Annotated in this window: 52 protein-coding genes; 6 read left to right on the forward strand and 46 right to left on the reverse strand. The window is 36.9% G+C overall.

Going from position 1 to position 57,671, the window contains the following annotated elements; genetic code table 11:
* Positions 1-383: 383 nt before the first annotated feature.
* The 14 genes from lysS to pth all read right to left on the reverse strand — a co-directional run bounded on the left by lysS (position 384) and on the right by pth (position 17,949).
* Entirely contained in the window at positions 384-1,883 is a 1,500-nt protein-coding gene (lysS, locus tag CDIMF43_RS00640; protein ID WP_109842306.1) for a lysine--tRNA ligase, read from the reverse strand.
* Between the two features lie 116 nt (positions 1,884-1,999).
* Positions 2,000-2,995 (reverse strand): tRNA dihydrouridine synthase DusB, encoded by a 996-nt coding sequence (dusB, locus tag CDIMF43_RS00645; protein ID WP_074403414.1) that lies wholly within the window; start codon positions 2,993-2,995, stop codon positions 2,000-2,002.
* 148 nt (positions 2,996-3,143) lie between these two features.
* Complete coding sequence (gene cysK / locus CDIMF43_RS00650) at positions 3,144-4,079, reverse strand: cysteine synthase A (RefSeq protein ID WP_109840907.1); 936 nt, start codon at positions 4,077-4,079, stop codon at positions 3,144-3,146.
* 126 nt (positions 4,080-4,205) lie between these two features.
* Positions 4,206-5,090, reverse strand: a complete 885-nt coding sequence (gene hslO / locus CDIMF43_RS00655; protein ID WP_109840908.1) for an Hsp33 family molecular chaperone HslO — start codon at positions 5,088-5,090, stop codon at positions 4,206-4,208.
* A gap of 73 nt (positions 5,091-5,163) precedes the next feature.
* Positions 5,164-7,338 carry an ATP-dependent zinc metalloprotease FtsH gene (gene ftsH / locus CDIMF43_RS00660; RefSeq protein WP_109840909.1) on the reverse strand — a complete coding sequence of 725 codons (2,175 nt, stop codon included), beginning with the start codon at positions 7,336-7,338 and terminating at the stop codon, positions 5,164-5,166.
* 112 nt (positions 7,339-7,450) lie between these two features.
* The gene (gene hpt / locus CDIMF43_RS00665; protein WP_034573274.1) at positions 7,451-7,993 is read right to left on the reverse strand and encodes a hypoxanthine phosphoribosyltransferase; all 543 of its coding nucleotides are present in this window, start codon (positions 7,991-7,993) and stop codon (positions 7,451-7,453) included.
* Positions 7,983-9,410, reverse strand: coding sequence for a tRNA lysidine(34) synthetase TilS (tilS, locus tag CDIMF43_RS00670; protein ID WP_167554790.1), 1,428 nt, complete (start codon positions 9,408-9,410; stop codon positions 7,983-7,985). Before tilS ends, hpt begins: the two co-directional genes overlap by 11 nt.
* Before the next feature lie 78 nt (positions 9,411-9,488).
* Positions 9,489-9,989: a S1 domain-containing RNA-binding protein gene (locus tag CDIMF43_RS00675; RefSeq protein WP_034573269.1), complete on the reverse strand. Its 501-nt coding sequence runs from the start codon at positions 9,987-9,989 to the stop codon at positions 9,489-9,491.
* 125 nt (positions 9,990-10,114) lie between these two features.
* A complete protein-coding gene (locus tag CDIMF43_RS00680) occupies positions 10,115-10,597 on the reverse strand; it encodes an FtsB family cell division protein (protein ID WP_074403419.1) in 483 nt (160 codons plus the stop codon).
* A gap of 110 nt (positions 10,598-10,707) precedes the next feature.
* Positions 10,708-10,989: an RNA-binding S4 domain-containing protein gene (locus tag CDIMF43_RS00685; protein ID WP_034573265.1), complete on the reverse strand. Its 282-nt coding sequence runs from the start codon at positions 10,987-10,989 to the stop codon at positions 10,708-10,710.
* Complete coding sequence (locus tag CDIMF43_RS00690; protein WP_109840911.1) at positions 10,986-12,047, reverse strand: MazG nucleotide pyrophosphohydrolase domain-containing protein; 1,062 nt, start codon at positions 12,045-12,047, stop codon at positions 10,986-10,988. The genes CDIMF43_RS00685 and CDIMF43_RS00690 overlap by 4 nt, the downstream gene beginning before the upstream one ends.
* 9 nt (positions 12,048-12,056) lie before the next feature.
* Positions 12,057-13,652 (reverse strand): putative polysaccharide biosynthesis protein, encoded by a 1,596-nt coding sequence (locus CDIMF43_RS00695; protein WP_074403421.1) that lies wholly within the window; start codon positions 13,650-13,652, stop codon positions 12,057-12,059.
* A 100-nt stretch (positions 13,653-13,752) separates the two neighbouring features.
* On the reverse strand, positions 13,753-17,286 hold the full coding sequence (mfd, locus tag CDIMF43_RS00700; protein ID WP_109840912.1) for a transcription-repair coupling factor: 3,534 nt from the start codon (positions 17,284-17,286) through the stop codon (positions 13,753-13,755).
* Between the two features lie 93 nt (positions 17,287-17,379).
* Positions 17,380-17,949 carry an aminoacyl-tRNA hydrolase gene (pth, locus tag CDIMF43_RS00705; RefSeq protein ID WP_074403423.1) on the reverse strand — a complete coding sequence of 190 codons (570 nt, stop codon included), beginning with the start codon at positions 17,947-17,949 and terminating at the stop codon, positions 17,380-17,382.
* A 282-nt stretch (positions 17,950-18,231) separates the two neighbouring features.
* On the opposite strand from pth, the gene CDIMF43_RS00710 reads away from it, so the two are divergent.
* A complete protein-coding gene (locus CDIMF43_RS00710) occupies positions 18,232-19,200 on the forward strand; it encodes an L-lactate dehydrogenase (RefSeq protein WP_074403424.1) in 969 nt (322 codons plus the stop codon).
* Between the two features lie 183 nt (positions 19,201-19,383).
* Here the strand turns inward: CDIMF43_RS00710 and CDIMF43_RS00715 are convergent, their stop codons facing one another.
* From CDIMF43_RS00715 to CDIMF43_RS00740, 6 genes are all read right to left on the reverse strand, one after another.
* On the reverse strand, positions 19,384-19,743 hold the full coding sequence (locus CDIMF43_RS00715) for a DUF3139 domain-containing protein (RefSeq protein WP_152878188.1): 360 nt from the start codon (positions 19,741-19,743) through the stop codon (positions 19,384-19,386).
* A 12-nt stretch (positions 19,744-19,755) separates the two neighbouring features.
* On the reverse strand, positions 19,756-20,547 hold the full coding sequence (locus tag CDIMF43_RS00720; RefSeq protein WP_199198132.1) for a C40 family peptidase: 792 nt from the start codon (positions 20,545-20,547) through the stop codon (positions 19,756-19,758).
* A gap of 325 nt (positions 20,548-20,872) precedes the next feature.
* Entirely contained in the window at positions 20,873-22,090 is a 1,218-nt protein-coding gene (locus CDIMF43_RS00725) for an amidohydrolase (protein ID WP_109840914.1), read from the reverse strand.
* Positions 22,091-22,107: 17 nt separating this feature from the next.
* A complete protein-coding gene (locus CDIMF43_RS00730; RefSeq protein WP_109840915.1) occupies positions 22,108-23,334 on the reverse strand; it encodes an amidohydrolase family protein in 1,227 nt (408 codons plus the stop codon).
* A gap of 22 nt (positions 23,335-23,356) precedes the next feature.
* Positions 23,357-24,715 carry a citrate transporter gene (locus CDIMF43_RS00735; RefSeq protein ID WP_074403428.1) on the reverse strand — a complete coding sequence of 453 codons (1,359 nt, stop codon included), beginning with the start codon at positions 24,713-24,715 and terminating at the stop codon, positions 23,357-23,359.
* 24 nt (positions 24,716-24,739) lie between these two features.
* On the reverse strand, positions 24,740-25,513 hold the full coding sequence (locus CDIMF43_RS00740) for an ankyrin repeat domain-containing protein (protein ID WP_109842307.1): 774 nt from the start codon (positions 25,511-25,513) through the stop codon (positions 24,740-24,742).
* A gap of 179 nt (positions 25,514-25,692) precedes the next feature.
* Here CDIMF43_RS00740 and CDIMF43_RS00745 point away from each other — a divergent pair, with 179 nt between their 5' ends.
* The gene (locus tag CDIMF43_RS00745; protein WP_109840916.1) at positions 25,693-26,565 is read left to right on the forward strand and encodes a LysR family transcriptional regulator; all 873 of its coding nucleotides are present in this window, start codon (positions 25,693-25,695) and stop codon (positions 26,563-26,565) included.
* Positions 26,566-26,634: 69 nt separating this feature from the next.
* Here CDIMF43_RS00745 and CDIMF43_RS00750 read toward each other — a convergent pair whose 3' ends face one another.
* The 11 genes from CDIMF43_RS00750 to CDIMF43_RS00800 all read right to left on the reverse strand — a co-directional run bounded on the left by CDIMF43_RS00750 (position 26,635) and on the right by CDIMF43_RS00800 (position 39,679).
* On the reverse strand, positions 26,635-27,444 hold the full coding sequence (locus CDIMF43_RS00750) for a hypothetical protein (RefSeq protein ID WP_109840917.1): 810 nt from the start codon (positions 27,442-27,444) through the stop codon (positions 26,635-26,637).
* Between the two features lie 249 nt (positions 27,445-27,693).
* Positions 27,694-29,034: a M20 family metallopeptidase gene (locus CDIMF43_RS00755; protein WP_074403432.1), complete on the reverse strand. Its 1,341-nt coding sequence runs from the start codon at positions 29,032-29,034 to the stop codon at positions 27,694-27,696.
* A 27-nt stretch (positions 29,035-29,061) separates the two neighbouring features.
* Positions 29,062-30,696 carry a peptide ABC transporter substrate-binding protein gene (locus tag CDIMF43_RS00760; protein WP_074403433.1) on the reverse strand — a complete coding sequence of 545 codons (1,635 nt, stop codon included), beginning with the start codon at positions 30,694-30,696 and terminating at the stop codon, positions 29,062-29,064.
* A 229-nt stretch (positions 30,697-30,925) separates the two neighbouring features.
* Positions 30,926-31,354: a NusG domain II-containing protein gene (locus CDIMF43_RS00765; protein ID WP_034573232.1), complete on the reverse strand. Its 429-nt coding sequence runs from the start codon at positions 31,352-31,354 to the stop codon at positions 30,926-30,928.
* 141 nt (positions 31,355-31,495) lie between these two features.
* Positions 31,496-32,476, reverse strand: coding sequence for a ribose-phosphate diphosphokinase (locus CDIMF43_RS00770; protein WP_074403435.1), 981 nt, complete (start codon positions 32,474-32,476; stop codon positions 31,496-31,498).
* A gap of 108 nt (positions 32,477-32,584) precedes the next feature.
* Complete coding sequence (gene glmU / locus CDIMF43_RS00775; RefSeq protein WP_109840918.1) at positions 32,585-33,952, reverse strand: bifunctional UDP-N-acetylglucosamine diphosphorylase/glucosamine-1-phosphate N-acetyltransferase GlmU; 1,368 nt, start codon at positions 33,950-33,952, stop codon at positions 32,585-32,587.
* A gap of 185 nt (positions 33,953-34,137) precedes the next feature.
* Positions 34,138-34,836, reverse strand: a complete 699-nt coding sequence (locus CDIMF43_RS00780) for an ECF transporter S component (protein ID WP_109840919.1) — start codon at positions 34,834-34,836, stop codon at positions 34,138-34,140.
* Positions 34,823-36,463: an ABC transporter ATP-binding protein gene (locus CDIMF43_RS00785; RefSeq protein WP_109840920.1), complete on the reverse strand. Its 1,641-nt coding sequence runs from the start codon at positions 36,461-36,463 to the stop codon at positions 34,823-34,825. The genes CDIMF43_RS00780 and CDIMF43_RS00785 overlap by 14 nt, the downstream gene beginning before the upstream one ends.
* Positions 36,433-37,323 (reverse strand): energy-coupling factor transporter transmembrane component T, encoded by an 891-nt coding sequence (locus CDIMF43_RS00790; RefSeq protein ID WP_109840921.1) that lies wholly within the window; start codon positions 37,321-37,323, stop codon positions 36,433-36,435. Before CDIMF43_RS00790 ends, CDIMF43_RS00785 begins: the two co-directional genes overlap by 31 nt.
* A gap of 69 nt (positions 37,324-37,392) precedes the next feature.
* Positions 37,393-38,868: a LysM peptidoglycan-binding domain-containing protein gene (locus CDIMF43_RS00795; protein ID WP_109840922.1), complete on the reverse strand. Its 1,476-nt coding sequence runs from the start codon at positions 38,866-38,868 to the stop codon at positions 37,393-37,395.
* 19 nt (positions 38,869-38,887) lie between these two features.
* The gene (locus tag CDIMF43_RS00800) at positions 38,888-39,679 is read right to left on the reverse strand and encodes a DUF4430 domain-containing protein (RefSeq protein WP_162532889.1); all 792 of its coding nucleotides are present in this window, start codon (positions 39,677-39,679) and stop codon (positions 38,888-38,890) included.
* Between the two features lie 173 nt (positions 39,680-39,852).
* On the opposite strand from CDIMF43_RS00800, the gene CDIMF43_RS00805 reads away from it, so the two are divergent.
* Entirely contained in the window at positions 39,853-40,362 is a 510-nt protein-coding gene (locus CDIMF43_RS00805; RefSeq protein WP_074403442.1) for a cupin domain-containing protein, read from the forward strand.
* Between the two features lie 360 nt (positions 40,363-40,722).
* Here CDIMF43_RS00805 and purR read toward each other — a convergent pair whose 3' ends face one another.
* Complete coding sequence (gene purR, locus CDIMF43_RS00810; protein ID WP_074403443.1) at positions 40,723-41,538, reverse strand: pur operon repressor; 816 nt, start codon at positions 41,536-41,538, stop codon at positions 40,723-40,725.
* Positions 41,539-41,831: 293 nt separating this feature from the next.
* On the opposite strand from purR, the gene CDIMF43_RS00815 reads away from it, so the two are divergent.
* Positions 41,832-42,845, forward strand: coding sequence for a leucine-rich repeat domain-containing protein (locus tag CDIMF43_RS00815; protein ID WP_109840924.1), 1,014 nt, complete (start codon positions 41,832-41,834; stop codon positions 42,843-42,845).
* Between the two features lie 44 nt (positions 42,846-42,889).
* Here the strand turns inward: CDIMF43_RS00815 and CDIMF43_RS00820 are convergent, their stop codons facing one another.
* The 12 genes from CDIMF43_RS00820 to CDIMF43_RS00875 all read right to left on the reverse strand — a co-directional run bounded on the left by CDIMF43_RS00820 (position 42,890) and on the right by CDIMF43_RS00875 (position 53,695).
* Entirely contained in the window at positions 42,890-43,723 is an 834-nt protein-coding gene (locus tag CDIMF43_RS00820; protein WP_074403445.1) for a metal ABC transporter permease, read from the reverse strand.
* Positions 43,669-44,376: a metal ABC transporter ATP-binding protein gene (locus CDIMF43_RS00825; RefSeq protein WP_034573209.1), complete on the reverse strand. Its 708-nt coding sequence runs from the start codon at positions 44,374-44,376 to the stop codon at positions 43,669-43,671. Before CDIMF43_RS00825 ends, CDIMF43_RS00820 begins: the two co-directional genes overlap by 55 nt.
* A 58-nt stretch (positions 44,377-44,434) precedes the next feature.
* Positions 44,435-45,376 carry a metal ABC transporter substrate-binding protein gene (locus tag CDIMF43_RS00830; RefSeq protein WP_074403446.1) on the reverse strand — a complete coding sequence of 314 codons (942 nt, stop codon included), beginning with the start codon at positions 45,374-45,376 and terminating at the stop codon, positions 44,435-44,437.
* A 211-nt stretch (positions 45,377-45,587) separates the two neighbouring features.
* Entirely contained in the window at positions 45,588-46,589 is a 1,002-nt protein-coding gene (locus tag CDIMF43_RS00835) for an alpha/beta hydrolase (protein WP_074403447.1), read from the reverse strand.
* A 40-nt stretch (positions 46,590-46,629) separates the two neighbouring features.
* Positions 46,630-47,481, reverse strand: coding sequence for a 4-(cytidine 5'-diphospho)-2-C-methyl-D-erythritol kinase (ispE, locus tag CDIMF43_RS00840; protein ID WP_074403448.1), 852 nt, complete (start codon positions 47,479-47,481; stop codon positions 46,630-46,632).
* Positions 47,482-47,615: 134 nt separating this feature from the next.
* A complete protein-coding gene (locus tag CDIMF43_RS00845; protein WP_034573202.1) occupies positions 47,616-47,873 on the reverse strand; it encodes a Veg family protein in 258 nt (85 codons plus the stop codon).
* Positions 47,874-48,186: 313 nt separating this feature from the next.
* Positions 48,187-48,501, reverse strand: coding sequence for a MazG-like protein (locus CDIMF43_RS00850; protein WP_074403449.1), 315 nt, complete (start codon positions 48,499-48,501; stop codon positions 48,187-48,189).
* A gap of 22 nt (positions 48,502-48,523) precedes the next feature.
* Positions 48,524-49,414, reverse strand: a complete 891-nt coding sequence (rsmA, locus tag CDIMF43_RS00855; protein ID WP_109840926.1) for a 16S rRNA (adenine(1518)-N(6)/adenine(1519)-N(6))-dimethyltransferase RsmA — start codon at positions 49,412-49,414, stop codon at positions 48,524-48,526.
* Positions 49,398-49,967, reverse strand: a complete 570-nt coding sequence (rnmV, locus tag CDIMF43_RS00860) for a ribonuclease M5 (protein WP_074403451.1) — start codon at positions 49,965-49,967, stop codon at positions 49,398-49,400. Before rnmV ends, rsmA begins: the two co-directional genes overlap by 17 nt.
* Positions 49,968-50,735, reverse strand: coding sequence for a TatD family hydrolase (locus tag CDIMF43_RS00865; RefSeq protein WP_074403452.1), 768 nt, complete (start codon positions 50,733-50,735; stop codon positions 49,968-49,970).
* Positions 50,736-50,812: 77 nt separating this feature from the next.
* Positions 50,813-52,837: a methionine--tRNA ligase gene (metG, locus tag CDIMF43_RS00870; protein WP_109840927.1), complete on the reverse strand. Its 2,025-nt coding sequence runs from the start codon at positions 52,835-52,837 to the stop codon at positions 50,813-50,815.
* 180 nt (positions 52,838-53,017) lie between these two features.
* Entirely contained in the window at positions 53,018-53,695 is a 678-nt protein-coding gene (locus CDIMF43_RS00875) for an AIM24 family protein (protein ID WP_109840928.1), read from the reverse strand.
* Between the two features lie 245 nt (positions 53,696-53,940).
* Between CDIMF43_RS00875 and CDIMF43_RS00880 the strand changes: the two genes are divergently transcribed.
* Entirely contained in the window at positions 53,941-54,525 is a 585-nt protein-coding gene (locus CDIMF43_RS00880) for a DEAD/DEAH box helicase family protein (RefSeq protein ID WP_074403455.1), read from the forward strand.
* A gap of 95 nt (positions 54,526-54,620) precedes the next feature.
* On the opposite strand, the gene CDIMF43_RS00885 is transcribed toward CDIMF43_RS00880, so the two are convergent.
* Complete coding sequence (locus CDIMF43_RS00885) at positions 54,621-56,057, reverse strand: o-succinylbenzoate--CoA ligase (protein ID WP_109840929.1); 1,437 nt, start codon at positions 56,055-56,057, stop codon at positions 54,621-54,623.
* A gap of 87 nt (positions 56,058-56,144) precedes the next feature.
* A complete protein-coding gene (gene menB, locus CDIMF43_RS00890; protein ID WP_034573186.1) occupies positions 56,145-56,963 on the reverse strand; it encodes a 1,4-dihydroxy-2-naphthoyl-CoA synthase in 819 nt (272 codons plus the stop codon).
* Between the two features lie 165 nt (positions 56,964-57,128).
* On the opposite strand from menB, the gene CDIMF43_RS00895 reads away from it, so the two are divergent.
* Positions 57,129-57,500, forward strand: a complete 372-nt coding sequence (locus CDIMF43_RS00895) for a PaaI family thioesterase (protein WP_109840930.1) — start codon at positions 57,129-57,131, stop codon at positions 57,498-57,500.
* Positions 57,501-57,671 lie beyond the last annotated feature (171 nt).

The following is a 57,671-nucleotide window of genomic DNA, read 5'->3' on the forward strand; positions in this document are numbered from 1 at the left end:
TTACTTTGTTCAGTTTTCAAAGGTCTAAGTTGTTTCGTTGTTGTTTTGACAACTTCTATATATTAGCACGTTTAGAAGTTCGTGTCAACAACTTTTTTAATTTTCTTTTTCGCTAAGTTGTTGTTACGTCCTAGCGACATGTATAAATATAACAGGTATATCAAGGTTGGTCAACTCTTTTTTTGCTTTTTTTTATTTATTTTTACATTTGTTAACAATATTTTTTTAAATCGGAAATCACACGCTTTCACTTCGGAATAAACGAACTTTAAAATCAAATTCACCTCTATCGTACTTCATTGTTAAAAATGTATAATATCCACTTTTGGTTTAATAAACAATAAAAAGAGAGTCTACAGCTTATAGACTCTCTTTTTTCACTATTAATTATTGCGCATCGTTGGAAATAACAATACGTCACGAATCGCTTGAGCATCTGTTAGCAACATTACTAAGCGGTCAATTCCGATTCCTAATCCACCTGTTGGCGGCATTCCATATTCAAGAGCTTCTAAGAAGTCTTCATCTAATTGATGTGCTTCGTCATTTCCTTCTGCCCGTTCTTGCATTTGTGATTCAAAACGCTCTCTTTGATCAATCGGATCATTTAATTCTGTAAATGCATTTGCATATTCATTTCCGACAATAAAGAGTTCGAATCGATCTGTGAAGCGTCCATCTTCAGGATTTTTCTTCGCTAATGGCGAAATTTCTACTGGATGTCCATAGATGAATGTCGGTTGAATCAATTTTTCTTCTACAAAAGTTTCAAAGAATTCATTTACAACATGACCATATTGCATGTTTTCTGTAATAGCTACATTATTGTCTTTTGCTAGTTGGCGTGCTTCTTCATCTGTCATTACTGGCCAGAAGTCAACTCCGGATATTTCTTTAATAGCATCTAGCATGTGTTGACGTTTCCAAGTTGTTTCTAAATCAACATCTACGCCACCATAAGTGATTTTAGCTGTTCCTAATACTCGCTCAGCTGCTGTACGAATGATTCCTTCTGTTAAATCCATTACGTCTTGATAGTCTGTGTATGCTGTATATACTTCTAACATTGTAAATTCTGGGTTGTGCGTTGTATCGACACCTTCGTTGCGGAATACTCGACCGATTTCGTAGACTTTTTCCATTCCTCCAACAATTAAGCGTTTCAAGTGCAACTCTAAGGCAATACGTAAATACAATTCCATGTCCAATGCATTATGATGCGTAATAAATGGACGCGCTGCTGCTCCACCTGCTAAATTGTGTAAAGTTGGCGTTTCTACTTCCAAGTAATCTTGTTCATTTAAATAATTACGAACTTCTTTAATGATTTGGCTACGTTTTGTAAAACGATCAAAACTTTCTTTGTTACTAATCAAATCTAAGTAACGTTGACGGTAGCGTTGTTCTACATTTGTTAAACCATGATATTTATCTGGTAATGGACGTAGTGCTTTTGATAGTTGAACCAATGAAGTAGGCTTAATCGTTACTTCTCCAGTATCTGTTTTCATGATGATTCCTGTTACACCGATAAAATCGCCTAAGTCTGCGTTTTTAAAGATTTCATAGTCTTCCTCACCAACAGTGTCTTTTCGAACATAAATTTGAATTTGGCCTTTACGGTCTTGTAAATGAGCAAAGCCAACCTTACCTTTTCCACGCTTAGTCATGATTCTTCCAGCAACAGTTGCTGTTTCTTCCTTGGCTGCTAATTCTTCTTTAGTATCAGCATCATAAGCTTCATGTAATTCGCTTGATAGATGTGTTCTTTCAAAGCGACTGCCAAATGGATCGATGTCTTTTGCGTATAAATCGGCCAATTTTTCACGACGCACTTGTAATTGGTCATTTAATTCTTCTTGATTGTTAGTTTCGTGGCTCATTTTTTGCACTCCGTTTCTGTTTCGTTTTGTTTCTTCCATCTTTACTCTTTATAATGCCAATATAATTGAAAAAAAGCAAGGGAATTAAAGTTTTTATCTTTAATTTCCTTACGTTTTTATTTCACTGTGTTCAATTCTCGTTCTTCTGTCGCTTCTACAAATGCATCGAGTATACTTACCATTTCTTCTTGTCGAGTTGCTTGATTCACTGCTAGTTTAGTTTTTGCTGCACGTGAAATCCCTTTTAAATAGTAAGCAGCATGCTGACGGAATTCTCTAGTGGCAATGGTTTCGCCTTTTAAATCAACTAATCGTTCTAAGTGAAGCTTGGCTGTAGCAATTTTTTCTCTTGCTGGTGGTTCAGGTAGCAGAATTCCTGTTTCCAAGTAATGTTTGGTTTGATAAATCATCCAAGGATTTCCTAGCGCAGCGCGTCCAATCATTACGCCATCTGCACCAACCTCATCTAACATACGCTTAGCGTCCATTGGAGTTTTGACGTCTCCATTGCCCATGAACGGAATGGTTAATGCTTGTTTGACTTCTTTTAAAACATTCCAGTCTGCTTGTCCTTCATACATTTGGACTCTTGTCCGACCGTGCATTGCTACGGCCCCTGCTCCTGCTCGTTCTGCTGCTAAGGCATTTTCAACAGCGAATACATGATCCAAATCCCAACCAATTCGCATTTTTACGGTTACTGGCAATTGAACGGCATCTGCAACGGCCGCAACCATTTCATAGACTTTGTTAGGATCCAACAACCATTTTGCGCCAGCTTCTGCTTTGATGATTTTGTTTACTGGGCAGCCCATATTAATATCGATAATGGCTGCTTGGGTATTTGCCTCAACAAATTTTGCAGCTTCCACTAGTGTATCTTTATCGCCACCAAAAATCTGAACGCTTAATGGGTACTCATTTTCTTCAATGTGCAGCATTTCTAAGGTTTTTTTATTGCGGGTTTGGATTCCTTTATCACTGATCATTTCACAAACAACTAAGCCTGCACCAAATTCTTTTACAGTAACTCGGAAAGCTGCATTGCTAATTCCAGCCATTGGGGCAACTACAACACGATTGGGTATTTCAACGTCTCCTATTTTCCACATGGTTTATTTCCTCTTTTCTCTATATAGGTAACAATTGGATTGTTGGTTTAAATTTACTAGAGGTATCATAGCATAATTCACAAACAAGTAAAACTGTCTTGTTTGTAAATTAAAAAAACTTCCAATGATGCTCATTGGAAGTTTTGACTTATTCGCCTTCTACTGCTGGGTAAAGTGCTGTTGATAAATAGCGTTCACCATTGTCAGGTACTATCGCTAAAACGGATTTTCCTTTTCCTAACTTTTTAGCAACTTCAATTGCTGCTTTAATTGCTGCTCCTGATGAAATTCCAACAAGTATTCCTTCTTTAGTGGCAACTTCTCTTGCCATTCCTAACGCATCTTCACTTGTTACTTCTAAAATTCCATCATAAATTTTCGTATCTAAGACACCAGGTACAAAACCCGCTCCAATTCCTTGGATTTTATGAGGGTTTGGTGAACCTCCTGCTAAAACAGGTGATTCTGCTGGTTCAACAGCGTAAATCAAGGTCGCTGGATTTGCTTGTTTTAAAACATGACCCACTCCAGTAAGAGTTCCACCCGTTCCAACGCCTGCAACAAACGCGTCTGGGCCTTTTCCGTCAAATGCTTCTAAAATTTCAGGTCCTGTTGTTACTTCATGAACTGCTGGATTCGCTAAGTTGTCAAATTGCATTGGCATAAAATAATTAGGTTGTGCTGCTAATTCAGTCGCTTTGGCAATTGCGCCTTTCATTCCTTCTGATCCTGGTGTTAAGATCAGAGTTGCTCCATATGCTCTTAATAATTTGCGACGTTCAATACTCATAGTATCTGGCATAACTAAAATCGCAGGATAACCTTTTGCTGCTGCTACCATCGCTAGACCAACACCCGTATTTCCACTTGTAGGTTCAACGATTGTGTCTCCGGGTTTTAAAACACCCTCTTCTTCTGCAACTTCAATCATATTCAATGCAATTCGATCTTTTACGCTACTTCCAGCGTTAAAAAATTCTAGTTTCACATAAACATCTGCAGCTTCTGCTGGAACAACTTGATTTAGCTTAACGATTGGGGTTTCTCCGATTAATTCTGTTACTGATGAAACCATTCTTACCATGTTGTTTCCTCCTCTATTTGTTCAACTTGGAACGTTAGCTTTATTTTAGAAATCTTACTTACTTTTGTCAAGTGAAATGCAAAAGCCGTTTCCTCTTATTTACAAAAGAAAACGGCTTTGATTTTTTTATTTAGCTACGGCTTCTGCTCGTAATTCTATCAAATCTGTTTCTGAATAATGGTAGTGATTGCCACAAAAATGACAGCTTGCTTCAGCGCCATGATCTTCCTCAATCATTTCAGTGATTTCGTGTTCTCCTAATGCAATAATCGCTGTTGAAAAGCGTTCTTTTGAACAATCACATTTGAAACTGACTGGCATTTTTTCAAGAACTTTCACATTTTCTTTACCTAATAGACGATCTAATATTTCTTCTGGTTGTTCTCCTGCATCCATTAATTTTGATACCAACGGAATTTCAGCAATATTTTTTTCAATTGCAAGAAGCGTTTCATCTGTTGCTCCTGGCATTACTTGAATCATAAAGCCTCCTGCGGCTTTAATGGAATCGTCTGTGTCTACTAAAACACTTAACCCAATTGCTGAAGGTACTTGCTCTGAATTAGCCATGTAGTAGGTGAAATCTTCGCCTAGTTCGCCACTAACTAGCGGAACTTGTCCAGAAAAGGCTTCTTTTAAACCTAAGTCTTTTGTTACTGTTAGCGTCCCTTGAGTTCCGACTGCACCGCGAACATCGATTTTCCCTGCAGCGTTAGGAGGTAAACTCACACTTGGATTAGCGATATAGCCTTTTACTTCACCTCGGCCATTACTGTCTACAACGATGTGCCCAACTGGGCCGTCTCCATCCACTTTGACAGTCATTTTGTCGTCACCTTTTAAAGTTGCACCTAACAACAGTGCACCAACCATCGTTCTTCCTAATGCAGCAGATGATGCGCTCCATGTATCATGTCTTTTTTGAGCTTCACTAACGGTTTCTGTTGCACAAAGTGCGTAAGCTCTAATTTGCCCCTCGTAACACACACTTTTTAATAAATAATCTGACATTCTGTTTCACCTCATATTTTGATAAAAGAAGGACACAACAAATGTTGTATCCTCTTTTTGAACGATTTAATTTTTATTTGTAACGATCTGAGAAGTTGTTGTCGTCGTATTCAGACTTAGCTTCTTCCTCTGTTTTTTCTTTTTGTTCTGCTTTCACTTCATCAGAAGCTTCTTTGGCTTCAACATGTTCTTCCACTTCTTCTTCATGAAGTTCTTGCTTACGTTCCGCTAGTTCAGCTTCTTCTTGTTTCATTTTTTCAGCTTCTTTAGCTTCTAACGCCTTTTTTGCCTCTTCAAAGGTTGCACCTTTTTCACTTGGAAATTCAGGGTTTTCTTGACCTTTTGCTAGTGGCATTTCGCCTGTTTCAAATAGACTCTTGATTGTGCGTTCGTCTAATGTTTCTAATTCTAGAAGTTTTTCAGCAATCAATTTGTGTTGTGCTTTATGTTCTTCTAAGATACGACGAGCTTCCAAGTGAGCGTCATTTAACAGTTTGCGTACTTCTTCATCGATTTCATATGCAACTTGTTCTGAATAAGCTTTTGTTTGACCGTAGTCACGACCAACAAAGACTTGGTGGTTTCCTTCATATTGAACAGGACCTAAACGATCACTCATTCCGTATTCAGTTACCATGCTGCGAGCTAAGCCTGTTGCTTGTTCAAAGTCGTTACTTGCGCCAGTCGATTGAACGCCGAAGACCATTTCTTCCGCTGTACGTCCACCAAGTAATCCAACAATTTGTTCAAACATTTCTGTTTTAGTCATTAAGAAACGATCTTCTTTTGGAAGCATAATGGCATATCCGCCAGCACGGCCACGAGGTACGATGGTTACTTTGTGAACAACGCGTGCGTCACTTAGTACCATACCAACGATGGTATGTCCTGATTCATGGTACGCAACCATTTCACGTTCTTTTTTACTGATAACGCGGTCTTTTTTAGCTGGACCTGCAATTACGCGGTCTTGTGCTTCATCGACATCTAGCGCGTCAATTTTAGTTTTATTTCGACGAGCTGCAACTAATGCAGACTCATTTAATAGGTTTTCTAAATCCGCACCTGCAAAGCCTGGCGTTTGTTGTGCTACTACTTTTAAATCTACGTCATCTGCTAAAGGTTTGTTTTTAGCGTGGACTTTAAGAATTGCTTCACGTCCTTTAACATCTGGACGGCCTACTAAGATTTGACGGTCAAAACGACCTGGACGAAGTAAGGCTGGATCTAATACGTCTGAACGGTTGGTTGCAGCAATGATAATGATGCCTTCATTTCCTGTAAATCCATCCATTTCAACTAATAATTGGTTTAGGGTTTGTTCACGTTCGTCGTGTCCGCCACCCATACCTGCACCACGTTGACGACCAACTGCATCGATTTCATCGATAAAGATGATTGCTGGAGCATTTTTCTTCGCTGTTTCAAATAAATCACGTACGCGGCTTGCACCGACCCCTACAAACATCTCAACGAAATCTGAACCTGAGATTGAGTAGAAAGGAACGCCAGCTTCACCTGCTACGGCTTTTGCTAGTAACGTTTTACCAGTTCCGGGAGGTCCTTCTAATAGAACACCTGCTGGAATTCTAGCTCCTAAAGCAACAAAACGTCTTGGGTCTTTAAGGAATTCAACTACTTCAACTAATTCTTGTTTTTCTTCCTCAGCTCCTGCTACATCTGAAAAACGAATTTTGTTGGCTTTGCTGTCAGCTTCTTTAGCTTTTGATTTGCCAAAGCTCATCACGCCACGTCCGCCGCCTTGTCCACCTTGACCGCCTTGTCCCATCATTAGATAGAAGAAGAAAATCAAAATAATGATTGGCGCCATTGTCATTAATAGAGTTAACCAGATTCCTGGAGTATCCTCTTCTAATGGTGTCATCGTTACTTTTTTATCTTGAGCAATACCGTTAATTTCACTAACGATCGAGTCATTTTGTAAGACTGTTGTTGTAAAGTTCTTGCTCTTAGCGTCTGTTGAACCAAAGATTTTTAGTCCAGAAGAGCTGTCTTTCACTTTTTGTTCGTCACGGTATTCCCCAGTGATGTTATAAACCCCACCACTTGGTTGGATGTTAAATTTTGCTATTTTGCCGTCTTTCAATTGAGTTACGAAGTCACTTCCTGAAAGCTTGTTACTTTGTTCGCCAGTTGATCCACCAGTTGCCCAAGTTACAATTCCAATGATTCCTAAGAAAACAATTGCATAGAAGACGCCACTTTTAAAGAGTCCATTCTTCTTCATATTCGCCCTCCTTCTACACATGAGTCTGTCTCATGTTGTATGGTTAATTTTACTTTTTATAGTATTGTTTCAATTCTAGACTATCATAACATATTTGACCTTCATTGACCATTTATTTCTCTTGGTAAATCTCAGGTTTTAAAATTCCAATATAAGGTAGATTACGATAACGTTCTGCATAGTCCAAGCCATAGCCTACGACAAATTCATTTGGTACTAAGAAGCCAACATAGTCCGCTGTAATATCCACAACGCGTCCTTCTGGTTTGTCTAAAAGCGTCACAATTTTAACTGATTTGGCTTGACGATACTTAAATAAGTCAACTAAGTAAGCTAACGTTCTGCCGCTGTCGATAATATCTTCAACAATCAAGATGTCACGTCCAGTTACATTGGTATCTAAGTCTTTAATGATTTTTACTTCTCCTGAGGAAACAATATCATTTCCATAACTTGAAACATCCATGAAGTCCATTTCTAAATAGGTATCAATTTCTTTGACAACATCTGACATAAAGAAAGTTGCGCCTTTAAGAACACCTACTACAAGCGGATTCTTACCTTGATATTCCTCTGTTAACTGTTTTCCTAGTTCTACGGTTTTAGTAGCCAATTCTTCTCTTGAGAAGAGGATACGTTCAATATCATTTTGCATTTATCGTTTTCTCCTTTTCAATACCCTCATTTTTATCGTAAACGAGTATGTATTGTATTTTATCAGTTTCTTTAGCAATAGACAATTGGGATTCCTTATATTCTATCAACCAAATAATTTTTTTTTGATTATCGGCGATCAAATATGCTTGATTACGCTGTTCTAGCGGGATTTTTTGATCTATTAAAATATCTTTAAGTTTTTTGTGTCCTTTGCTCTTTCCTTTTAAGCTCATTTTATCGCCAGGCAATCGGTGTCGGATGGTTAGCGGTAATTCTAGCGAAGCTGGATTAAGATAGATCACCAATTGATTGGGTGTTTCTTTTTCTTTGTAATCTGTTGTTTTAAAAAAACCAACGCGCTCACCGTTTGGTAGGTCAACCCAGGAATTCAATGGCAATTCGGTTGAATAAAAACTGGATTTACTGATTATTTTTTCGTTTGTTACGTAAAATGAATCGTAGCTTTTAATGCCGTACCATTGATTTGAAAAATGAAGCTCCCCATTTGGTTGTTGACTTTCTAGTAATTCAAGTACTTTTGCTAGATGGCTTCTTTGAAAGGTAAAGGTGGTTTGCTTCAATAATTCTTGTAAGAAATGATTTAAAATTTGTTTTCTTAAACTAGAAGGATACTGTTGAAAATCGGAAATGGTTAGTTTCCAAGTTCCTTTGCTTTCTTGTTTAACCACTTTTTGATAGCTTGTCATTATTTGTAGTTGCGCAATCTCAAGTATTTCTTGTAAGTCATTTGAAAAATCATTAAAATGTTGAATCACTTGCGGATTTTCCTTCTTCAACAATGGCAGAATATGGTTACGGTATCGATTTCTTGTGTAGCCATCGTCAAGGTTTGTTTTATCCTCAAAGTAGAATACTTGATGGTTTTTGCTATATTCAAGAAGTTGACCTTTTGTAAAAGCAAGTAACGGACGAACGAGCTTTTTATGGGAAAACTCTCGCTCTGCCTGAATTCCTGCAATGCTTTCAAGATGTCCACCTCTCACTAAACGCATTAAAATCGTTTCTGCTTGATCGTCTCCATGATGAGCTGTTACTAAATGGCTGATTTTTTCTTCAGTCATTGTTTTTTTAAAAAACTCATAACGAAAAGCTCTGGCAGCGGCTTCAGTTCCTGTTTTTGGTTGCTCAAATTTTTCCCATTTTGTTGAAAAATAAGGAATCCCGTTGTCTAAACAAAAAGCTTCTAGAAAAGCGGCTTCATTTTGAGATTCGTTTCGTAGCTGATGATTGACGTGGGCTACTGCAAACCACGGTTTTACTTTTAGTGGCAATTTCATAATTAAATCTAGCAATACCATCGAGTCTACCCCTGTTGACACAGCCAGCAAAAGTCGATCGTTTTTTTTCCAAAAGGTTTGTTTGTAACATTCACTTAAAAAATTGCTTTCGAGCATCTGCATGGCTCCCTTCAGGATCCTTCTTTTTTGAATAAACATAAAAAAGGATAAGTTTCCTTATCCTTATCATCTATTTTAGTTACGACGTCCGCCTCGTCCGCCTCGTTTTCCTTCAGTATTGCGTTTTAATGAAGTTAAACGATCGTCACTATCTTTTAAAAATGAAGTCATCAATGAATCAAAATCTTCTTTTTTAGGAACTGCGTTGCGATTGTTACGGTCATTTCTTTGGTTTTGATAACCACCACTGCTACGTCCGCCACCGCTGTCTCTTCCGCCGCCACCTTCACGACGTCCTTGATAGCTTGACTCACGTCTTGCTGGAGCTGCTGATTCAGGTTTGTCTACTGCACGACGAATTGAAAGACCAATTTTGCCGTCGTCTCCGATAGACATTACTTTAACCGTTACGTCATCTCCTACTTTTAAAACATCTTTAATGTCTTTAATAAAGGTATCAGATACTTCACTAATGTGAACAAGACCTGTTTTACCTTCACCTAAATCAATAAATGCACCAAAATTTGTAATACCTGATACTTTTCCTGAAATTTTACTTCCTACTTCAATTGACATAAAAAATATGTTCCTCCTTAAAACTTGTAAGCTCATTATAGCACGCTACTTGGCTACTTCAAAAGACTATTTACTCAAATTTTGTTAAATTTGTAAATATTTAATCACTAATACACTTAAAACTCTTAGTTAGAGCTGTTTTCTTGCTTATTATCCTTTTTTTCTTCACTAGATTTATTTTTTTCAGTTTCTTCTGATTTCTTTTTCGTCTCTTCCAATATCTTGGCTGCGTTATCTTCTGGTAAGCTAAAGATAATCTCACCGTCTTTTGATAGATAATACTTGCTACGAGCAAGCTTAGTAACAAAGTCATCATCTTTCAATTGATTGATTTGGTTGTTTAATAAACGTTGTTCGGCTTGAACTTTTTTCAAATTTTTTTCTGCTTGCACTTTTTCTCGATTCATTTTTGCAACTTCTTGACGGTTGACTAAAATTGTAATCGAAAGCCCCACGATGATAATCGCTCCAATTAAACTAATAAGAAAGATTCTTCTTCGCATCTGTCGTTTTTGTTTCTTTTCACGGTGGTTTTGAAGGTTTTTTTCTTGGGTATACTCATTTTTCAAGTTTTCGACATTGCTTGGTTGGTGATTGCGTTTCTTCATTTTCCCACTCCTCGATTTGAAAAAACTAAGAGTCTTTTGCACTTGGATAAAGTTGTTAGCTTCGTTTCACTCGTCTCTTTAATAGTACAAGAAAGTCACAGCTTTGTCTATTAAGAGTCCGCTCCATCAGGAGTATCAGCTTTGTAAGTTTCGCTAATAATTGTGTACATATTTTTCGCTTCGTCTTTTTTAGTCGTTTCGATAATTCGGTCAATTTTTACAACTAGTGTTTTATTGCCAAAAGCAATGCTTAATTCATCGCCAATTTTTACATCTGTTGATGATTTTGCTGCAAGTCCATTAACTTGAATTCTACCTTTATCTGCTACTTCTTTTGCTACTGTACGACGCTTGATAATGCGCGATACTTTTAAAAATTTATCTAGTCTCATGGTTGTTCCCTCTTTTCTTCTGCTTTTATTTTTTGCCAAAGTTTATCTAATTCTTCGATTGTATTGATTTCCACGCCATCAAAAACATGGGGGTGTCTTCTGCGCAATTTTTTGTTCAGTGTTGTGAGGACATCTTCTAATGTGAAGTAGCCTTCTCTTTCGCCAAATCCTGTGTGATACAAGACTTGCATTAAGACGTCGCCTAATTCTTCAATGGTGTTTTCTGTATCTTCATTTTCAATGGCTTGAATTAATTCTGCGGTTTCCTCTTTTAAATAAGGAATCAAGGTCTCATGGGTTTGTTCTTGAATCCAAATGTCGCCATTTTCTCCTGTAATAGCATCCATATAGGTTTGCAAGGTAGCAAATGAAGCAACCCGCTCGTCTAATGCTAACGGAGGAACGTAAAGGGACGTTAAATTATGGACGCCTTCCATTCGATCGATTTCGTATAAAGGCAACCAGTCAATTTGTTCCTCTTTACTTCCTGCTGAATGAACGAGTGCCACTTGATGATCGTCTGGATAGATTTCCATTAAGGTCAATTTCACATCACTTGCGATAAATTCATTAAACACTTGCATGATAATAACGTGTTGACTCATTTGAACCTCATCTTGTCTTAAAGCTAGTGCGTCTAATAATTGAAAGCCTTCAACTGGATCTATCTTCACTGCTTGAAAGAAATCGTCTAAGAAGCTTTTTCCGCCTTTAATTGTCACTTGGATGCCTTTTGTGTTTGCTAGCAATAATTGAACTGATTTTTCAGCGACCATTGGATGGCCTGGTACGGCATAGACAATTGGTTTTTCTGTTTTTTGCGCACTATCAATTAATTTTTCGACAATGGTTTCATAGACATTTTCAAATTGGTCGTTTGCTTCATAAATCTCATCAAAGGAGGTGAATTGAAGATTTTCTTCTTCTAAATTCGCAACAACTGGATGTAATTTTGTTCGTAAATAAACAGGGTAATCTGCTTTTAATAGTTGATAGACGCCAAAAGGCAACTGCTCTATATCTCCTGGGCCTAAACCAACAACAAGGATTTCTCCCATAATAACTTCCTACTTTCTTAATAGCTTTTTGCCAAAGGGCATGTAGAGCCATTCTCTAATTGTAAACAGTTTCCACTTTAAAATACTAAAGCCAAAGATACTGACTCCGACAATTATTCCAATGAAAGTGACTAGAATTGCGCCACTTCGTCCGGAAAATAGTGGGAATAAACTTAAAAATAGCACTGTCAGTAAGACAACAAATGTCATCACCCAACAACATAATACTAATTTTACCAAAAATCCGCCACGTAAGATACTCCCTTTAAGTGCAACAGGAGAACCGATCCATAGGCAACTTAAAATAACCGCTAAACTCATGACTGTTGCTAGACTTGCTCCTAGTGTTCCAAAAGCCTTCACCAAAAGATCGTTAAATAAAACTTTGACTACCAAACCGACTAGAAGGGCAATCATTGCTAAACGGTGTTGGTTGCGACTTTGTAAAATAGCATTGTACGCCCCAATTAACGATGCCAAAATGATTGATAGCAGGTAGATGCTTAAAACACCATTTCCTGCTCGATCGCCAAATAAAACATGGTTAATATAAGGCAATAAAACCAACATTCCAGAGGTCGCCGCCATCGCAAAAGCTGTCGTAATCCTAAGAAGCGAAACGGCTGTACGCTGGAATTCAAATTCTCTTTTTGAAACATAATAATTACTTAGCATTGGTACCAAGCTAGCTGCGAACCCCGTTCCCACAACCATTCCTAATTGAACAAGCGGTTGTCCGCGGTCATAAATTCCTTTTAAGTTCTTCGCTACGTCAGGGGAAATTCCACTTAAGGTCATCCCTTTGTATAACGTAAAGGAGTCAATTAACTGCAATAAAATCAACATCGCACTTAAAATACAAATAGCTGTTCCTTCTGTCAAAAAACGATAAAGCAAGGTTGAATAGCTTGTTGGTTGATACAATTCTTCGTTTCCTTGTTTTTCAAAAGCTGGCGCTATGACACTTGCTTCTTTTTTTACATAATAATAATAAGCTAATACCAGCAACGCTGCGATTCCTGCAATCCACGCGCTACTCATCGCAATGGTTCCCATTTGATAGTCTGTCCAGCCTAATTTCAGATAGAGAAAAGCAGCGATCAAAATCACCGCAACGCGTACAACCTGTTCAACCACTTGAGATACGGCAGTAGGCAGCATGCGATAGGTTCCTTGAAAGTACCCTCGCCAAACAACTAAAAAAGGCATACATAGAAACATCCAGGAAACCGCTTGGACGAGGGGTGTTAGTCCGCTGTCTCCCATTAAACTTGCAATTTTTCCAGCAAAACCATAGATTCCAGCAAATAACACGATTGAAAAAATGCTTAGAATGACGAAAGTTCGTTTGAGTAATTCTTTTTGACTGCTCTGTGACTTTCTTTCTGCTACTAATTTTGATAAAAAGATTGGAAAGCCTGATAAAGCAAAGGTCATGCCGATTCCATAGAGTGGGTAAACTTGCTGATACACGTAGAATCCTGTATTTCCTACCATATTTTGGAAAGGAACACGGTAAACGGCGCTTAGTATTTTAGCAATTAATGAAGCTACAGATAAAATCACTGCGCCATTCATCATATGCTTCATTTGTTTATTTCCCATTTATACACCTACATTCGTTAAGTCTTAAAATAAATTTTGACTTTCGTTCTTTTTATCGAATTATACGTTTAACTTCTTAAGAAAAGCTGAAGTTTCTGCTTTATTTTTCAGATGCTTCACTTTTTTCTACGAAGTAAGCTGCAACATTTGCTGCAAATTTTTGCAAATAATCTAACCATTGATAGGTTGGCTCATTGTTTAATTGGAAGGTTACGACTAATTTTTCTTTTTTAACAGCGACATTCGCTCTTAATGGAATATCCCCCAGTGCTTTGAATACTTCTTCAGCTGGCAATTTTTCAGTGCCGGATTGAGAAAGAGTGACGTCAATTTGATTGTTGGTACGTTTAATAAATTCAATTAAGGCTTTTTCGCTATGCATTTTCATTAGTCCAATTGATAGTAAATCCGCTACTTCATCTGGATACTCGCCAAATCGGTCAATTAAATCATCTTGTAGCATAGTATATTCTTCTAAGTCTTTTAATTCACGAATGCGTTTATAGATTTCAATTTTTTGACGTTCATCTTCAATATACGTGCTTGGTAAATAGGCATTGATCGCCAAATCAATTTCAACTTGTGTTTTTTCTTCTTTAACTTCTTCGCCACGTTTTCGCATCACGGCTTCACTTAGCATTTCAGAATACAAGTCAAATCCGACGGAATCAATAAAGCCATGTTGTTGTGCACCTAGTAAATTTCCTGCCCCACGGATGGATAAATCGCGCATCGCGATCTTAAAACCTGAACCTAACTCGGTAAAGTCTTTGATGGCTTGCAGTCGTTTTTCGCTGACTTCATTTAGTACTTTGTTTGCTTGATACATGAAATAGGCGTAGGCGACTCTGTTGCTTCGGCCCACTCGTCCTCTTAGTTGATAGAGTTGAGACAAGCCCATATGATCGGCATTTTCAACAAATAAGGTGTTCACATTTGGGATATCAACGCCGGTTTCGATAATCGTCGTCGTTACGAGAACATCGTATTCGCCTTCAACGAACTGGTATAAAATACTTTCCAACTGTCCTTCTGTCATTTGACCATGTGCATAGGCAATTTTAGCATCTGGAACGAGCATTTGCAGCTCATCTACCTTTTTCTCAATTGTTTCAACACGATTGTAGAGATAAAAGACTTGCCCGCCACGTGTCAGCTCTCGCTCGATGGCTTCGCGAATAGCCCCTGGGTTTTGCTCCATCACGTAAGTTTGAACAGGGTAGCGATTTGCTGGTGGTGTTTCGATAACTGATAAATCGCGTACGCCTAGCATTGACATGTGTAAGGTTCTTGGAATTGGTGTTGCGGTTAACGTTAGCACGTCTACTTGTGATTTTAACTGTTTTAATTTTTCTTTGTGCTTCACGCCAAATCGTTGTTCTTCATCGACTACTAATAAACCTAAATCATGAAAATCAATGTCTTTTGAAAGGATTCGGTGAGTACCGATGACGACATCTACTTTCCCTGTTTTAATGCCTGCAATTGTTTCCGTTTGTTGTTTTTTCGTTCTAAAACGACTTAATAATCCTATCTCAATTGGAAAATCTTCAAATCGGGTAATAAGACTTTCATAATGTTGCTGAGCTAGGATGGTTGTTGGGACTAAGAATGCGGCTTGTTTGCCATCTTGTACGGCCTTAAAAATAGCACGCATAGCGACTTCGGTTTTTCCGTATCCTACATCTCCAACTAATAGGCGATCCATTGGCTTTTTCTTTTCCATATCGTGTTTGATTTCAGCTGCACTGCGTAGTTGATCGTCGGTTTCTGAGTAGGGAAAGGCATTTTCAAATTCAACTTGATAGCCATCATCTGGTGAGAAGGCATACCCTACTTCGGATTCTCTGGCTGCGTATAACTCAATCAAATCATCGGCAATGTCTTCTATTTTAGCGGCTACTTTTTTCTTCGTTTTCGCCCACTCTGCGCCTCCTAATTTATTGATTTTCGGAGTTTTCGCTTCAGAGGAAACGTATTTTTGCAGTAAGTTAATTTGAGTTACGGGAATAAACAGCTTGGCATCGTCTTTGTAGATCACTGACATATAATCTTGATGAATGCCATTGATTTCAAGAGTTTCCATTCCAGTGTATTTTCCGATTCCGTGATTGACATGGACGACAAAATCACCTGGGTTTAACTCGGTGTAGCTTTTTAAACGCTCTGCATTGGATAAGGTTTGTCTGCGTGCAGTTTTTTTCGTCACCTTATTAAACATTTCCCGTTCATTTAGGACAACAATTTTTTCTTTTGGCAATTCAAATCCGTTGTGGATTTCGCCTGTGGTAATTTGAACGAGTCCTGTTTCTAATTTTTTAGGTTTAACGACTTTGCTTACTATTTCAAAATCTTTAAAGGTTTGATGGACTTTTTTAGCGCGTTCGTTGTCTGGAACCATTACGATAATCGTATTTTTTTGCTTCGTCCAGCGTTCCATTTCTGTTTTTAATAGAGGCATTTGGCCAAAAAATTGTTGCATACTTCGATATTGGAAGGGATGAATTTGAGAAAATCGAAGATTTCCCATACCTTTTTGAAATAGAGAGAAGTATAGAATGTCTTGTTCTTGATTTTTCATTACGCTTCTTAATTCATTTGAAAAGACTTGATCTCGTAAAATTTTGCGTTCCGCTAACTTATTCGTCATCCATTCCGCTTCTTCTTCAACTAGGCGACGTTCAGTCTCTAAGATCCGTGGGTATTCGTCCATAATGATTAAGCTGTTTTTATGAATATACTCAAGTACAGTTGTATGTTTTGGATAGACAAAATCGGTATACATCACTAACTTATCCGTTGGCTCGCCTTTATCAAAAGCATCCACGATTGGGCTTAGCTGTTGATGGAAAATTTCTTTTTCACTTGCATCCATAATTAAATCATGGTTTCGTTCAACCGCTTCACTAAATGCTGTTGCGCCTTTTTGTAGGAGCTCTTTGGTAAACAAGACATCTGTTGCAGGCAAAATAGTGATTTTGTCAATGTTTTCAATTGAGCGTTGGGTATCTGCTTCAAAATAGCGTAGGGAGTCGATTTCGGTATCGAATAAATCAACTCGGATAGGGTGTTCTTCTGTTAATGGGTAGATATCGACAATCCCACCACGAATGCTAAATTCGCCTGGTTTCCCTACTAAATGCTCTCTTGTATAGCCCATATTCACTAATTGTTCAGCTAAATGGGTTGGATCTAATTCGCCACCTTGTTTCATTTTAAATCTTGCTGCTTTCCAAATTTCTTTTGGTGGCAATAGCTTACGAACGCCGGATAATGGAATAATAATGATGCCTTTTTTACCTGACAGCAAGAAATCTAATGTGGCTACCCGCTCTGCTCGGTATTCAGGGGACGAGACGGACATTTCTGCTTGAATCATTTCATCTACAGGAAATAAATGTAGTTGGTCTTCTGGAACAAATCCTGAAAAATCTTCAATCAGTTGACTGGCATGAAATAAATTGTGCGCGACGATAACAATCGGTTTTTTCTTTTGTTCTAAAATCGTACTGATGACTAGTGTTCTTGCGGATCCTGATAAACCCGTAACTAATTGAACCGTATTTTGACCAATCGATTCAAGTAAATTGGCTATATCAGGAGTCGTTGCTAAGAGTTGTTTGATATCACTCATTTAAATGCTCCTTTTGTTTTATTATTTCTAAGTAAGGGAAAAGAAGCTCAGAATTTCTCTCAGCTTCTACTTCTTTATTGGTTGTTTTTATAATTATGCTTTTTTATTAAATTCGTTCATGGTTTCTAGAAAAGTATGACCTTCTACCCAATATCTGATTGCTTTTGCACTGTCTTTGACGGCAAATAACATCTCTTCATGTACTTCTTTTGGAAAATTGCTTAAAACATGGTTAATTACGGTTTGCCCTTTGACTGGACGATCAATTCCGATGCGAATTCGATTAAATTCAGATGTACCTAGGTGCTGAATCAAGCTCTTGATGCCATTATGACCTCCCGCACTGCCTTTTTGACGAAGACGAATCTTGCCTGTTGGTAAGTCTAAATCATCATAGACAACAACCAAATCGTCTATTCCTAAATTGAAATAATCCATTAACGGTCGAACAGATCTGCCTGAATCGTTCATAAAGGTTTGTGGTTTAACAAGAATAACTTTTTCAGTTCCAATAAAGGCTTCTGCGTAAACTGCTTCAAATTTACTTTTATTGAATGTAAGACCTTCTTGAAAGGCTAGTTCATCCATTGTGATAAAGCCTATATTATGTTTTGTACCGGTATATTTAGCGCCTGGATTCCCCAAGCCAACAATCATTTTCATTTTGTCGCCTCATTTTAATTATAATTTGGTTCTGAGCTTCTTTTTTTCCACGCAAAAAAATGCTGCACGACTACTCGCCCAGTTGTGTTGCTTAAGACAGTATACCATATTTGCAAAGAGATAAGGAAACACTCTTCTTTTTCCATTAAAATTTAACAAATTCGTGACATTTTGTTCCCTTTCTAAAAAAACAGTTGATTTCCTAAGCATCCTTCATTAATATTTTCTCATAAAATGCTATACTGAATTTGATTAAAATAATTTTCAGGAGGAATCCCAACTATGATACAACATGATATAAAAGATCATCAAAAAGTAATTATCGTCGGTGACGGTGCTGTTGGTTCAAGTTATGCTTTTGCTCTTGTAACTCAAAATATTGCGCAAGAAATTGGAATCATTGATATTGATCGCGATAAAACAGAAGGTGACGCGATTGATTTGTCACATGCTCTTGCTTTTACGTCACCTAAAAAAATATATGCAGCTAGCTATGAAGACTGTCATGATGCAGATATCGTTGTCATTACAGCCGGTGCTGCTCAAAAACCAGGTGAAACACGTTTGGATTTAGTTAACAAAAATCTTAAAATCTTTAAAAAAATTGTCGGAGATATTATGAAGAGTGGATTTGATGGGATTTTTCTAGTTGCCAGCAATCCCGTTGATATTTTGACTTATGCTACATGGAAATTCTCTGGTATGTCTAAAAATCGCGTTATTGGGAGTGGAACTTCTTTAGATAGTGCACGTTTCCGTCAAGCGATTGCTGAATTAGTTCACGTAGACGCTCGTAATGTTCATGGCTATATTTTAGGAGAACATGGCGATACAGAATTTCCTGTTTGGTCACATGCAAATATTGGCGGCTTACAAATTTATGAGTGGGTCAAAGACAATCCTGATGTTGATGAAGAAGCTTTAGTAGATGTCTTTTTCAAAGTTCGCGACGCTGCTTATGAAATTATTGAAAAGAAAGGCGCAACCTTCTATGGCATTGCCGTTGCTCTAGCACGAATTACAAAAGCGATTTTAAATGATGAAAGCTCCATTTTACCCTTGTCAGTCTATTTAGATGGCGAATATGGTCAAGAGGATGTCTTTATCGGAGCTCCTGCGGTTGTAAATCGTCAAGGAATTAAACACGTCATTGAAATTCCATTATCTGACTCTGAAAAAGAAAAGATGGCCCTTTCTGCCAACACATTAAAACAAATTTTAAATGATGCCTTTGAACAATTAGACGATTAAAAAAATTGCTAACTATGACTGTTACTATAATTAAATAAAACAAAAAAAGAGTCAGATTTCAAAATCTGACTCTTTTTTTCTACAGCCTGAAAATTGGTTAGCAAAAATTAATAACGTTTGATTTATATTTCCATTTATTACTACTTTTTATTTAACCTATATGGGCATAGACACATTAATATATCATTTTTCTATCTGAGGATACTTCAATTTTTTCATTTCCTCAGATGTTAATCCGCTACCACCCCATTTCCCCTCTAACAAATGTACTTTCCGAGAGTAGTATGCTTGGAATGATACTCTGTTTTTTTCACAATGGTACTCATAATATACATCATGATCATCATTTAATACGAGAAATAAATTATATCCCCCTAATGTCCAATCTTTTTTTAATTCTTGGATAATGATATCCTCTTTTTTTATCCCTTGTTTATTCATATAATCATTTATTTGAACTTTTGCCTTATATCTATTCACTAAAATAAATCCAAAAATAATTATTAAACCAATTAATAATGTTATAACTATTTTTTTTATCACAATATCACTCCTTTAATAGATATGAATTAGAGACGGTCTATAGTTAGCATTAAATCGATCCATAAGTCCATATGGGGTTACGATTCCACTAGAATTTTTCATAACTGGAACACTACCTGTCCCAAACCAATAGGCTTGAAAAACTAATTTAGAACAATAAGAAGGATTCTTACTATATAACTGCGTAGTAATTGAATAAGAAGGAAAAATATTTTGATTTGCTGTACCATTAGTAGAAAAATAATTCCTATCAGCCCATCTAGCCGCATTATCAGCAATGCCACTAGATGTGCGATATACCCTAACCCAACCTTTTCCTTTATACTCATTTACCCAAGCCTGTGAACTCATTTGGCGAGAAGTTCTTCCTGAACTAGGCATATCTAACACTTGGTTTTCGCCATTTGCTATTGCCGCATGACCTAAAAACCCTGCTGAACTAGTTCCATTAGTAACCAAAACATCCCCTCTCCTGATGTAAAAACCACTAGCCCATCCTCTCCCTTGAGGCTGTTCATTTACAGTTTCATTTGAATATTGACCGTAATTATTTAACTTAAGCCATTCAGAATAAGACAATGAATCCTCTATAATATTTTCAGTTTTTCCATCTTCATAAACCTTGTTAAATTCTTCATTATTTTTTTCGAAATTATCCAATGAAAGTTCTTCCGAATTAATATACCCTTCTTGAATTCCTTGGTTATAAAGCACCTCATAATTGCTTATTTCTTCAGCTGTTCCATATTGACCTCCAACTAATAATACAAGTGACAAACTAAGTATCCCAACTAGCCTTTTCATTTTCATACCCCTTTTAATTTATAATTTATTTCAAATTATAAATTAATAAATACCCCCGTCAATACAATTGTTATTTATCGAAAAACTAATTTTTTTTATTAATACGAGATTTTAATCCAATTAGATTAGTTTCCTCTTCCTGATAAGTTATTGAAAAAGTGGCTGAGACATAAGTCATAAAACAGCATGAAATGTTTATTTCATGCTGTTCCTTATTTTTTATTAACTTAATTTCCACTCAAAAATAGAGTTTTGTTCCAGCTACTTTTAAAATTGTATCAAAAAGTAGTTACATTTCCTCATTTTTCAACCTTGAATTTTCTAACTAAAATACTCCTGACGTAATTCGGCCTTGATACATTGTCACCGTTGGAGACGTTCTTCTAGCTACTGCTTCTGCTGAGCAACTGGCATTTGTAAAAACAAAGGTAGCCTTATCTCCAATTTTTGGCCATACTTGTTCGCCTTCATCGTTAAGCGGCGTAACGCCATTGGTAATCAAACCTAGTGTTCTACTTAGTTCAAATTCTGTCACTTGATTAAATAGTTCGCCAAAACGACTTGCTCGCTCTAAAATATCACCATTTCCGTAGGGGGACCAATTATCAAAAATATTGTCACACCCAATTTTAGTCGTAACCCCTTTACTGGCTAATTCAAGCATTGGTGGAATCACTGGATCAATCGGCACACTTGTAATAATCTCGATTTTAGCTTCATTTAAGGATTGAAATAATTCTTCCTTTCTAGAACCCGTCACGTCTCTTAATCCAAATCCATGACTGACCGCTACTTTTCCTTGCCAATGATAGTGATTTGTTAAGCGAATCAGCTCGTTAAATGTTTTAATTCCCATTTCTCCTCGTTCATGTAAATGCAAATCAATTCTTGCGTTGTTTTCCATTGCTAGTTCAAATGTCATAGCTAATGATTTTTCCATTTGCTGATCGACAGCTGTTGGGTCTACACCGCCTACTATTGTTGCCCCTTTTTTTAAGGCTTGTTTCATTAAATCTACGCTATTGCTACGTAACAAGCCGTGTTGAGGAAAGGCCACTACTTCAAAATCCATTTTTTGCTGATTCGTCAACGCATCCATCACTTCCACTAAATGTTCTAGCTCCACTGTTGGATGCACATCTACATGAGTTCTGATAGCTGTTACCCCATTTTGACGATACGTATCTAGTAAGATTTTTGCTCGTTCTTGAACCCCTTTGTCTAATTGCTTTAACTCAATCATTTCATCTTCAAAACGTTCAATAATCGAAGGTACGCGCTTTACCGCTTTCCACGGCGTTCCTAATCTTGATTTATCTAAATGGCTATGACTTTCCACAAAACCAGGCAATACGAGTTGTCCTTTGGCGTCATAAACCGTAGTAGCTGCTAGCTGTCCTTTTCCCTCTTGAATAATCTGGCTAATTTTTCCTTTTTCAATTAAAAGATCAACCAAGGTTGTCTCAGTTTGACTAACGGTATTCCCACTTTTTTTAAAGCCAGTTTCCAATCGGCAATTTTTAATTAATAGCGTTTCATACATGTGATTCCTCCTTTTGGTTAGGCGTGAATAATCGTTTCTTTAGTGTTTTCAACCGTTAATCGACCGTTTTTAATCACTACTAAACGCGTCGGTAAATCAATGATAGCATTCGCTTTAGAAATTGTGTCTAATATAACTAAGTCGGCTTTTTTTCCAACTTCTATGCCGTAATCCGTTAAACCTAATGCTTTAGCTGGATTCTCAGTAATCATTGGCAACACTGTTGGTAAATCCGCTGCCCCTCCCAAATGCCCAACAGGGATGGCTAGCATTGCAATTTGTAAAATATCGCCGTTGCCGTAAGGTGTAAAAGCGTTGCGGATATTATTCGTTGCCAAGCACATATTTACGCCGCCATCTCTTAATTTGCGAATGGGGGTGACCGCTCGTCTCACGTTGAACGCATCTTTCCTAGCTCCTAGATGTAAATCCGTTGCAGGCAATGCCATTACGCTTATTTCTGCTTGTGCCATTTTTGAAATAATGTTATCCAACTCTAGCTTTGGTAAAGCATGTAAGGCTGTTAAATGCCCAACGGTTACTCGCCCTTGATACCCTTTTTCAATCGTTTTGGCACACAGATACTCAATTGACAAGGCGTCTGCTTCATCACTGAAATCTTGATGCAAATCGATTGGTTTATTGTATTTCTCAGCAATTTCAAAAATCAAATCGATGTGCTTTTCAGCTGGTAAGTCATTGTAGGGAATACCTCCGACTACATCGGCTCCCATTATCATTGCCTGATGCATCATTTCCTCTGTTCCAGGTGCCTTAAAAATTCCTTCTTGGGGGAATGCAACGACTTGGATATCAATCAATTCTCGGTATTCGTCTTTTAATTTCATAATGGTTTCAAAACCGGTAAACCCTTGCGCTGGATCAAATTCAGCATGTGTTCTAACCGTTGTAACACCATTAACAATCAGCATCTCTAATGCTTTTTTTGCTCGTTCTTCAATGTCTTCTTTGGTAAAGGTTGGCTTTAATTCAGCAGTCACTTCGATTGCTTCTTGTAATGTTCCTGATTGATTCGGCTTACGTTCTGCAATTAACGCCTTATCTAAATGAATATGTCCCTCTACAAAACCTGGAATCACAACATTTCCTTTAGCATCAATTGTTTTTTTTGCTTCTTCGATGCTATTTTCAGTAATTTGGCTGATTCGGCCTTCCTTGATTCCAATTGTTTTCAGTGTTTCACCATCATTGATACGTGCATTTTTAATGACTAAATCAAACATTTCTACCACTCCTCTTTTTTATTTAAGCTACTACTAATGATAAAATTAGTAAAACAACAGACGCTATGCTTAACCATTTAATATTTCCTTTCACGACGTCAATAATCGGAATTTGAAAACCAGAAGATAAGGCTTGCATCGTAATATTCACAAAGCTCATTTGACTCCCAAACCCAACACCAATTGTGACAAATCCTAGTGCTAGCGGTGAAAAACCTAATGACACTGCTACTGGTAAAACTAATGTTAAGACGGATCCCACGTAGGCTCCTGCTGGCACGCCAATCAAAATCCCCGTTAAAACAGCAACCGGTATCACAATCATTGCAGGAGCCGCGTTTGCAACTCCTGCAATCGTTGCAAAGGTTCCCGTTTTAGCAATTATATTAATAAACGCTAAGAAAATTCCGACTTGAAATAAACGTGTTAAAATATAGGTTGAACCGTCTACCATCGCGGTTACAGACTCATTTAAATTAAAGGCTGTACAAAAATAAATTAATGCCAACGTAACTACCATATAAACAAGCGGCGTAAAAATTTGAACCCCTAAAACTTGATTGACTAATGGGCCAAAAATAACTGCGAATAAAAGAAAAATAGCTGGCAGTGTAAGTTTAAATAAGCGTCCATTACTCATCGTTTCATAAATCGAAGCTTCTTCTTCTTTAAAACCCAATTTTCTGCGTTTTGTCCCCCAAAAAGCTAATAGTACAGCAGCTAAAACAAAGATAAGCCAATAAGGTCGCATAATGGCTACATATTCACCAACTTTAATATTCCCTAATTTAGAAACGATGCTTGATTCTAAAGAAGCAGGGGATGTTGTAAAAGAAACGGCCGCGGCAATCGACATGGCCGCGATTAATTCTGGTACAGCCCCGACTGCTGCAAAAGCTAGTGGCGCAATGACCATCGCGCTTCCTCCACCAATTCCAGACATGTAAGTTGCAGCTGCTAGTAAAATAACAATAAAACCTGAAACATATTCAACTTTTCCTTTTGTTCCACGTTTGACTAATGTTAAAGCTGCGGTATAACTGCCTGCCTTAAAAACAGCCATCGCAATCGCTGAATTGACAATCGGTACTGTAATGCTTAACATCATTGGAATGGTTTCTAAAAACTGCTTGTTCGCTTCAGCTAATCCGATCCCTCCAATCAACATGGCTAAAACGCCACCGCTTAAACCAGCCACAATCATATCAACCTTTAAGAAAAGCAATACTAATACTAAAATTAATGGAACAATCGTTAAAATAGCATAAAACCCCGTTGCTGCTTTGGCTGCCCCTAATTCAGCCGCATATACTTGTTGGACACCTAAAATACTAATAATTAAACTAGCTACTAACGCCACGATCACCTTAACCTTGTTCATTTTTATTCCCCCACTTTCTTTTAGTTACTCTTGTCCCCCATATTCAACCAACATCGTTGCAATCCTTCCATAGCCTTTTTGCTTTGCATAAGTCAAAGGTGAAATTCCTCTGCTATCCTTTTTATTTGGATCAGCACCATGTTCTAGTAGCAATTGAACAATTTCTTGTTGCGTTTCACCTCCGTCACTTAGTACAATTGCCTCTAATAACGCTGTCCAGCCTGATTGATTGATATGATTAACATCAATCGGTGTTTTTTTAAGCAATAGCCGGACATTGTCCACATGCCCTTTTTCTGCTGCTGGAATCAATGCCGTTCCACCATAACGATTGAACAACGTATAATTCGGATTTTTATCTAACATGAGTGTGAGTATTTCAATTCTTCCTTCAGCTCCTGCATATAAAAAAGGACTGTCTTGTAGCTGATCTTGTTGATTCACGTCTGCACCTGCTTCTAATAAAGCTTTTGCTGTTGCGATATTATTTTCTTGGGTAGCAATCAGTAAAGCGGAAGCTCCTTTTTCGTTGATTGTCCTTAAGTCTGCTCCATCCTCAATCAGCTTTTGAATGCTTTCTGCCGTTCCAATACGTGCTGTAGTTAGAAGCTCTTGGTTTAATTCAGGCGTGGCTCGTGGTTCCTTTTTTAATTCTACTACGGAGTTTATTGAATTTAGTTCTTTTTTATTATGAGATGAATAGTTGGAAGTTCGCGTATTTTCAGTTTCCATCCTCTCAGTTTTTTTAACCTGCTTAGAATTAATTGTAACCGTTAACAAAATTGCGATACCCATCATAAAACAGGCGCTCCCTAATAGCCAATAATACCCTTTTTTCACCTTCACTCACCTCTTATCGTTTAAAATCAAAATCTTTTATTTCATTAATGAAAGCTTATCATGGTATGCTATTTGTGAACACTATGAAAATAATTGAATGACGATACGAAAAAAGTATAGTTAAGGAAGTGAAATAAATGGACTTTAGACAATTAAACTATTTTATTGCTGTAGCCGAAGAAAAAACAATTACTGCAGCTGCCGAACGTCTACATATGGCACAACCGCCTTTAAGCCAACAACTTAAACAAATGGAAGAAGAATTCGGGACGCCATTAATTGAACGAACACCTAGACAAACGCGTTTAACTGCAGCGGGAACAGCACTTTATTATGAGGCTTTAAAACTAGTAGAACAGTTCGCTGAGTCGAAGCAGTTGGTAAGGGAAACTGGCGATGGATTAAAAGGGCAGTTAAAAATTGGTGTGAATACGCTCTCCGACAGTCTGCTAGCCCAAGCCTTGATTGATTTCCAAAAAGATTTTCCAAGCGTCACTTTCGCTATTCACCAAGGAGAATCTCAACAACTTTGCGAGCTTGTTCGCAAGGGCAAGATTGAACTAGCCATCGTTCGTTATCCACTGGATTTAAAGGGTTTTTCTATGAAATTTTTGAAATCGGAGCCTTTTTATTTTGTCTGTGATGGGAGTGCGAAAAAAGGTCCAGCACCTGATGACTTTCATGGAATTGCTGGTAGTAAATTAATGCTGCCAAGTACGGAAGGATTGGGCGTTTATCATTCGATTATTGAATATTTGGCTAAATATCAGCTGAATCCTAGCTCTATTTCAACTTGTAGTGACATTCGTTTATTATTTAACCTAATTGAACAAGGTTTTTGCACAAGTATCGTTCCTGAAACAGTGTTAAAGATGAACCCACATTATCAAGTGGAAACCCACTTATTAGAAGATCCTTTATTTCAAACTTCTTTTGGAATCATTTGGCTAGAGGAACGTTATTTATCAAAAATGGCTACTTCATTTTTAGACTATTTAACCGTTAATTAAAAACAAGGTACACAACTAGAGCTTCCGTCTAATGGTGTACCTTATTTTATGATCCATACGAAATTCACACTAATCGTTGTATCTTAATTCTAATTGAAATTTTTTAAGGTTTTCTTTTATAACTTCTGACACTAATTCATTGCCGAGTAATTTCACTAATCCCATTGCGATGAAAAAATGATTTTCTGCTTCTTTATTTTCTTTAATTTTTGCTAAATTAAAGGCTTTTTCATAATAGAATCTATAGAGCGCATTCAATTGATTACTCTCTTTGCTAAGGGCTATTCCTTTTTCACATAGTAAGATTGCTTGTTTGAAATTTTTACTGTCAGAGTAAAATTTAGCACTGTTATAATAAATTTTTGAAATAGCCTCAATATCAAGTAACTCTATATCTATTAATTGTTCAACGTTTGCTAATGATTTTTCATAATACCGTTTTGCTTGATTAAGTTCGTCGCTAACAAAAAATGAATAGCCAAGAATGTTTAAAATCTGACAGTCTAAAAAATCGAAGAGCAACGCATCTTTATTAATCGCCAATGATAAATTCAAGTAATATTGAGCTTTTTGAACATCTTTTTTATAGTATAAGTAAAGAAAACCTTGGTAATAGTGAAGCCTTTTTTTTTCATAAGTAGTGAGCATTGCTTTCTTAGATAAATACGACATGACTTGAAAGGCTTTTTCAAATTGATTGTTATCACAATATGTTTTTAAGTCTTCTAACAAATCATAATTTTGATTTGATTCTCCTTCAAACAGAAGAATATCGTTTAATTTAAAGTCTAATCGCGTACTTGTCTCTTTGGCTACTTCTTTTTGAGACAGCTTTTTTTCTTTACTGATTTTTTTTAATTCATTGCCTAAAATGATCATTCACTCAACTCCTGTTCAGCTATTTTCCACTTTATAATAATAACCAGTATACACCAAAACAAATTCATAGTATAGTTATTGATAATAATATAAATCTAACAGGAAAGGAGGCGTTCTTTTTGGATATCACTTTCATTACACCTTATGGCGATTTGCCACTTTGGGGATAAAAAATAAAAAACTGATAAACTACGTTACTTAGTTTATCAGTTTTTTGAATGTTAAACATTCTCTTCTTCAAATCTATTTTTATTTTTCACATGCCAATTCAATAATCGCTGAAGCGTAAATATCCATTGCTTGATACATTTCACTTAATACTTGCCCTTCGTTCGCTTGATGGGCCAAGCTTTTACTTTCAGGAAAATGAGCGCCAAAGGCTACCAGATTGTCCATCGTGCGAGCTAATGTTGCTCCTCCTGATGTCATTGGTTCCGTCAAATCTCCTGTCTTTTCACGATACACTTTTAATAGCGTTTGAATCAGTGGACTTTCTTTAGGTACATAGATAGCAGGAACGTAATCGAATTCTTTTAGGGTTAAACCATAGCTTTCAGCAACCTTAGCCAATTGCTTCATCAAAGCTTCTTTGTCACTTTTAACGGGGAGTCTCATATCAATGCCAATGGTCGAACTCTCATCAGAAACATTTAACAGTCCTACATTAAATGTTAGTTCGCCACTTACATCATCTGATATTTCTCCAAATAAGGTGGCTCCATTTGTTTGCTTGCCAATTTGTTCCGCTAAGAATGTCAACGCTGGGTGAGGGACTGCTGGCGCAAGCCCCATTGCTAATAAATTAATCGCATTTTCTCCCAATTGTGCCACACTTGCATGGACTGCCTTGCCTTTTACTGTTACTTCCGTTTCGGTTAAATCAAACTCAATGCCTAGCTGAGTTAACTTTTTCATTACCGCTGTCAGTTCGGATCCATGATAACAAGCTTTTGCTGGAACCACATTCAACGCATCTCCTGCCTGCAACTGAATATCCGAACTTCCTGGACCAATCAACTCGACTTGCAACAACCCTTTTTCAGCAAAAACTAGTGGAAAGCTGCCATCTGGTACAAAGCCCATAGTAGCTTGTTCTTCTTTTTTATTATAGGCTGCCATGCAACGCCATAAGGTTTCCTCATCCGTACTAAAAATAAAACGAATCCGTTTATTAAATTGGTAGCCTGCATCAACGACTGCTTTAAAACCGAAAAGAGAAGCAATAGTTGGTCCTTTATCATCTTGACTTCCACGTCCGTACATCACACCCTCTTTAATGGTTGCAACAAATGGATCTGTCTTCCAAAGGGTTACGTCTCCTGCTGGCACTACATCTAAATGGCAAACAACTGCCACTAACTCTGCGCCTACGCCATAATCTGCAAAGCCATAAAAACCAGCTGGGTCTTCATAAGTAGTCATGCCTAGTTCTTTGCAGATTTGCAACGCTTCTTTTAGACATAGCGCAATGCCTTGTCCAAAAGGTGGATTGGTTGTCCCGTCAGAAGTAGCGACGGACTCATGATTGATTAGACGAGCTAAGGCTTTTGTACTTGCCTCTTGATGAATCTTTGTAATAATTGATTTCATTAATAACTTTCCCCCTATTAACCTGTTTTAATTTTTATCGATGGTACTATATTTGTAGTTTGGCGAACCAATTTGATATTGAATATAGTCCTTTACATCATTTTTGACTAACATTGAATCAGCCTTTTGATACAACGGAATAATCCCTACATCTTCTAGAATAATCTTTTCAGCAGTTAAATCGGCTTGGTATTTTTCTTCTTCATTTGCTGTAGTCACTGCCGTTTTAACAGCCTCATCGTATTTTGGATTCGCGTACTTTCCACCATTAAAAACAGAATCCGATAAGAATAAATTTAAGAAAGCATCTGGATCGTTTTCATCTGCCCCCCAACCGGATAATAGCAAGCCAAATTGTCCCGAATCACCTAGTTCAATTCTATTTTTAAAGGGTACGTTCTTAAGTTTGATTTTCACTCCGTCCAACTCGTTTTCAACGCTACTTTGAATAAATTGACTCACTTTTTTACTCGTCTCGTCGTCATCTGTCACTAGTTCGATTTCCACTTCCTTAATACCTGTTTCTTTTTTAGCTTCTGCCCAGAGTTGTTTCGCTTTTTTCTTGTTATAGGTTAGATACTCACCAGACTCTTTTCGGAAATCTTCTCCTGTTTTTGGATTTTTAGCTAAATTTTTAGTGACTAATCCGTCCAGTGCTTCTGAACCATTTGAAATAATTTCATTTACTAACTCGTTACGATTAATCGTTAACGCTAATGCTTCTCGCATTTTTTCATTTTTTAATGCGGGAATATTGATTTGATTGATTTCTAAATATACAGAACGAGCCGTTAAAGGAGCAATAAATTCAGGATCTGCCAAATATTGTTTTGCATATTCTCCTGTTAATCGAACTAAGTCAAGCTTGTTGTCTTGATAAAGATTAATTCCTGTCGCCGTTTCTTTGGTTACTTCATTGGTTATTTTTGTTAGGGCAACATTCTTTTGATCCCAATAATCAGGGTTTTTGTTGTATGTCCACGATAAACCTGTTCCATCCCACTCGCTTAGTGTAAAGGGACCATTGTACAATGTATGTTCACTATCGGTTCCAAATTTTTCACCTTGTTTTGTAACAAAATCTTCATTCTGTGGAAAAAAAGTACCTCGTGTAATTCCCGACAGAAAGTTCGCTGTCGGTTTTTCTAGTTGGACTTCTAAAGTCGAATCGTCCAAAGCTTTAATGCCTAAGCTTTCTACTGGAGCCGTTCCATTCATAATCGCTGAAGCATTTTTTACTGGCTTCATCACGAAAGCATAATTAGCTGCTGTTTTTGGATTGACTACTCGCTTCCAACCAAACTCAAAATCTTTAGCCGTTAACGCGGTACCATTTGACCATTTTAAATTGGGTTTTAACTTGAATGTATACGTTAAGCCGTCTGTACTGATGGTCGCATCTCCATCAGAAAGAGCTGGAACAGGTTTTTCTTCCTTATCTAAACGGTATAGACCTTCCATAACTTGATTGATTGCTGTAAAGCTAATCGCATCTTGTACTAAGGCTGGATCCATTGTTGGCAATTCTGCCGGTACACTCAAATGCAATTCTGTTGTTTCTTGGTTGCTAGAACCTGTATCGCTTGCTTCTTGATTGCCTTTTTGACAACCTGCTAACACTATTAAAACGGATAAAAATACAATTTTTTGAATTCTCTTCATTTGTTGCTCCCCCATTTTTTAGTCACTTTCAGTTGATTAAATGACTTAGTAATTGTGTATTCCAAAGTTTTAACTATCATACACAACTATTCAAAAAAATGCAAGTTCATTCATTAATTTTGTTTAAAAATGGCTAAAATGAATAAAAATATGTATAAAACGCATATTTTATGTATATTAAGATAGAGATGTATACAAAAAAACACTAAACGAATGTACGTTTAATGTTTTAAAGTGGAATAATCGTATCGTCGATTTCTTCCGTTTTCTCTGTCGTTTGGATTTCAATAATCATTTTATGTGGCAAACAAACACTGGTTTGACCGGGTTTGCTAATCCATCCTGTTTTCACAGCTACTTGATCTGGGCTATTGTCTTCTTTATCTCGAATTCGCGTACCATCTACTTCAATAATATTGTATTGCCCTTTTGCTGGATGCAACGTAAAGGTTTCATGTTTGGTTGATTCTGACAACGTAATGCGCCTTTCCTCTTTTCCATTTATGGAAATAACGGCTACAATCTCACTGTCAGCAGAAACATGGCTATTTTGAATGGTAAAAATCACAATTGGAATAAAAGAAGCAAGCATTAATAACGCTACGATAATCCAATCAAATGGTTTGACCAATTCATAATGCTGTTTTAATCGTTTCATTTTGGCGACTCCTATCAACTTTATTACTTGTATTATAGCATGTCTCTCCAATTTTTTTATAACAAGTTGAAAAAGAAACTAGGCTATTAAATCATAAAAAGCCAGTTGCCTCTAAAGTGGTTAGCAACTGGCTTTTTAAGTTTATTTTTTAGTTTTGAATTTTTTTTCAAAAAGTGGACTTACTGATTTGTTTTCGTGAATACGTTTAATCGCGTCTCCCATTAAACTACCAACACTTACTTCAACAATTTTTTCACACTTACGATCTTCTGGTAAATAAATTGAATCTGTTACAATCAGTTCTTTGATAACAGAACTTTGGATACGTTCTAAAGCAGGACCTGACAATACTGGGTGAGTACAACAAGCGTATACTTCTGTTGCGCCAGCTTCTTCTAAAGCGCCAGCAGCAAGAGTAATTGTACCCGCTGTATCAATCATATCATCAATCAAAATACATTTTTTTCCTTCAACATTTCCAATAATATTCATGACTTCCGCTACGTTTGCTTTTGGACGACGTTTGTCGATAATTGCAATCGGTGCTTTTAAGAATTCAGCTAATTTACGAGCGCGTGTTACACCACCATGATCCGGCGAAACAACTACAACATCTTCATTTGCAATATCATGTGTTAAGAAATAGTTTGCAAGTAATGGCGCACCCATTAAATGGTCAACTGGAATATCGAAGAATCCTTGAATTTGTGAAGCGTGTAAATCTAATGTCAAAATACGGTCAGCGCCAGCGGCTGTGATCATATTCGCTACTAACTTGGCAGTGATTGGTTCTCTTGAACGAGCTTTACGATCTTGTCTAGCATATCCATAATACGGAATAACTAAATTGATTGTTTTAGCACTTGCACGTTTTAATGCATCAATCATGATCAATAATTCCATCAAATTGTCATTGACTGGACTTGATGTTGATTGCACGATATACACATGATCCCCACGAATACTTTCTTCAATATTGATTCGAATTTCTCCATCGCTGAATTGATCCACAGATAATCTTCCTAATTCTACTCCTACTTCATCCGCAATCTTTTGGGCTAAGGGACGGTTTGAGTTCAATGCAAAAATCTTTAACTTCGGATCAAAATAATGTTCTGACATAATGGCCTCCACTTTCTATTGTATCAAAAATTTTAGTTATCTTATCATTATAATACTAGTCATTTTTCACAGAGAAATCAAGTAAATCTCTTAAATATTTTTTAATTTTTAATGTGGAAGTTTTTTGAAATAATCTGCTTTGTTTTCTTGTCTGGCTCTAGCAATGGCTAAACTGCCTTCTGGAACATCACTTGTGATGGTTGAACCTGCAGCAATGTAAGTGTTTTTTTCAACTGAAACGGGGGCAACTAAATTCGCGTTACAGCCAATAAATACGTTGTCGCCTACCGTTGCACGATGTTTATTTTTTCCGTCATAATTGACAAAAATAGTTCCACATCCAACATTGATATTTTTCCCTAAGTCAGCGTCTCCAACATATGTTAAATGTCCTACTTTAGAATCTTCATCAATAACCGCATTTTTCATTTCAACAAAATTGCCTAAATGAACGCGCTCCCCAATCGTGCTATTTGGTCGTAAATGACTGTATGGTCCAATATTGCTATCATTCGCCATTTTAGAGTCTTCAAGATTAGAACTTACTACTCGAACGCGGTCGCCAATTTGGCAATTGTTGATTTCTGAATGTGCTCCAATAAAACAATCTTCACCAATAATTGTTTTACCTTTTAAGATAACGCCCGCTTCAACAATCGTATCGCTCCCAATTTGAACATCGCTATCAATATACGTTCCTTTTGGATCAATTAAGGTCACCCCATTTTTCATATGGTTGTAATTGATTCGTTCACGCATCGTGCGGTTCGCTTCAGCTAAGGCAATACGGTCGTTAACCCCTAAAGCTTCATCAAAATTTTTCATGCGGTATGCTGCAACAATTTGATTGTTATCTTTCATAATTTCAATCACATCTGGCAAATAATATTCCCCTTGGGAATTTTTATTGCCGACTTTAGTCAAAGCATCAAATAACATTTTATTGTCAAAGCAGTAGGTTCCTGTATTGATTTCTTGAACACGGGCTTCCTCATGATTTGCATCTTTTTGCTCTACTATTTTCTCCACAATTCCTAGTTCATCACGAATCACACGACCATAGCCTGTTGGGTCTTCTGCAAAAGCAGTTAAAATGGTTGCTTTTGCGCCTTTTTCTTGATGATAGTCAAACAGATCCTTTAACGTTTCTGAGGTTAGCAACGGCGTATCTCCACAAATGACTAGAGTGACACCTTCTTGATCTTTTAATAGACTCGCTGCTTGAAGTACCGCATGTCCTGTTCCTAATTGCTCTTCTTGCAAGGCATATTCTGAACGATTGCCTAGATACTCTTTAACTTTTTCTGCGCCAAATCCAACAATAGTTACTACGCGATCTGTACCTGCTAATTCTACTTGTTCAACAACGTGTTCTACCATGGGTTTACCTGCAACTGGATGTAATACTTTATATAATTTTGATTTCATTCTTGAGCCTTGACCGGCTGCTAAAATGATTGCATTTCGTTTTGTCATTTCAATGACTCCTAACTGCTTAGTTTTGTATTTTTTCACATATTTTATTTATATTCAACTATTCAATAATAGCCTAAAAGTTGTTATTTTTCAACATACAACTCAAGCTACGACTTTGTTCCGCCCATTCATTTATAACGGTAAATCCTATTGAAACAGAACTATACCAATTAAAACAAGCCTTTTCAAAAATGATTTTCTTCAAAGTCCAGCAATCCATATTTTTTTTGAAACCGTTGAATAATTTTTAACCAGGATGCGCTAAAGAAAAAAAGGAAAAAAACATTTGATAACGCATGCGCCAAATCAAAATAAAAGCTTGCAGCATAAGCTTGTAAAAAAGTTAATGCTGTTAGAGGTTGAATAAAGCCAATTACATACCATAAATTCATAATCCAACCAAAAATAAATCCCCAAATAAATCCAAATACTAAGCGCCCCCACATTTCTTGTAAAAATGGGGTTTTACCTAATAAGCCTGCCGTATATCCCATCAAGCCCCAACAAAACATTTGCCATAAAGTCCACGGACCCTGACCTAAAAACATATTAGAAACCAACGCTGCTGTTGCACCAATCACAAAACCAGATTCTTTTCCTAAAATCATGGCTGCAACGATAATCACAAAACTTGTTGGCTGAACACTTGGAAGCATCGCGAAAGGAACACGACTCACTGCCGCGATTGTTGCTAATACGGCAATAAAAACAATTTCTCTAGCTGTCATTTTTCGCCGTTCAAACCGTTGATACAACGGATACATTCCCATTGCTAAAAAGATAAAGCTCAGCAATAGATACTGTTTTCCGCTCACTAATAATGAACTAATCAACAAAGTAGTCATACCAATTATCGAAGCTAAAATAGGCTTAATTTTCAACATATGGCCATACATCCTCCCAGATCAACGCATTTGGCAGTGAATGTCGGACTAACCGATTGATACTTGTTGTGTAAAAGAAATTATCACTAAAAAATTCTTTAGTGGGTGCTTTTGAAATAATTCTGCCGTCAAATAGCATCGCCGTTTCCTTAAAATAACGAGCAGCAAATTCCAAATCATGGGTTGCTGTTAGAATCAGCACCCCTTGTTTGGTTAAGTCTGTTAAATAGTTTCCTAACGTAGCTTTTCTAACGGGGTCTAAACCTTTAGTCGGCTCGTCCAATAATAAAATTTGTGGATTTGATAACAACGTAATTCCTAACGCTACCAACTGTTGTTCTCCACCACTACAGTCAAAAGGGTTACGCAAAGCTAGGTGTTCAATTCCCAGCTTTTCTAACATATCCTCTGCTGCTTTTTTTGCATCCCTTAACCCAAGTTGATCGCCACGCTCAAACAATTCTTCTAACACGCTATCTTTAGCAAAATGATAACTTGGATTTTGTGAAAGATAGCCGATTTTTTGATAACGTTTCGTTAGATCAAACTTTAGAATGGCTTGTTTATCTAGACTAACTTTGCCCCGTCTTGGTTTCAATAATCCCGCTAGAATTAGCAATAATGTTGACTTGCCTGACCCATTTTTACCTACCAGCGCTAAACTGCCTTTCGTTGGTAACGAGAGACTTAAATCGCGTAAAATATAGCGTCCATGCGCTTCGTATTGAAAAGTTATTTTTTTAGCAACAAATCCAGCTTCTTGTGCTTTGGGAACGTTTAAAGCAATCTCTTCTGATTGCAGCGACTTAAAATGAGGCAACTTCTTTTGACCATCATTCACAGTAAAATAACATTCTCCTTTTCCTAATTCAATAAAAAATCTTGGGATTTGAGGAATGAACAACTTGCTGGTAGTTGCCTTTGCTAACTGTAAAACACCTTGTTTTGGTGTGTCTTCATAACGAATTTCTCCTGATTCCATAAAGACTAACCGCGTCGCAAGTGGTAAAACGTCATCTAAGCGATGCTCGCTAATGATAATGGTCATTCCCAATTCTTCTTGAACTCTTTTTAATAACGTCAAAAAATCTCTTGTTGCTACTGGATCAAGTTGCGCTGTTGGCTCGTCTAACAACACTAATTCTGGTTGTAAAATTAAGACGCTTGCTAAATTAATCATTTGTTTCTGTCCTGCAGATAGCGTATGAATGGATTCTTCCATTAAGTGCTGAAAGCCTAAAAAACTCACCATTTCTGCAATTCGCTTATTGATAACGTCAGGAGCACATCCACAATTTTCAAGAGCAAACGCCAGCTCCCCCATCACGGTGTCCATTACAATTTGGTTGTCTGGATTTTGAAAGACCATCCCGACTTCTTTGGCAGATTGAATTGGGGTTAGTGTTGAAAAGGGTTGCCCTTTGTAAAAACGTTCTCCTGAACGCTTGCCAATTGGTGACAACTCTTTTTTTAAGTGTTTTAATAATGTCGTCTTTCCACTTCCAGAGGCGCCTGCAATTAAAACAAATTCTCCTTTATCTACACTAAATGAGATATTGTCTAACGCTTTTTTTGCTTCATCTGGGTAATTAAAATTTAATTGTCGTGTTTCAACCAGCGCCACCATACTCTTTCTCTCCCTTCTAAAAATAATGGAATTCCAATAAACAAACTAATAAAAATGAATAGGAACCCTTCATTTAAGGTAGTTAATTCCCAGCTGCTTAAGGATGTATATACGTTGTACTCACCTATCCCCCTTAATTTCCAAATGATAATTGCAATAAAGAGCGCTCCTCCGATTATCCCTATAAGCCAATCTCTCACATCCATAAAATAACGTAAATAGCTTGTTCTTTTAGCAACACCGTATCCTCTTGCTGCCATTGAATCTGCAGTTTGCAAGGCTTCTTCTAGCGAGCAAATCAATAATACTTGAACTAATTTCATGCCATTTTGAGCACGTTCTCTTAATTTTCCTGTTTCCATTTGAATGCCTCGTGTTTTTTGTACTCTTGTAATCGTAGTCAACCTTTTCAAAAATAGCGGAACAAAACGAATTGTGATCATCGTTAATAAGGTTAGCTGTGGGGAAATTCGGAAAAAAAGATATAGAAATTTATGAGCAGTTATGACTTGATTATAGGAAATAAAAATTAGCATTAAATTTAAATAAACCACTGTCATTAATAATCCATACAGCATAGCTTCTAAAGTAACGGGATTAGCGCCTAAATAAAAAAGAAAATAAGTACCTCGATGATTTAAAAGTCCATTGAATAAAATAATCGCCAGTAAGAGGAGCCATGATTGTTTAAACATCTTTTTTACTTTTTCGGTATTTCCTTGAAGTATATTTAGCACTAGCAACAGAAGAAGCTCTGTTAAAATGATGACAGGTTGTGTAAATAATATCACTAAAATGAACAATCCTAAATAATAGCTTATACTGATAGCTGGATGTATTTCGTCTAATACTGTCTTCATACTTCTCCTCTTTTCTATACTAAGAACCAGCCAAAATTAATAAGCTCATTTCGACTGGTTTAATTTATGCTATGCTTTTTTACGTCTACTCAAAACAATTCCACTTGTTCCGATTAAAAATAATCCGACATTCAACCCATGATTTTGCCAGGTTATCTTTTCACCTGTTTTAGGAAGTGCCATTTTAGATTGCGTAGTCACCTGTTTTTCTTGGTTTTGTTGACTAGTCGCTAACGGCTCACTCTCATTTTTTTGAGGTACTTGAGCTTGAACAGTTTCTTCTTCTTTTGGGAACTCCATCACTGGCTCAACTAATGATAATCGTTGACCCACCATTACTTCGTCATTTTCCAAACGATTCCAACTACGAATGTCTTCAATCGCTAACCCAAAACGAGTTGCAATTAAAGCAAGCGTATCTCCTGCAGCAACTGTATAATAACCACTTTCTGGGATTGGGAGTGGCGTCTTTTCTACTGGCTCCGGTATTGGGTTTGGTTCTGGGTTTGGTTCTGGGTTTGGTTCTGGTTCTGGTTCTGGTTCTGGTTCTGGTTCTGGAGTTGGCTTAGCTTCTGATTGGGTTAATAAAGGGACAGGATTTTTTTCGAAATTATAAATAGAACCTTTCCCTTCTTGGAAGAAACGATATTGCGCAAGGGCATAAATAACTTGTTCTAACGCTGCACCATTATTGGTAGTATCCGTTGCAACCCATTTAAAGCCACCATCTGCTAACTGATAAGTCAGTAATGCTTCAACCATCGTAGCGTCTTTCGTGTACATCGGATCGGTTGGATTTATTTGATTGCTAGTTAACCCCATTAATGCTTGCGCAATTGTATTGGAATTTTCTTCACCCCAAAATCCAGCTGATTTGTAACCACCTGACGGTTCTTGAACATCTGCTAAATAGCGAGCAGCCTTATTAATTGATTCTTGAACTGCTGGTTTATCCCGATGATTAGCTAGTGACGTCATGACCATTCCCGTAATATCTACATCACTTTTTGTGCCAAATAGAGCCCAACCACCGTCTGCTTTTTGAAGGGAGCATAGCCTATCGACTAATTGATCCAATGTAAAAGCTGCATCATCTGGTACGGTATAACTTTTTGTTTCAAGTGCAATTAGACTATAAATAATACTATTGATGCCTTCATTTAAAAGATTTTTATTTTGATACATTTCCGCCACTAAATTTTTGTGAGTTGTTGCTTCTGGGATAGATGTAGGGTCAGCGCCGATTGCAACTAAACCAATCAATGTTCGAGCATAATCTGTCGAGGCTAAACGATTGGCTGTATTTAGATAGGTCACTACCTCACTGTAGCGCGCTTGTCTCATTTCTTGACTAGCAGGTTGCAGGGAACGTGCACGAGCTAAGGCTTCCCAGTCGCCGCCTATTTTCCCTTTTTCCATCATTTTTGCGACTCCTCGATTTTCAGCTTCCTGAACATTCGAATTGCTTTCTGCATGAACACTATTGCTTGAGATACTTAACAGGAAAATCCCTGCTACTACGATTTGAATGATTTTATTTTTCATGATGTTCCTCCATTTTTAGTTATCCTTGTGGGGCACCAACATCTTGCCCTAGATTTTCTGTATATTTCCACTCAATTTGATCGCCATTTTTTAAAGGGTAACTGTTTGCGCCATATCCAGGAAATAAGCCATTGACTGCGTATAACCAACCACTTTCAGGCCCTTTATCCTTTTCGTAAAGGTTATTAATACCCGCTACATAACTTCCACCGAAGGTTACTTCAATTTGAATACCATTTGTTTTACAAAAACGAGTTAAAACGGACATCACGCTTTCGCCTTCCTCTATTTCAACTTTTTGTGACGTGCGCAAGTAAGCACTAGAATTAGCCGTTGTTCCACGAATTGAAAGGTTAACGGTTGGTTTTTCAACAACTTCTGGTGCTGGGGTTGGCGCAGGTTTCACTGGTTTCGTAGAATCTGATTTTTGGGGTTCTTCTGGTGTCGATTCGCTGCTTGTTTCTTCTTGTTTTTTAGATTCTTGAGAAGGATCACGAGCTACTTGCGTTTCAGGACTCACTTCAGGAATTGGATTCGCTATTGCACTACTTTCTGTTTTAGATGCTGTTTTTTTATCATCAAGAGAAGTGCCTTCTTTTTCTTTTTCTGTAGTTGTTGTTTCTTTTATTTTTTGAGAATCGGAGTCTTTTTTAGCACTCTTTTTTTTCTCTGAATGTTTTATCGATCCCTTTTTTTCACTTGTTTCTACTTTAGGCGCAATATGGCCATATTTGCCATTCACAAAAATACCACCGACGGTAAAGAAAACTAATGCTCCTGTTACAATTAATTGAATTTTCTTCTTTTGCATTTCACTCCTCCTCGTCATTTTCAAACCCCATTTCTTTATTATAATCGCCATTTTAATCGGTTACAACTGTTCTTAGCTTCTTTATTGAAATACTTCTTTATTTAACCGCTTTTATCCCTTCTTAAAATAGGCTATACTGAAATCAATACAACTATGTTTAGGAGGATTTTATTATGGTATTCGGTTCTGAAAATGATTGGATAGAAAAACTAGCATTAACGCCCCATCCTGAAGGTGGATTTTTCAAGGAAATGTTCCACTCGAAAGAGACCTTCACTACAGAAGACCAACGACTACGACACCACTATTCTAGTATTTATTTTCTTTTAAATACTAAAAGTCCTTCTCACTTTCATCGTTTAAAATCGGATGAAATTTGGTACTACCATACAGGTTCGCCATTATCTGTTCATTTGTTGCATCCTGATGGTCGTTATGAAGAAATAAAATTAGGGCTAGACCCTTCAAAAGGGGAAGTCTTACAGGCTGTTGTTCCCAAAAATGTCATTTTTGGATCTAGCGTTGAAGAAAAAGATGGCTTTTCTTTAGTCAGTTGTATGGTCTCTCCTGGTTTTGATTATCATGACTTTGAGTTGTTTACTCAAAAAGAGCTCCTAAAAGATTACCCAAATCATAGTGGCATTATCAAAAAATTAGCTTACTTTGAATTACCATCTGCATAACAAAAAGCACAACAGAAAATTTCTGTTGTGCTTTTACAACTGACAGCGCCCTATTCTTAAGTAAAACATGGGCCTCCCCTTTAAAAAGGCTTTGTTTATTCATTAAATCAATAGCAGTTAAAAAGAATGATGCATTGATTAATAGGCTCTGTTAAGAGAAATCCGCTTAATAATGAGGTATAAACTGGTTTTCTACTTAAGAATAATTATATCAATAAGTTTGCTTCTTTACTTTTTTATTTTTTCTTATTTATTAGAAATTTAGTTTATAATCGCGTTTAACTGGCGTACTTACTGCTATTCTACCCGTCAAAAAAACCATTGATTCAAGAGGAATTTTCTTGAATCAATGGTTTTTTTTTATTTGAAATAGTTTCCTGGGCTTACATGGATTGTTTTATCACGGATATCCACTTCATCTACACAAAGCAATGACGAATAATCCTCAATCATGCGATTTCCACTAAAGGTCGATTCAGCAAAAACAGTAATCCCAACGAGTTCCGCTTCAAATTCTTCAATCAAGCTCTTCATTCCGTTAACCGTTCCGCCGCCCTTCATAAAGTCATCTACGATTAAAACGCGAGATCCTCTTTTTAGACTACGCTTTGATAATTCCATTTTTTCAACTCGTTCAGACGATCCTGACACATAGTTGATACTAACAGTTGAACCTTCTGTAATTTTTGAATCGCGACGTACAATCACAAAAGGAACATTCAAATAGCTTGAAACTGCTTGAGCAATTGGAACACCTTTCGTTGCAACTGTCATTACGGCATCAATTGGCTTATTTAAATATTGCGTCGCAATAATTTTTCCAACTTGACGTAAAATGTCTGGTTCACCTAATAAATCAGACAAATAAACGTATCCACCTGGCAGTAAACGATCTTGTTCTGATAAGCGTAGACACATCTCTTTCACAAATTCGGCTGCTTCTGCTTCTTGGATAGCAGGAATAAACTTAACGCCACCTGCTGCTCCTGGTACGGTTTCTAATGTTCCTGTACCACGTTCTCTAAATGTTTTTTTTACGATTGTTAAATCTTCACTGATAGAAGATTTTGCTGAATCATAGCGATTTGCAAAGTATGTCAAAGAAACTAATGTATGGGGTCTTTCCAATAAGTAACGGGTCATATCAATCAGTCGTTCACTTCTTTTTACCTTCAAAAGGGTCACCTCTTTCTTAATATTAAAAACCAAATTTTACACTTCTCCTATTATACGGCTTAAAACAAAAAAAAGGTAGTTATTTCTATTGTTTTTTGTTAAAATGTTCGTTTTTGTTATTATTTTCTCATAAAATTTGATTTCAACCTTCGCTTTTTTTACTTTTTGGCCCATTTTAAACGAATTAGCATTTATGAGTTATTTTATCACACATATGATAATCTTATTGTTTTATTTGAAAAATAAAAGTAATATAAAAAAGTAATTAAAAATTATTTTATTGGAGGAATTTGATGAATTTGAAAAGAAATACTATTTTATTAACTTGTGGAGCAATTTTATTTACAACTACCGGAACACTATTGTCTCCTATGCCAACACAAGCAAGTACACTAGAAATGAATCAGAATAAGATTGTCGAAATTAAAGACCCCGTTTTAAAAGAAGCTATCAAACAACAATTAGGTCTGACACCTGATGAAGAAATCACTTATGAAAACATTCAAAAGTTAACGGATTTAAATGTTTCAGAGTCTGCCATCAAAACACTCGAAGGCTTGGAAAATGCGCATTCTTTAAAAACACTTTATCTTTATCATGTTCAACAATTTGATGGCAATTTAGCACCTATTGCAGGTTTGACAGAACTCACTGAATTAAATGTCGGTAAAGCGAATATTACAGATCTATCGCCTTTAAAAAATCTATCCAAAAACATGGTGGGTATGAGCTTTGAAGACAATCCTCATTTAACTGATAACAACAATATTTTAGGAGCTTTTACACATCTCAAAACACTAAGTATTAACAATACAGCAATTTCTAACCTGGATTTCCTAAAAAACATGTACGATTTAGATATCTTATTTTTAAACAACTTGCCTCTTGATGCTACGTCTCATTTAACTTATATTAGCCAAAATAAAGAACTAACAAAACTTTCGATGAATAATCTTGCTCTTTCATCGCTTGAATTTATTAGACCTTTACAGAATTTACAAGGATTAAGCGTTAAAGACAATCATATCACGGATTTCCGACCATTAGCAGCAACAAAAGTTGATACTCATAATGATGATCTCTTTTCTGCAGAAAACCAATCAATCTTACTTCCTACAGGAACCGTTGGAACAAGTACTTTCGTAAATTTATGCCTTCCTCAAAATGACGTACCTGTTCTTCACTGGAATGCGCTAGGAGAGTTGTCTCACAACCAATTAACTTGGTACGAAACAGGAGTGAATACACTAGACTTTTCATCAAATGACGGACTTATTTCTGGCACTATCCAACAAATCATTCAATAAAAAGAAAAGAGACACTCCACTAAAGGATGTCTCTTTTACATAGTTTAGGACTTACGACTGTCTCGATAGCGAAGTTTTGAAATAATAGCAATACATCCGCCACTTATAATAAATAAAAGAATAAAAATCAATGTAATGGTAGCGCCTGGTGGGGTTCCAAATTCATAAGATGCTGTTAATCCACCAAACATCCCCACCAAACCTACAATAACGCCCATTACCATCACCCAGTTAAAGCTTTTGCTTAATCGCATCGCGATAGCTGCTGGCAAAATCATAATAGCAGAAACGAGTAAAGCTCCAGCTATTGGCATAATCACTGCAATTGTTACACCTGTAATCACGTTGAATAACAAGGACATTAAACGAACGGGTAAACCAGCTGTATAGGCGGTATCCTCGTCAAACGTCAAAACATACATTGGTTTTCTAAACAGGAAGAATAAAGTTACTACAATAACAAATAATGCGGTTAATAAGTATACTTGCTCTTGGCTAATGGTTACGATTGAACCAAACAAGTATTGCTGTACACTTGCGGTTCCACTTCCTTGATCTAAGCTCATAAGTACCAATGCAATCGATAGACCTGCAGACATTAAGACCGCAATGGATACTTCCGAATAAGTTTTATAAATACTGCGAACGTATTCTATAATCAACGCCGCAATAACAACAACGACTAACGTTGTGAATGTTGGATTGATATTTAAAAACATACCTAATGCCACACCTGCTAACGAAATATGCGAAAGTGTATCTGCCATCAAAGACTGTCTTCTTAACACAAGAAAGAGGCCTAATAATGGCGCAATCACAGCAATTAAGAAAGAGGCTTGGAAGGCGTGCTGCATGAATTCATGGCGAAACATCTCCACGGTGAGTCCTCCTTTCGAATCAACTGAATATGACGGTCGGCGTACTCTTTAATGTCATCATGATCATGGGTTACCATCAGAATTCCTTTTCCATGAACTTGACTGCTGTGTTTTAGTAGCTTATAAAATTCGCCTCGTGCTTCTACGTCCATTCCAGTTGTTGGTTCATCTAACACAAACAAATCTGGATCTGTCGCAAAAATTCGAGCCAAACAAATCCGCTGTTTTTGCCCACCTGATAGCTCACCAATTTTTTTATGACGCATATCCCACATTCCAACAGATAAGAGGGCCCGCTCCACATGTTCATGATCTTCTGGGGTCAGGCGTTTAAACCAACGACCTTGTTGATAGCGGCCTGATCGTACTAACTCTAAAACTGTACTAGGAAATCCAGCATTAAACGAGGCAATTTGTTGTGGAATATACCCAATGCTTAGTTTTTCACCAGCGCTATTCACCTTAGAAATCGTTGCACTTCCCTTTCCCGGTTTTAACAGACCTAGAATGTTTCTAAGCAACGTTGATTTTGCTGCTCCATTTTCTCCTGTCAGCATCACAAATTCTCCTGGGTCAACGGTAAAGGAAATGTTTTCTAAGACTGGCTCTTCATCATAATAAAAAGTCAAATCGTTTACTTCTATATAATGCACACATGTCCCTTCTCTCTTGTACTTCGCTCAGTTTCTTTTTTGCTCTTTATAGTTTACCTTATTTGATGGTTTCTTGTAAGGCTTTCAAGTTATTTTCCATTACTTTGATGTAATCCATTCCTTGATCTTGATCTTCTTTTGTAATGCCTTCAATTGGGCTTAACACAGCTAGCGTTGCGCCTGTTTCTTTAGCTAGTGTTTTGGCAATTTTAGGAGAAGCCGTTTCTTCAAAGTAAATCACCTTAATGTTGTTTTCCTTCACGAAATCATTTAACTCTGCTAACTTAGCAGGACTGGGCTCTTGATCTGGAGAAATACCAGAAATAGCGACTTGTTTTAAATCGTATCGTGCTGCTAAATAAGCAAATGCTGCATGTTGTGTCACGAAGGTACGGTTTTTTGCGTCTTTTAAACCTGTTTCAAATTTTTCATTTAAAGCATCTAATTTATCTGAATAAGTTTTGGCGTTTTTTTCATAGCTTGCTTTGTTTGTTTGATCTGCTTTAATGAGACCTTCTTTAATCGCATTAACTTCTTCCTTTGCTAAAACTGGATCTAACCAAACATGTGGGTCATGAGCATGACTATGTCCTTCGTGGTCGTGATCTTCATCTTCTTCTTCGTGACTGCCTTCAAGCAATTTGATCTCTTTACTTGCATCGATGACCACGGTCTTTTTCGTATCAATATTTTTCAATACACTGCCAACCCATGTTTCCATCTCTTCACTATTGTAAACAAAAACATCTGAATCCGCAATTTTGGCGATGTCTTTTGCGCTAGGTTCGTAATCATGTGGTTCTGTACCAGCTTTCATTAAAACAGAAACCTCGCCATTGTCTCCTACCACATTTTTTGTAAAATCATACATTGGATAAAATGTCGTCACTACTTGTAGTTTATCTGTTTTTGCTGTTTCTTGTTTATTGCCACACCCTGCTACAACAAATAAGATGCTAAGCAATAAAATACTGAATCCCATTATTTTTTTATTTTTCATGTAAATCCTCCTATATAAGTGCTTTATTATGTTCTATGTTCAGTGCGATGACGAAATGAAACGATTCTACTCAAATCGTAATGATTACTATTTACCAACGCATTAAGAGCTTATCATTATCTGAAACATTGGTCAAGTAAAAAATGAAACAAAATAAAAAAATCATGTTCACCTAAGTCAATTAGATAAACATGATTTCTTCCCATTACTATTAAGATACGTGTTTTTCAATAAATTCCATCATTTTATTGAACGTTATTTTAGCTGGCTCTGTATTTAAAAGAAATTGATATTCATGCTCTGTTTTTGCTTCTTTTGGATCAAAGAAAATACTTTCCACTTCAATCTGTTTTGCCTTTAATTGTTCAATAAATTCATGAGCGTGGTGCTCAAAAGAATTTGTATTGCCATCTGTTACAAAAACTGGCGGATATTCTTTTGTAATGTGTAAATCTAATGCCACTTGTTTTAAGCGCTCATCTTTTAACCAGTTTTTTTCTCCTACATATGCCCATGCAACTTGGTTCATCAAGATATTCATTAACCTTGATTTACTTTCTGTTCCTAATTTTTCAATATTGAAGGGTCCGCAAAATAGGAGACCACCTTTGATACTTTCTTTTGGTACGACGGCTTGAATTGCGACTAATTCTGCTAAAATTGGATTGGTCTGGATTGCTAAAAATTGTGCAACAATCTGTGCTCCTGCTGAATCGCCTGCAAAAAGCACTTGATCCAAATCAATTCCAAATTCTTCTGCGTGCTCCTTTAAATAAAGGTAACTTTCAGTTAACTGAACTAAAGGGCCTGGATAAATTTGCTCCGGTGCTAGTGCATAATTGATATTAGCAACCACATAACCATAGCTCGCAATACTTTCTGCATAGCTCGTAATATCTCTTTTATCCCCACCAACGTAAGCTCCACCATGAACCCAAATAATTAAAGGGGATTTTTCAAGTGACTCTTTAGGCATTATTACATCCATTTTCCCATTTGCCAATGTTGAGTGGTAATCAATGTCGTTGACTGAGGTAGTTTTAGCTTGGATTTCTTCATGGTTTCGAGGCGTAAATTCTTTCGGGCGTTCAAACCGTTTTCTTAATAATTTTGAAACCGGGACGGGGGTTAATCTCGTGATAATGGCTGGAGCCATTAAGACACCTATTAAAAATGGTGCCACGTAACCAATCCGGCGCTTTTTCTTTTCCATTTTATTTCACCTCGTTTAACTTTGTTCTTCGTTCATTATGCTATTTAAGTGTTCTAACTAAATAAACTTCTTTACAGAATCCTTTTAATCCATTGTAAACTCTTTGGGCTCTTGAGTATTTTTCGCATAGAGCAAACACCGTGGGACCACTTCCACTCATTAAAGCTGCATCTGCACCAAATTTTAACATTTTGTATTTGATGCGTTCAATATCTGGGTGGCGTGCAATCGTAATGTGTTCCAAAACATTTCCAACATTTTGAATCATTGCTTGATAGTCGTCGTTTTGAATGGCGTCAATCATTTCGTTTGTATTTGGATGCACCAACTCTTCAAAGGAGAGCGCGCTAAAGACGGTTCCTGTAGAAACGCCGACTCTTGGTTTAACTAATACGACCCAGCATTGGGGCATCGTTCCGATGTGTTTGATTTGGTCTCCACGACCCGTTACAAAGGCCGTTCCTCCGTAGACGCAAAACGGTACATCAGAACCTACTTTTGCGCCTAAATCCGCTAGTTCATCTAGGCTTAAATTCAGTTCCCATAATCGATTCAATCCTCTTAAAGTCGCTGCTGCGTCACTACTTCCACCAGCTAAACCTGCTGCAATGGGAATTTTTTTTTCAATGGTAATCTCAACACCTTGTTTGATTTGGAACGTTTCCTTCATCAATTTGGCTGCTTGAAAAGCATGGTTTCGTTTATCCAGAGGCAATACGCCACTTGTTGTGCGAATGATAATTTGGTCTTCTGGTAAGCTTTTTAACGTAATATGATCCGCTAAATCTACTGTAGTCATGACCATTTCTAATTCATGGTACCCGTCTTCTCGTTTATACAAGGCGTCTAGGGTCAAATTTAATTTTGCTGGGGCTTTTTCTATGATTTCCATCTTTTCACCAGTACCTTTTCCTATTTAGTATCTTCAAATATAGTAGCCTAAAAATGCTGATTTGAAAAGGGGATTGACTGTTCTTCAAAAAATGGATAAAAAAAACGAGCCTCATCAGCTCGTGGTGATACTATTTAAGCATACTCGCAACTTTCTTCATTAAAAAATTGAATCTCAACTGATTGAGTCAATACATCCGTATAGCTGTATGATACACGTTCAAATGCATTTTCATCTTGATCCAGATCTACAACAAAAACAGAGGGATACGTTTCACGTAAAATTCCCTTTCGTTCGGTCTTTCTTTTGCGTCCCGTTTGAGCGGTTAACATAATCTTTCTACCTAACTGACAATCCAAGTTCTTTTTGATACTTGCTAACGTAATTGGCATTAGATTCACCTCACTGGTTTTAAGTATACCATAAAATAATAAATTTTACAAGTATACCATATGATAACCGTGATAGCAACTAATAAATTTCTCATTTTAATTGCGGTACAATAGGCTTTCTAGCTGTTTTATATTTTTTATTTTTCATTTTTTTCATCATGATTCTGTATAAAAAAAAGGTTAGAAAATCATACTTCAACAAAGCGATTTTTCATTCATATCACCAAAAAGAAGTCTATCCAAACAAAGTGATTTTTGTTTGGATAGACTTCTTTTTAGTAGATCTGACTTCCCTAAATAAACAAGCTTTCATTTATTTAAAATCGGTTAATTTTTTATTGATAAACAGTTCAATCGCTTCTTCGAAATCAAGATCATTGCGTTCAGCTAACACTGCGAGCCACCAAACAGATTCACCAATTTTATAAGCTAAATTGCTATCCTCCCGTTGGGTAGCCGGCCAAATATCCGCTTTGTCCATTACATAGCGACTAATTAACCCCACATCTGAAGTAAATGCCAATGCATCTTCTTCTACAGTCCATTCTCTGCCATGGTGCTTTTTTTCCAACTTATGATAGGCGTCTCTAATAACTTTGCTTTTTTGAGTAAATTCTTCAAATTCCATTTATTCGCCTTCTTTCAATCAGTTAGTTCAACACATACTCTCCTATTGCATCTGACAATCGACCAAATTCAACTAAGTCTAACGTTTCTCCGCGACGCTTAGGATCAATTTCGGCAACTTCTAACGCTGTAATGAGTTTTTCCTTTATCTCGTCTGTCTTTCCATAGCGAGTCAACAGATTATTCCAAAGTGTTTTACGACGTTGCACAAAAGCTGCTTTAATAACTTGGAAGAAAATGGTTTCATCCTTCACACTCACACTTGGTGTGTCTCTTCTTGTTAGCTTAATAATCGCTGAATCAACATTTGGTTGTGGGACAAAAACTGTTTTAGGAACGATAAAAGCAATTTCTGCTTCCATATAGTATTGAATCGCTATCGACAAGGAACCATATGCTTTTGTACCTGGACGGGCTGTAATTCGCTCGGCTACTTCTTTTTGCATCATAATCACTAAAGCGTCAATACGAACTTCAGATTCTAAGAAATACATGATGATTGGCGTTGTAATGTAGTAGGGTAAGTTGGCAACTACCATCAAAGGTTCCGCGAGATCAATTTTTTCTGCTAATACTTCTTTTAAATTTGCTTTTAATACATCACTATGCACAATGGATACATTGTCGTATGGACTTAAAGTATCTGCCAAGACAGGTAGAAGGCGGTCATCAATTTCAAAAGCAATGACTTCTTTACTAGCTCTTGCTAAGTGTTCGGTTAATGCGCCAATACCAGGTCCTACCTCGACTACATTCACGTCTTTTGTTAGTCCTGCAGCAGCAACAATATTCACTAGAATATTGGGATCGATAATAAAATTTTGACCTAAACTTTTCTTTAAAGAAAAGCCATGCTTTTCTAAAATCTCTTTTGTTCTAATCGGTGTTGCGATATCTTTACGTTGTTGGGTCATTTTCTTCCTCCAAAATCTGTTTCATCGCTTCAATTACCTCTGTTGGAGTAATTTGAAACATTTGCAATCTTTTTTCCAATTGTTTTCCATTAGTATACCCGATGTTTAAGTGTTCTCCTAATTTTTCTCGCCGTTTTTTAGAGTTCGTGCCCGCTAGTAAACCAGCATCAATTAAAAGTATTCTTGGAATCAGCGTTTCTTTTTCAACCATTTCGGTATATACCTTTGAAAGAGCTTCACGAATAGCTGCTGGTGATGCGTGTTCAATCCCTAAGCTGCCTTTTCCTTTTGGTTTCGCATCTTCAACTTTTAAAAACGCATGCTTCACTCCTGGAATCCTTCGTGAAATGATTTTACGAATTTTTTCACCTGGAAAATCAGGATCAGTAAAAACAATTACGCCTCTGGTTTCTTGTGCTTTAGCAATCATTTCGAGAATGTCTTCATTAATTGCAGAACCTCTGGTTTCAATTGTATCCGCTTCAAGGGATTCTTGAATTCTTCTTGTATCGTCTCTGCCTTCTACAACAATAATTTCCTTAATTTTTTCCATTTACTTCAACCCAAACAAACGATTGGCATTCGCTGTAGTTTGTTGTGCCACTTCTTCATAAGAAACCCCTCTTAATTTAGCAACTTCTTCGGCAACATATTTTACGTACGCCGGTTCGTTTCTTTTTCCTCTAAAAGGAACTGGAGTCAAATATGGAGCGTCTGTTTCGACAAGTAACTTGTCAAACGGGGTCGCTTTAGCTACTTCATGTACTTCAACCGCTTTTTTAAAGGTTACCACTCCACTTAGTGAAATATGCATACCTAAATCTAAGAAACGTTCCATCCACAGCGTATCACCACTAAAACTATGCATAATTCCGCCAATATCTTCTACGTGTTCTTCTTTTAAAATTTGATACGTATCTTCAATGGCATCTCGCATATGAATACTGATGGGTAATTTTAGTTCTTTTGCGATTTGCATCTGTCTTCTAAAAACCTCTTTTTGAGTTTGCTTTGGTGATGTATCCCAATGATAATCTAATCCCATCTCACCCATGGCCACGACTTTTGGCAACTGCAATTGTTGAATTAATTTCTCTTCAATTTTATCGTTATATAAATAAGCTTCCGTTGGGTGCCATCCAATGATACTGTATATTTCTGCAAAATCACGGCTTAATTCAAGTGATTTTTCAATTGTTTTTTCATCAAAACCAACAATTGCCATGCGCTTTACATCATGAGCGGTTGCTCTTTCTACTGCTGCGGCTTCTTCACCACTAAATGCTTCATCATTTAAGTGTGTGTGTGTGTCAAATAACATTTTCATTTCTCTCCTTTTAGTCCACTTTAGAGAAACACCCCGCTAAGAGTATTAGCAGGGGGCTTCTTCTGTTTAAATTAGGCTACTTCTGAACCATTTTCTGCTTCTAAAGGTGCTTCAATCACTTGTAATTTCCCATCTTTTTCAGCTGAAAGAATCATTCCTTGGCTGATTTCGCCACGCATTTTACGTGGTTTGAGGTTGGCTACAATCACCACTTTTTTCCCAATTAATTCTTCTGGATTTGGATACCATTCTGCAACTCCTGAAAGAATTTGACGGTGATCCTTATCGCCAGCATCTAATCGGAATTTCAATAGCTTGTCAGCCCCTTCAACTTTACGACAGTCAATTACTTCTGCGACTTTTAGTTCCACTTTATCAAAGTCTTCGTATTTGATTTCTTTGTCTTTTGCTGAAACTAACTCTGTATTTTCTGGATTCCACATGTTTTCATCTTCCTCCGCTTCGTCTTGATCAGTTGCAGTTTTCCCTGACATTTGCTCTTTAATGTAGGCTACTTCTTCTTCTAAATCTAAGCGAGGGAAAATTGGTGTTCCCTTGGCAACAACTTCAATTCCTGCTGGGAATGAACCAAATTGAACCATTTCAAAACTGCCAGCAACGTCCCCCGTCACTCCTAATTGAGTGAAGATTTCTTTTGGTGCGTGAGTCAAGAAAGGTTGGAGTAAAGTTGCAGCAACACGTAGGCTCTCTGCTAAATGAACCATGACACTGTTTAAGTCTGCTTGTTTTGTTTCGTCTTTTACTAATTTCCATGGTTCAGTTTCGTCGATGTATTTATTGGCACGAGAAATTAAACGCCATACTTCGCTCAAAGCTGTACTAAACTGCATATTGTCCATTTCTTTTTGGTAATTTGTTACCACTTCTTCTGATAATGCTTTTAAGGACGCGTCAAAAGCTGTCACGTCTCCTTGATAAGTTGGCACATTGCCACCACAATATTTATTAATCATTGCAACTGTACGGTTTAATAAGTTGCCTAAGTCGTTAGCTAAGTCATAGTTCACGCGAGAAACAAAATCTTCTGGTGTAAATACGCCATCGCTACCAAATGATACTTCACGCATTAAATAATAACGTAAGGCATCTAAGCCAAAGTGTTCTACTAGCATATCTGGATAAACAACGTTTCCTTTGGATTTAGACATTTTGCCATCTTTCATTAACAACCAACCATGTCCAAAAATTTTCTTTGGTAATGGCAATTCTAGTGCCATCAACATAATTGGCCAATAGATTGTATGGAAACGAACGATTTCTTTTCCAACCATATGGACATCAGCTGGCCAATATTTATCAAACAACTCTGTGTCCTCGCTGCCATAACCTAGTGCAGTGATGTAATTTGCTAACGCGTCAATCCAAACGTAAATAACGTGCTTTGGATTACTTGGTACTTTTACCCCCCATGAAAAAGTTGTGCGTGAAACAGCTAAGTCTTCTAAGCCTGGCTTAATGAAGTTATTGATCATTTCATTTTTGCGTGATTCTGGTTGGATAAAATCAGGATGTGCTTCGTAGTACGCTAATAAACGATCAGCGTATTTGCTCATTCTAAAGAAATAAGACTCTTCTTTAACCAGTTCCACTTCATGGCCACTAGGCGCTTTCCCACCGATTACATTGCCATCAGCGTCGCGATACACTTCAGCTAGTTGCGTTTCTGTGAAGAATTCTTCATCTGAAACAGAGTACCAACCTACATATTCATCTAAGTAAATATCTCCTTGTGCTAAGAAACGTTCAAAAATATCTGCAACGGCCTTTTCGTGAGCAGGATCGGTTGTACGAATAAATTTATCGTTGGTAATTTCTAATAATTCCCATGTTTTTTTCATATCTGCTGCCATATCGTCCACGTATTGTTGTGGTGTGATTCCTAGTTCTGCAGCTTTATTTTCAATTTTTTGGCCATGTTCATCGCTGCCTGTTAAATAAAAGACATCGAAGTCCTGCATTCTTTTATAGCGTGCCATCACGTCACAAGCAATGGTTGTGTAGGAGTTTCCAATATGCAATTTTCCACTTGGATAATAGATGGGCGTTGTAATATAAAAAGGTTTTTTTTCAGTCACGTAAAGTGCCTCCTTGATTGATTTTTAAATTTTTCGTCAAAATTCCTATTCTTGGATAGTATAACATAAATTCCATTGACTTAGGGGGATAAGTTGTAAGAAACCTTTAGAATTAAGCGTTTAAATAGAAAAAAAGTTGAGCCTATCCTTTAGAGATAAGTTCAACTTTTAGATTTTTATTTATTTTTTGACCGGCATAAATGGATGTAGCATTGCAGCAAAATTCCCCACTGTTGTTGTTTGCAATACCACATGTCCTGGTCCAGTAACAACTGTGTCAAATAGACCTTCGCCACCGAAAACCATGTTTTTGATTCCTTTAACTGTTTGAGTGTCTAATGAACAGCTTTCATCCATCATTGCAACTAAACCTGTATCACAAACTAAACGCTCTCCTTGAGCAAGATCGTAATGAATAGCACTTCCATCAATTTCTAAAAAAACTGTTCCTGGTCCAGTGATTTTTTGCATGACAAAACCTTCGCCACCAAATAAACCTGAGGATACTTTTTTCTGGAAGAATACACTTAATTCAACGCCTTCTGTTGAAGCAAGAAAGGCCGATTTCTGAGCAACAATACTTTCTCCAGCACCTAATTCTTTTGCTACAATACTTCCTGGAAAGGAAGAAGCAAAGGCAATCTTACCTGCTGAATTCGCTTTGTAGCGACTTAAAAATAGACTTTCTCCTGAAAACATTCTGCCTAGCATTTTTTTAGCTCCGCCACCTGTGGTTGTTTCCGTTACGATATCTCCTAATATCCAACTACGATCGCCATTCTCACTGACCATAACCTCCCCTTGTTCTAGGTCACAAATAACAACTGGTAATGTATCGCCTTCAATACTGTATTTCATTTTAAATTCTCTCCTTTTTATCTATGTATCTCGTTATCAAATAACAGATATTATTATAGCATTACACCTCATTAAAATCACGTGTATTATCCTTAAAAAAATACTATTTATTGCTTTGATGAAAGATTCTTGACAATTTCATAAAGAAATGATTATATTCACTCCACTGCTCTATAAACCACTTCATTACTGATTTTTATGTTATACTATCTTCTATATAAATTCACGAGAAAGAAGGGATGTAGATGTCTTTAATTGTATTAATCGGTGCTCAAGCTGTCGGGAAAATGACTGTTGGAAAAGAATTAGAGAAACAAATTGAGGCAAAATTATTATTCAATCATCAAACGATTGATTTATTTGCTACTTATTTAGGTTATACCAACGACACGTTTGCGTTATCTTCTAATGTGCGAAAAGACCTTTTTAAAGCATTTGTAAAAAACAAAGGAAACAATGCTACAAATTCTATTATTTTTACGGTGTTAATCCAATTTGACCAACCTGATGATATTGATTTTCTAACCGAAATTAGCTCGCTCTTTTTAAATGAAGGGGAGTCGGTTTATTTTATTGAATTAACTACTGATTTAGACGAGCGGTTAAAACGCAATGTTCATGAAGAACGTCTTCTTGAAAAACCTTCGAAAAGGAATCTTGAATTTTCGAAGAATGAGTTGCTAGCGGATATGAAGGAGCATCGGATGGTAAGCAATGAAAATGAGTGGAATGAATTGTTTCCCAATGTGCACTCTCTTAAATTAGACAATACTTTTCTTTCCCCTACAGAAACAGCCTCTCAGATTGTGGCTTATTTCCAATTAAAGTAACTGTTAAATAAATACAAATTCCCAAGCTGTTCCAATACTTTAATGGAATGGCTTGGGAATTTTTTTATTGCTCATTTTTTTCGATTTTATTGAACTTACTTCTTTATCAATTGATGACGCATTATTTTTCCCGCAGCATTGCGAGGTAATTCAGATAATTCATAATATTTTTTTGGCAGTTTATAGGAAGCGAGTTTTTCCTGACAAAATTCTTGAATTTTTGTGAAATCAACGAGTTGATCTTTTTCAAAAACAAGATAGGCAACTGGAATTTGATCCCATATTTGATCTTCTTCCCCTACCACAACGACTTCTTTGATTGCTGGATGTTCCAATAAACAATGCTCGATTTCACTAGGGTAAATATTTTCGCCACCTGAAATAATCAAGTCCTTTAAACGATCTACTACAAAAAGATAGCCTTCATCATCTAAATAACCGATATCCCCTGTTTTAAACCATGAATCTAAGGGGAATTCTGGTTGGTTTAAATAACCTATTGTGATATTGGGTGCTTTTAAGTAAATTTCGCCTTTTTCATAAGGGGCACAAATTTCAGCACCCTCTTTACTAATTTTCAATTCTACTGGAAAAAGTGGCAAACCTGATGAACCAATTTTCGCTGTCGCCACTTGGCTGTTTAACGCGACGACTTGAGAAGCTGTTTCTGTCATACCGTACGATTGGATAACTGGAATTTCTTTTTTGACACATGTTTCAAGCGTTTGGGGATCAATGGGGCCTCCTCCTAATAACATGCATCTAAAATCAGGGTGATACTGTGCCTCTTCTAAATCTGCCACTAACCGTTTTAACATGACGGACACAACAGAAATAATTGTACATTCGCCATTTTTTAAATAATGGTTGATTGTTGGCGCCTCAAAATGCTCCATTAAGTAGACTGGCATGCCGTAAATCAAGCTTCTCATCATAATTGAAAATCCGCTGATATGAAACAAGGGAACTGCACACAACCAACTGTCTTTGTCTGACAAACCTAAATTTAAAGCTGATCCAACTGCACTCCACCAATGATTGTTAAACGTTTGTTGAACACCTTTTGGTCGTCCTGTTGTACCAGAGGTGTACATAATTGTCGTTACTTGATTTAACTCAAAAGTTAAAACTGGTTGAAAATCCGCTGGGATTAGTGTTTCTATTTGACTAAAAGAATAGGTTTGTTCTTTTGGAAAATCTTTCATTTTAGCGGAGTAAGTTGAATCGTACAATGTCATTTGGCACTTTGCATCTTTTATTTGATAACTCAGTTCGCTAGTAGTTAATCGGTTATTTAAAAAGACAATTGTCGCGCCTAATTGTTGTAAAGCTAAGATCAAGACATAGAAGGTAGCGTTATTTTTACCTAAAATAGCGATTTTCGTTGTTTTATCAATTCCTACTGTTTTTAATTTACCCGCTGTTTGCAAAACGTTTTTTTGTAATTCGCTAAAAGTCAGCGTTTTATTCTCAAAGACAAGGGCTGGTTTATGTGGGGATAACAAGACTCGCTTTGTTAACCAATTTTCCATCATTGTTTCTCCTTTCAAAAAAGAAAACTGCTAGAAATTCAACTCGAATCTTCTAACAGCTTCCTATTTTATTATCTGATAATCGATTTATGGGAATTTAGGGAATTGATCAAAATCAGGATCACGTTTTTCTAGGAATGAATTTTTACCTTCTTTTGCTTCATCAGAAGTATAATACAACAACGTAGCATCTCCTGCTAATTGTTGAATTCCTGCTAATCCATCTGTATCAGCATTCATTGCTGCTTTAATGAAACGTAAAGCCGTTGGGCTCTTCTTCAACATTTCTCTTGCCCATGCCATTGTTTCTTTTTCAACTTCAGCAACAGGGACAACGGTGTTGATCCAGCCCATTTCCAATGCTTCGTCTGCTGTGTATTGACGACACATAAACCAAACTTCTTTCGCTTTTTTGTGTCCAATCACGCGTGCTAAATAGCCAGAACCGTACCCTGCATCAAAACTTCCAACGTTAGGTCCTGTTTGTCCAAACTTAGCGTTGTCTCCAGCGATGGTTAAGTCACAAACAAGTTGTAAAACATTTCCACCACCGATTGACCAGCCTTTAACCATTGCAACCACTGGTTTTGGAATAATACGAATTAAGCGTTGTAGGTCTAATACATTTAGACGTGGAATTTCATCTTCGCCAACGTAGCCACCATTTCCACGAACACTTTGATCGCCGCCTGAACAGAAGGCGTTGTCTCCTGCGCCTGTTAAGATAATCACGCCGATATCAGAATCTTCACGACTAATTGTAAAGGCATCAATCATTTCAGAAACTGTTTTTGGGGTAAATGCGTTATGCACTTGTGGACGATTGATTGTGATTTTTGCAATATGATCTGTTTTTTCGAATAATATTTCGCTATATTCTTTAATTGTCTTCCAATTTTCTACCATAATTTGGTGACACTTCCTTTTCCTTTAATAACATCTTCCTATCTAGTTTAACTGATTATTGACGAAAAAACACGATAAATGATTGTTTTTTTAGATTTTCATTCGTTTAATTTCGTAAAATTGATTATAATGAAGACAAATCATTTTTACAAAAGGAGACTCACCATGAATTTATTAACAGCATTAGGTATCGTCACTAAAAGGGCGAATCAAGAAGAAGTTCAATTGACTCTCGAAATTATAGAACAGCACCAACAGCCATTTGGTCTCATGCATGGTGGCATATCTGGTATTTTAATTGAAACGGCTGCAAGTATTGGTGCAAATACTTATTTAGATACTACTCAAGAAGTCGCGGTGGGGCTGGAGCTTAACCTCAATCATTTGGCTAGTTTCCAAAAAGGACACTTGATTGTGACCGCTACACCGATTCATACTGGAAAGCAAACTCATGTGTGGCAAGCGGTTGTTTCTACCGATACAGGTAAGAAAATTAGTGTTGGGCGCTGTACATTGATGATTCAAAGACTTGGCTAAAAAATTTTTAATGAGGGATTAAATTCAGTTAGAAGGCGTTCCTTTGTTTTAGATAAAATAATTTTGAGAATGAATATAGTTTTAGTGTTGTTCTAAAAACTATCTAGCCATAAAATAAAAAAGCACCTTCTTTGGGAGGTGCTTTACATAATCCCAATTAACCCAAGTCCC

The organism is Carnobacterium divergens (genome assembly GCF_900258435.1).
Taxonomy (GTDB): domain Bacteria; phylum Bacillota; class Bacilli; order Lactobacillales; family Carnobacteriaceae; genus Carnobacterium; species Carnobacterium divergens_A.

Coding starts and splice junctions, on each gene's coding strand:
- lysS (WP_109842306.1), bottom strand. CDS start 1,883: ATGAGCCACGAAACTAACAATCAAGAAGAATTAAATGACCAATTACAA.
- dusB (WP_074403414.1), bottom strand. CDS start 2,995: ATGTGGAAAATAGGAGACGTTGAAATACCCAATCGTGTTGTAGTTGCC.
- cysK (WP_109840907.1), bottom strand. CDS start 4,079: ATGGTAAGAATGGTTTCATCAGTAACAGAATTAATCGGAGAAACCCCA.
- hslO (WP_109840908.1), bottom strand. CDS start 5,090: ATGTCAGATTATTTATTAAAAAGTGTGTGTTACGAGGGGCAAATTAGA.
- ftsH (WP_109840909.1), bottom strand. CDS start 7,338: ATGAAGAAGAATGGACTCTTTAAAAGTGGCGTCTTCTATGCAATTGTT.
- hpt (WP_034573274.1), bottom strand. CDS start 7,993: ATGCAAAATGATATTGAACGTATCCTCTTCTCAAGAGAAGAATTGGCT.
- tilS (WP_167554790.1), bottom strand. CDS start 9,410: ATGCTCGAAAGCAATTTTTTAAGTGAATGTTACAAACAAACCTTTTGG.
- CDIMF43_RS00675 (WP_034573269.1), bottom strand. CDS start 9,989: ATGTCAATTGAAGTAGGAAGTAAAATTTCAGGAAAAGTATCAGGTATT.
- CDIMF43_RS00680 (WP_074403419.1), bottom strand. CDS start 10,597: ATGAAGAAACGCAATCACCAACCAAGCAATGTCGAAAACTTGAAAAAT.
- CDIMF43_RS00685 (WP_034573265.1), bottom strand. CDS start 10,989: ATGAGACTAGATAAATTTTTAAAAGTATCGCGCATTATCAAGCGTCGT.
- CDIMF43_RS00690 (WP_109840911.1), bottom strand. CDS start 12,047: ATGGGAGAAATCCTTGTTGTTGGTTTAGGCCCAGGAGATATAGAGCAG.
- CDIMF43_RS00695 (WP_074403421.1), bottom strand. CDS start 13,652: ATGGGAAATAAACAAATGAAGCATATGATGAATGGCGCAGTGATTTTA.
- mfd (WP_109840912.1), bottom strand. CDS start 17,286: ATGAGTGATATCAAACAACTCTTAGCAACGACTCCTGATATAGCCAAT.
- pth (WP_074403423.1), bottom strand. CDS start 17,949: ATGAAAATGATTGTTGGCTTGGGGAATCCAGGCGCTAAATATACCGGT.
- CDIMF43_RS00710 (WP_074403424.1), top strand. CDS start 18,232: ATGATACAACATGATATAAAAGATCATCAAAAAGTAATTATCGTCGGT.
- CDIMF43_RS00720 (WP_199198132.1), bottom strand. CDS start 20,547: ATGAAAAGGCTAGTTGGGATACTTAGTTTGTCACTTGTATTATTAGTT.
- CDIMF43_RS00725 (WP_109840914.1), bottom strand. CDS start 22,090: ATGTATGAAACGCTATTAATTAAAAATTGCCGATTGGAAACTGGCTTT.
- CDIMF43_RS00730 (WP_109840915.1), bottom strand. CDS start 23,334: ATGTTTGATTTAGTCATTAAAAATGCACGTATCAATGATGGTGAAACA.
- CDIMF43_RS00735 (WP_074403428.1), bottom strand. CDS start 24,715: ATGAACAAGGTTAAGGTGATCGTGGCGTTAGTAGCTAGTTTAATTATT.
- CDIMF43_RS00740 (WP_109842307.1), bottom strand. CDS start 25,513: ATGATGGGTATCGCAATTTTGTTAACGGTTACAATTAATTCTAAGCAG.
- CDIMF43_RS00745 (WP_109840916.1), top strand. CDS start 25,693: ATGGACTTTAGACAATTAAACTATTTTATTGCTGTAGCCGAAGAAAAA.
- CDIMF43_RS00750 (WP_109840917.1), bottom strand. CDS start 27,444: ATGATCATTTTAGGCAATGAATTAAAAAAAATCAGTAAAGAAAAAAAG.
- CDIMF43_RS00755 (WP_074403432.1), bottom strand. CDS start 29,034: ATGAAATCAATTATTACAAAGATTCATCAAGAGGCAAGTACAAAAGCC.
- CDIMF43_RS00760 (WP_074403433.1), bottom strand. CDS start 30,696: ATGAAGAGAATTCAAAAAATTGTATTTTTATCCGTTTTAATAGTGTTA.
- CDIMF43_RS00765 (WP_034573232.1), bottom strand. CDS start 31,354: ATGAAACGATTAAAACAGCATTATGAATTGGTCAAACCATTTGATTGG.
- CDIMF43_RS00770 (WP_074403435.1), bottom strand. CDS start 32,476: ATGTCAGAACATTATTTTGATCCGAAGTTAAAGATTTTTGCATTGAAC.
- glmU (WP_109840918.1), bottom strand. CDS start 33,952: ATGACAAAACGAAATGCAATCATTTTAGCAGCCGGTCAAGGCTCAAGA.
- CDIMF43_RS00780 (WP_109840919.1), bottom strand. CDS start 34,836: ATGTTGAAAATTAAGCCTATTTTAGCTTCGATAATTGGTATGACTACT.
- CDIMF43_RS00785 (WP_109840920.1), bottom strand. CDS start 36,463: ATGGTGGCGCTGGTTGAAACACGACAATTAAATTTTAATTACCCAGAT.
- CDIMF43_RS00790 (WP_109840921.1), bottom strand. CDS start 37,323: ATGAAGACAGTATTAGACGAAATACATCCAGCTATCAGTATAAGCTAT.
- CDIMF43_RS00795 (WP_109840922.1), bottom strand. CDS start 38,868: ATGAAAAATAAAATCATTCAAATCGTAGTAGCAGGGATTTTCCTGTTA.
- CDIMF43_RS00800 (WP_162532889.1), bottom strand. CDS start 39,679: ATGCAAAAGAAGAAAATTCAATTAATTGTAACAGGAGCATTAGTTTTC.
- CDIMF43_RS00805 (WP_074403442.1), top strand. CDS start 39,853: ATGGTATTCGGTTCTGAAAATGATTGGATAGAAAAACTAGCATTAACG.
- CDIMF43_RS00815 (WP_109840924.1), top strand. CDS start 41,832: ATGAATTTGAAAAGAAATACTATTTTATTAACTTGTGGAGCAATTTTA.
- CDIMF43_RS00830 (WP_074403446.1), bottom strand. CDS start 45,376: ATGAAAAATAAAAAAATAATGGGATTCAGTATTTTATTGCTTAGCATC.
- CDIMF43_RS00835 (WP_074403447.1), bottom strand. CDS start 46,589: ATGGAAAAGAAAAAGCGCCGGATTGGTTACGTGGCACCATTTTTAATA.
- ispE (WP_074403448.1), bottom strand. CDS start 47,481: ATGGAAATCATAGAAAAAGCCCCAGCAAAATTAAATTTGACCCTAGAC.
- CDIMF43_RS00845 (WP_034573202.1), bottom strand. CDS start 47,873: ATGCCAATTACGTTAGCAAGTATCAAAAAGAACTTGGATTGTCAGTTA.
- CDIMF43_RS00850 (WP_074403449.1), bottom strand. CDS start 48,501: ATGGAATTTGAAGAATTTACTCAAAAAAGCAAAGTTATTAGAGACGCC.
- rsmA (WP_109840926.1), bottom strand. CDS start 49,414: ATGACCCAACAACGTAAAGATATCGCAACACCGATTAGAACAAAAGAG.
- rnmV (WP_074403451.1), bottom strand. CDS start 49,967: ATGGAAAAAATTAAGGAAATTATTGTTGTAGAAGGCAGAGACGATACA.
- CDIMF43_RS00865 (WP_074403452.1), bottom strand. CDS start 50,735: ATGTTATTTGACACACACACACACTTAAATGATGAAGCATTTAGTGGT.
- CDIMF43_RS00875 (WP_109840928.1), bottom strand. CDS start 53,695: ATGAAATACAGTATTGAAGGCGATACATTACCAGTTGTTATTTGTGAC.
- CDIMF43_RS00880 (WP_074403455.1), top strand. CDS start 53,941: ATGTCTTTAATTGTATTAATCGGTGCTCAAGCTGTCGGGAAAATGACT.
- CDIMF43_RS00885 (WP_109840929.1), bottom strand. CDS start 56,057: ATGGAAAATTGGTTAACAAAGCGAGTCTTGTTATCCCCACATAAACCA.
- menB (WP_034573186.1), bottom strand. CDS start 56,963: ATGGTAGAAAATTGGAAGACAATTAAAGAATATAGCGAAATATTATTC.
- CDIMF43_RS00895 (WP_109840930.1), top strand. CDS start 57,129: ATGAATTTATTAACAGCATTAGGTATCGTCACTAAAAGGGCGAATCAA.